The sequence below is a fragment of the Actinopolyspora biskrensis genome, assembly GCF_013408175.1.
Taxonomy (GTDB): Bacteria; Actinomycetota; Actinomycetes; order Mycobacteriales; family Pseudonocardiaceae; genus Actinopolyspora; species Actinopolyspora biskrensis.
Window position 1 is genome coordinate 1 of record NZ_JACBYW010000003.1, and the last position, 57671, is coordinate 57671.

Annotated in this window: 54 protein-coding genes, 1 tRNA gene and 2 pseudogenes (1 of these 57 running past the window's edge); 24 read left to right on the plus strand and 33 right to left on the minus strand. The window is 68.7% G+C overall.

Going from position 1 to position 57671, the window contains the following annotated elements:
- The 4 genes and pseudogenes from FHR84_RS08370 to FHR84_RS08385 form a co-directional block, all read left to right on the plus strand.
- Nucleotides 1-85, plus strand: a pseudogene (locus tag FHR84_RS08370) (IS5/IS1182 family transposase); the annotation flags it as partial.
- A gap of 22 nt (nt 86-107) precedes the next feature.
- Nucleotides 108-1103 carry a deoxyribose-phosphate aldolase gene (gene deoC / locus FHR84_RS08375; protein ID WP_179534938.1) on the plus strand — a complete coding sequence of 332 codons (996 nt, stop codon included), beginning with the start codon at nt 108-110 and terminating at the stop codon, nt 1101-1103.
- Complete coding sequence (locus tag FHR84_RS08380; RefSeq protein WP_179534939.1) at nt 1100-2548, plus strand: aldehyde dehydrogenase family protein; 1449 nt, start codon at nt 1100-1102, stop codon at nt 2546-2548. Before deoC ends, FHR84_RS08380 begins: the two co-directional genes overlap by 4 nt.
- A complete protein-coding gene (locus FHR84_RS08385) occupies nt 2541-3434 on the plus strand; it encodes an aldehyde dehydrogenase family protein (protein ID WP_179534940.1) in 894 nt (297 codons plus the stop codon). Before FHR84_RS08380 ends, FHR84_RS08385 begins: the two co-directional genes overlap by 8 nt.
- A gap of 143 nt (nt 3435-3577) precedes the next feature.
- Here the strand turns inward: FHR84_RS08385 and FHR84_RS08390 are convergent, their stop codons facing one another.
- A complete protein-coding gene (locus FHR84_RS08390) occupies nt 3578-4159 on the minus strand; it encodes an SMI1/KNR4 family protein (protein WP_179534941.1) in 582 nt (193 codons plus the stop codon).
- A gap of 302 nt (nt 4160-4461) precedes the next feature.
- On the opposite strand from FHR84_RS08390, the gene FHR84_RS08395 reads away from it, so the two are divergent.
- Both FHR84_RS08395 and FHR84_RS08400 read left to right on the plus strand, forming a co-directional pair.
- On the plus strand, nt 4462-5706 hold the full coding sequence (locus tag FHR84_RS08395) for a primosomal protein (RefSeq protein ID WP_179534942.1): 1245 nt from the start codon (nt 4462-4464) through the stop codon (nt 5704-5706).
- A gap of 813 nt (nt 5707-6519) precedes the next feature.
- Nucleotides 6520-7713: a coiled-coil domain-containing protein gene (locus FHR84_RS08400; protein ID WP_343075201.1), complete on the plus strand. Its 1194-nt coding sequence runs from the start codon at nt 6520-6522 to the stop codon at nt 7711-7713.
- 268 nt (nt 7714-7981) lie between these two features.
- On the opposite strand, the gene FHR84_RS08405 is transcribed toward FHR84_RS08400, so the two are convergent.
- Nucleotides 7982-9301 (minus strand): thymidine phosphorylase, encoded by a 1320-nt coding sequence (locus FHR84_RS08405; protein ID WP_179534943.1) that lies wholly within the window; start codon nt 9299-9301, stop codon nt 7982-7984.
- Between the two features lie 146 nt (nt 9302-9447).
- Nucleotides 9448-9840, minus strand: coding sequence for a cytidine deaminase (locus tag FHR84_RS08410; RefSeq protein ID WP_179534944.1), 393 nt, complete (start codon nt 9838-9840; stop codon nt 9448-9450).
- A gap of 627 nt (nt 9841-10467) precedes the next feature.
- Here FHR84_RS08410 and sdhC point away from each other — a divergent pair.
- The 4 genes from sdhC to FHR84_RS08430 are packed head-to-tail and all read left to right on the plus strand — an operon-like array spanning nt 10468 to nt 13950.
- Nucleotides 10468-10902 carry a succinate dehydrogenase, cytochrome b556 subunit gene (sdhC, locus tag FHR84_RS08415; protein ID WP_017976643.1) on the plus strand — a complete coding sequence of 145 codons (435 nt, stop codon included), beginning with the start codon at nt 10468-10470 and terminating at the stop codon, nt 10900-10902.
- A gap of 7 nt (nt 10903-10909) precedes the next feature.
- Nucleotides 10910-11329: a succinate dehydrogenase hydrophobic membrane anchor subunit gene (locus FHR84_RS08420; protein ID WP_017976644.1), complete on the plus strand. Its 420-nt coding sequence runs from the start codon at nt 10910-10912 to the stop codon at nt 11327-11329.
- A gap of 39 nt (nt 11330-11368) precedes the next feature.
- Entirely contained in the window at nt 11369-13159 is a 1791-nt protein-coding gene (gene sdhA, locus FHR84_RS08425) for a succinate dehydrogenase flavoprotein subunit (RefSeq protein ID WP_179534945.1), read from the plus strand.
- Nucleotides 13159-13950 (plus strand): succinate dehydrogenase iron-sulfur subunit, encoded by a 792-nt coding sequence (locus FHR84_RS08430; RefSeq protein ID WP_179534946.1) that lies wholly within the window; start codon nt 13159-13161, stop codon nt 13948-13950. The genes sdhA and FHR84_RS08430 overlap by 1 nt, the downstream gene beginning before the upstream one ends.
- Before the next feature lie 221 nt (nt 13951-14171).
- Here the strand turns inward: FHR84_RS08430 and FHR84_RS08435 are convergent, their stop codons facing one another.
- Nucleotides 14172-14402 carry an SCO4848 family membrane protein gene (locus FHR84_RS08435; protein ID WP_179534947.1) on the minus strand — a complete coding sequence of 77 codons (231 nt, stop codon included), beginning with the start codon at nt 14400-14402 and terminating at the stop codon, nt 14172-14174.
- A 91-nt stretch (nt 14403-14493) separates the two neighbouring features.
- Between FHR84_RS08435 and FHR84_RS08440 the strand changes: the two genes are divergently transcribed.
- On the plus strand, nt 14494-15729 hold the full coding sequence (locus FHR84_RS08440; RefSeq protein WP_343075202.1) for a D-alanyl-D-alanine carboxypeptidase family protein: 1236 nt from the start codon (nt 14494-14496) through the stop codon (nt 15727-15729).
- A 165-nt stretch (nt 15730-15894) separates the two neighbouring features.
- Here FHR84_RS08440 and FHR84_RS08445 read toward each other — a convergent pair whose 3' ends face one another.
- The 9 genes from FHR84_RS08445 to FHR84_RS08485 form a co-directional block, all read right to left on the minus strand.
- On the minus strand, nt 15895-16932 hold the full coding sequence (locus FHR84_RS08445; protein ID WP_179534948.1) for a YhjD/YihY/BrkB family envelope integrity protein: 1038 nt from the start codon (nt 16930-16932) through the stop codon (nt 15895-15897).
- A gap of 55 nt (nt 16933-16987) precedes the next feature.
- On the minus strand, nt 16988-18031 hold the full coding sequence (gene trpS / locus FHR84_RS08450) for a tryptophan--tRNA ligase (protein WP_179534949.1): 1044 nt from the start codon (nt 18029-18031) through the stop codon (nt 16988-16990).
- Nucleotides 18032-18137: 106 nt separating this feature from the next.
- Nucleotides 18138-18383, minus strand: a complete 246-nt coding sequence (locus tag FHR84_RS08455) for a hypothetical protein (protein ID WP_179534950.1) — start codon at nt 18381-18383, stop codon at nt 18138-18140.
- A 317-nt stretch (nt 18384-18700) separates the two neighbouring features.
- Nucleotides 18701-19213 (minus strand): hypothetical protein, encoded by a 513-nt coding sequence (locus FHR84_RS08460; protein ID WP_179534951.1) that lies wholly within the window; start codon nt 19211-19213, stop codon nt 18701-18703.
- Between the two features lie 54 nt (nt 19214-19267).
- On the minus strand, nt 19268-19408 hold the full coding sequence (locus FHR84_RS08465; RefSeq protein ID WP_179534952.1) for a hypothetical protein: 141 nt from the start codon (nt 19406-19408) through the stop codon (nt 19268-19270).
- 85 nt (nt 19409-19493) lie between these two features.
- Nucleotides 19494-20474: a putative T7SS-secreted protein gene (locus FHR84_RS08470; RefSeq protein WP_343075229.1), complete on the minus strand. Its 981-nt coding sequence runs from the start codon at nt 20472-20474 to the stop codon at nt 19494-19496.
- Nucleotides 20475-20531: 57 nt separating this feature from the next.
- Nucleotides 20532-20711 carry a hypothetical protein gene (locus FHR84_RS08475; protein WP_179534954.1) on the minus strand — a complete coding sequence of 60 codons (180 nt, stop codon included), beginning with the start codon at nt 20709-20711 and terminating at the stop codon, nt 20532-20534.
- Between the two features lie 220 nt (nt 20712-20931).
- Nucleotides 20932-21444, minus strand: a complete 513-nt coding sequence (locus tag FHR84_RS08480; RefSeq protein ID WP_179534955.1) for a hypothetical protein — start codon at nt 21442-21444, stop codon at nt 20932-20934.
- A 156-nt stretch (nt 21445-21600) separates the two neighbouring features.
- Nucleotides 21601-22227, minus strand: a complete 627-nt coding sequence (locus FHR84_RS08485; RefSeq protein WP_179534956.1) for a hypothetical protein — start codon at nt 22225-22227, stop codon at nt 21601-21603.
- Between the two features lie 243 nt (nt 22228-22470).
- On the opposite strand from FHR84_RS08485, the gene FHR84_RS08490 reads away from it, so the two are divergent.
- Nucleotides 22471-24435, plus strand: coding sequence for an ArnT family glycosyltransferase (locus FHR84_RS08490; RefSeq protein ID WP_246300399.1), 1965 nt, complete (start codon nt 22471-22473; stop codon nt 24433-24435).
- Between the two features lie 104 nt (nt 24436-24539).
- On the opposite strand, the gene FHR84_RS08495 is transcribed toward FHR84_RS08490, so the two are convergent.
- On the minus strand, nt 24540-27128 hold the full coding sequence (locus FHR84_RS08495; RefSeq protein WP_179534957.1) for a bifunctional FO biosynthesis protein CofGH: 2589 nt from the start codon (nt 27126-27128) through the stop codon (nt 24540-24542).
- A gap of 169 nt (nt 27129-27297) precedes the next feature.
- Here FHR84_RS08495 and FHR84_RS08500 point away from each other — a divergent pair, with 169 nt between their 5' ends.
- A complete protein-coding gene (locus FHR84_RS08500; RefSeq protein ID WP_343075203.1) occupies nt 27298-28788 on the plus strand; it encodes a S8 family peptidase in 1491 nt (496 codons plus the stop codon).
- A gap of 398 nt (nt 28789-29186) precedes the next feature.
- Here the strand turns inward: FHR84_RS08500 and FHR84_RS08505 are convergent, their stop codons facing one another.
- The 7 genes and pseudogenes from FHR84_RS08505 to FHR84_RS08535 form a co-directional block, all read right to left on the minus strand.
- On the minus strand, nt 29187-29594 hold the full coding sequence (locus FHR84_RS08505; protein ID WP_179534958.1) for an SgcJ/EcaC family oxidoreductase: 408 nt from the start codon (nt 29592-29594) through the stop codon (nt 29187-29189).
- Nucleotides 29595-29707: 113 nt separating this feature from the next.
- Nucleotides 29708-29827, minus strand: a pseudogene (locus tag FHR84_RS23205) (exodeoxyribonuclease III); the annotation flags it as partial.
- 863 nt (nt 29828-30690) lie between these two features.
- Complete coding sequence (locus FHR84_RS08515; protein WP_179534959.1) at nt 30691-31107, minus strand: hypothetical protein; 417 nt, start codon at nt 31105-31107, stop codon at nt 30691-30693.
- A 39-nt stretch (nt 31108-31146) separates the two neighbouring features.
- Nucleotides 31147-32004, minus strand: a complete 858-nt coding sequence (locus FHR84_RS08520) for a helix-turn-helix domain-containing protein (protein ID WP_179534960.1) — start codon at nt 32002-32004, stop codon at nt 31147-31149.
- Nucleotides 31991-32500, minus strand: coding sequence for a DUF6879 family protein (locus FHR84_RS08525; RefSeq protein WP_179534961.1), 510 nt, complete (start codon nt 32498-32500; stop codon nt 31991-31993). The genes FHR84_RS08520 and FHR84_RS08525 overlap by 14 nt, the downstream gene beginning before the upstream one ends.
- Nucleotides 32497-32700: a hypothetical protein gene (locus tag FHR84_RS08530; protein ID WP_218862586.1), complete on the minus strand. Its 204-nt coding sequence runs from the start codon at nt 32698-32700 to the stop codon at nt 32497-32499. The genes FHR84_RS08525 and FHR84_RS08530 overlap by 4 nt, the downstream gene beginning before the upstream one ends.
- A 721-nt stretch (nt 32701-33421) precedes the next feature.
- Entirely contained in the window at nt 33422-34228 is an 807-nt protein-coding gene (locus FHR84_RS08535) for an exodeoxyribonuclease III (RefSeq protein WP_179534963.1), read from the minus strand.
- Between the two features lie 181 nt (nt 34229-34409).
- Between FHR84_RS08535 and FHR84_RS08540 the strand changes: the two genes are divergently transcribed.
- On the plus strand, nt 34410-36032 hold the full coding sequence (locus tag FHR84_RS08540) for an adenosine deaminase family protein (protein WP_179534964.1): 1623 nt from the start codon (nt 34410-34412) through the stop codon (nt 36030-36032).
- Between the two features lie 69 nt (nt 36033-36101).
- Here the strand turns inward: FHR84_RS08540 and FHR84_RS08545 are convergent, their stop codons facing one another.
- Both FHR84_RS08545 and FHR84_RS08550 read right to left on the minus strand, forming a co-directional pair.
- The gene (locus FHR84_RS08545) at nt 36102-36635 is read right to left on the minus strand and encodes a DUF488 domain-containing protein (RefSeq protein ID WP_246300400.1); all 534 of its coding nucleotides are present in this window, start codon (nt 36633-36635) and stop codon (nt 36102-36104) included.
- 215 nt (nt 36636-36850) lie between these two features.
- The gene (locus FHR84_RS08550) at nt 36851-37768 is read right to left on the minus strand and encodes a 1,4-dihydroxy-2-naphthoyl-CoA synthase (RefSeq protein WP_179535381.1); all 918 of its coding nucleotides are present in this window, start codon (nt 37766-37768) and stop codon (nt 36851-36853) included.
- Between the two features lie 188 nt (nt 37769-37956).
- On the opposite strand from FHR84_RS08550, the gene FHR84_RS08555 reads away from it, so the two are divergent.
- Nucleotides 37957-38751, plus strand: a complete 795-nt coding sequence (locus FHR84_RS08555) for an alpha/beta fold hydrolase (protein WP_179534966.1) — start codon at nt 37957-37959, stop codon at nt 38749-38751.
- 7 nt (nt 38752-38758) lie between these two features.
- Here the strand turns inward: FHR84_RS08555 and FHR84_RS08560 are convergent, their stop codons facing one another.
- Complete coding sequence (locus tag FHR84_RS08560; protein WP_179534967.1) at nt 38759-39535, minus strand: MmyB family transcriptional regulator; 777 nt, start codon at nt 39533-39535, stop codon at nt 38759-38761.
- 536 nt (nt 39536-40071) lie between these two features.
- On the opposite strand from FHR84_RS08560, the gene FHR84_RS08565 reads away from it, so the two are divergent.
- Nucleotides 40072-40308 (plus strand): hypothetical protein, encoded by a 237-nt coding sequence (locus FHR84_RS08565; RefSeq protein ID WP_179534968.1) that lies wholly within the window; start codon nt 40072-40074, stop codon nt 40306-40308.
- Nucleotides 40305-40436 carry a DUF2000 domain-containing protein gene (locus FHR84_RS21980; protein ID WP_218862588.1) on the plus strand — a complete coding sequence of 44 codons (132 nt, stop codon included), beginning with the start codon at nt 40305-40307 and terminating at the stop codon, nt 40434-40436. The genes FHR84_RS08565 and FHR84_RS21980 overlap by 4 nt, the downstream gene beginning before the upstream one ends.
- 245 nt (nt 40437-40681) lie before the next feature.
- Here FHR84_RS21980 and FHR84_RS08570 read toward each other — a convergent pair.
- A tRNA-Val gene (locus tag FHR84_RS08570) sits at nt 40682-40753 on the minus strand.
- 95 nt (nt 40754-40848) lie between these two features.
- Here FHR84_RS08570 and FHR84_RS08575 point away from each other — a divergent pair.
- Nucleotides 40849-41283, plus strand: coding sequence for a thioesterase family protein (locus tag FHR84_RS08575; RefSeq protein ID WP_179534969.1), 435 nt, complete (start codon nt 40849-40851; stop codon nt 41281-41283).
- A gap of 141 nt (nt 41284-41424) precedes the next feature.
- On the opposite strand, the gene FHR84_RS08580 is transcribed toward FHR84_RS08575, so the two are convergent.
- The 4 genes from FHR84_RS08580 to FHR84_RS08595 form a co-directional block, all read right to left on the minus strand.
- Complete coding sequence (locus FHR84_RS08580; RefSeq protein WP_179534970.1) at nt 41425-42411, minus strand: hypothetical protein; 987 nt, start codon at nt 42409-42411, stop codon at nt 41425-41427.
- A 373-nt stretch (nt 42412-42784) separates the two neighbouring features.
- Nucleotides 42785-45013, minus strand: coding sequence for an MMPL family transporter (locus FHR84_RS08585; RefSeq protein ID WP_179534971.1), 2229 nt, complete (start codon nt 45011-45013; stop codon nt 42785-42787).
- A gap of 6 nt (nt 45014-45019) precedes the next feature.
- Entirely contained in the window at nt 45020-45613 is a 594-nt protein-coding gene (locus tag FHR84_RS08590; protein WP_343075204.1) for a TetR/AcrR family transcriptional regulator, read from the minus strand.
- A gap of 311 nt (nt 45614-45924) precedes the next feature.
- Nucleotides 45925-47145, minus strand: a complete 1221-nt coding sequence (locus tag FHR84_RS08595; protein ID WP_179534972.1) for an NADP-dependent isocitrate dehydrogenase — start codon at nt 47143-47145, stop codon at nt 45925-45927.
- Between the two features lie 288 nt (nt 47146-47433).
- On the opposite strand from FHR84_RS08595, the gene FHR84_RS08600 reads away from it, so the two are divergent.
- The 4 genes from FHR84_RS08600 to FHR84_RS08615 all read left to right on the plus strand — a co-directional run bounded on the left by FHR84_RS08600 (nt 47434) and on the right by FHR84_RS08615 (nt 50269).
- Nucleotides 47434-48264: a metal-dependent hydrolase gene (locus FHR84_RS08600; protein ID WP_179534973.1), complete on the plus strand. Its 831-nt coding sequence runs from the start codon at nt 47434-47436 to the stop codon at nt 48262-48264.
- Nucleotides 48265-48385: 121 nt separating this feature from the next.
- On the plus strand, nt 48386-48886 hold the full coding sequence (locus tag FHR84_RS08605) for a hypothetical protein (protein ID WP_179534974.1): 501 nt from the start codon (nt 48386-48388) through the stop codon (nt 48884-48886).
- Between the two features lie 122 nt (nt 48887-49008).
- A complete protein-coding gene (locus FHR84_RS08610) occupies nt 49009-49203 on the plus strand; it encodes a DUF1918 domain-containing protein (RefSeq protein WP_179534975.1) in 195 nt (64 codons plus the stop codon).
- Between the two features lie 220 nt (nt 49204-49423).
- Nucleotides 49424-50269, plus strand: coding sequence for a DUF4253 domain-containing protein (locus FHR84_RS08615; RefSeq protein WP_179534976.1), 846 nt, complete (start codon nt 49424-49426; stop codon nt 50267-50269).
- Between the two features lie 138 nt (nt 50270-50407).
- Here the strand turns inward: FHR84_RS08615 and FHR84_RS08620 are convergent, their stop codons facing one another.
- The 3 genes from FHR84_RS08620 to FHR84_RS08630 all read right to left on the minus strand — a co-directional run bounded on the left by FHR84_RS08620 (nt 50408) and on the right by FHR84_RS08630 (nt 52731).
- Nucleotides 50408-50701: a DUF3017 domain-containing protein gene (locus FHR84_RS08620; protein ID WP_179534977.1), complete on the minus strand. Its 294-nt coding sequence runs from the start codon at nt 50699-50701 to the stop codon at nt 50408-50410.
- Nucleotides 50702-50873: 172 nt separating this feature from the next.
- The gene (locus FHR84_RS08625; protein ID WP_179534978.1) at nt 50874-51725 is read right to left on the minus strand and encodes a bifunctional methylenetetrahydrofolate dehydrogenase/methenyltetrahydrofolate cyclohydrolase; all 852 of its coding nucleotides are present in this window, start codon (nt 51723-51725) and stop codon (nt 50874-50876) included.
- Complete coding sequence (locus FHR84_RS08630; protein ID WP_179534979.1) at nt 51706-52731, minus strand: DMT family transporter; 1026 nt, start codon at nt 52729-52731, stop codon at nt 51706-51708. The genes FHR84_RS08625 and FHR84_RS08630 overlap by 20 nt, the downstream gene beginning before the upstream one ends.
- 399 nt (nt 52732-53130) lie before the next feature.
- Here FHR84_RS08630 and FHR84_RS08635 point away from each other — a divergent pair, with 399 nt between their 5' ends.
- On the plus strand, nt 53131-55899 hold the full coding sequence (locus FHR84_RS08635; RefSeq protein WP_179534980.1) for a glycohydrolase toxin TNT-related protein: 2769 nt from the start codon (nt 53131-53133) through the stop codon (nt 55897-55899).
- Between the two features lie 397 nt (nt 55900-56296).
- Here the strand turns inward: FHR84_RS08635 and FHR84_RS08640 are convergent, their stop codons facing one another.
- Nucleotides 56297-56767 carry a universal stress protein gene (locus tag FHR84_RS08640; RefSeq protein WP_343075205.1) on the minus strand — a complete coding sequence of 157 codons (471 nt, stop codon included), beginning with the start codon at nt 56765-56767 and terminating at the stop codon, nt 56297-56299.
- Nucleotides 56768-57274: 507 nt separating this feature from the next.
- On the opposite strand from FHR84_RS08640, the gene FHR84_RS08645 reads away from it, so the two are divergent.
- Nucleotides 57275-57671, plus strand: partial view of an NmrA family NAD(P)-binding protein gene (locus tag FHR84_RS08645; protein WP_179534981.1) — the 5' portion only. Its footprint extends 518 nt past the window's final position; the window shows 397 of its 915 coding nt (coding positions 1-397); the start codon lies at nt 57275-57277; its stop codon lies off the right edge, out of view.

A 57671-nucleotide genomic window follows, 5' to 3' on the forward strand; every position in this document is an offset into this window, starting at 1 on the left:
GTGGGAAACCCGCGACGACATGCACCAAGCCCTCCTCCAACTCGCCCACTGCATGATCCTCGCCCGCAAACACCCCGCATTCTGAAAGCACCCCTTAGACTGCGGACATGGCCGATTCGCCGTCACCAAGCCGAGCCAGGACAACGCCCGGCCCGGCCCGATTGCCTCCCGACCTCGCCGACGCGGCACGCGGTGGGGCCACCCTGGAGCGCTTTCTGCACGGACTTCCCGGCGTGGACCGTGTCGGGCTGGAGCAGCGCGCGGCTTCGCTGGCCACGCGCAGCGTCAAGAAGGACGCCAAGCTGCGTGCCGTGGACACCGCCATCGGCATGGTCGACCTCACGACTCTCGAAGGGGCCGACACCGCGGGAAAGGTGCGCGCCCTCGCGGCCAAGGCACGCAACCCCGATCCACAGCACGTGGGGGCTCCCCCCGTGGCCGCGCTGTGCGTGTACCCGGATCTCGTGGCGGACGCGGTCGCGGGGCTGGGGGACTCCGGCATCGGGGTCGCCTCGGTGGCCACCGCCTTCCCCTCCGGCCGGTCCACCCTGCGCGCCAAGCTGGCCGAGGTCGAGCTCGCCGTGGACTCGGGGGCCGACGAGGTCGACATGGTGATCGACAGGGCGGCGTTCCTCTCCGGGCGGTACGCGCAGGTCTTCGACGAGATCAGGGAGGTCAGGGCGGCCTGCGGCGCGGCCCATCTCAAAGTGATCCTGGAAACCGGGGAGCTCGGCACCTACGACAACGTGCGCCGGGCGAGCTGGCTGGCCCTGCTCGCCGGTGCCGACTTCGTCAAGACCTCCACGGGTAAGGTCGCCCCGGCCGCGACGCTGCCGGTCACCCACGTGCTGCTGCAGGCGGTACGGGACTGGCGTGAGCGCACCGGACAGCTGCGCGGGGTCAAACCAGCCGGTGGCATCCGCACCACGAAGGACGCGATCCGTTATCTCGTCGCGGTGCACGAGGTGGCCGGGCCCGAGTGGTTGAGCCCCCTGCTTTTCCGGTTCGGCGCGTCCGGCCTGCTCAACGACCTGTTGATGCAGCGAAGAACGCAACTCGACGGCCACTACAGTGGCCCCGACTACGTGGCGGTGGATCTGTGACGGAGCCGAGTTCTGACCCCTGGGGCTACGTTCCCGCCCTCGAATCCGCGGAACTGGCCCGGCTGCGGGACGAGTACCTGCTGTTCGTCGGTGGCTCGTTCTCCGACGGCTCGGGCGAGAGGACCACCGGCGTGAATCCGGCCACCACCGAACGACTCGCCGGAGTGCCGACGACCACCGAATCCGATGTGGACCGGGCCGTCGCCGCCGCGGAGGAGGCCTTCCGCGACCGCTGGAGCCGTCTGGCGGGCACCGAACGGGCCAAGTACCTGTTCCGCCTGGGCCGGTTGCTCCAGGAACGCACCCGCGAACTCGCGGTACTGGAAACCCTCGACAGCGGAAAACCGGTGAAGCAGGCCGGTGATTTCGACCTCCCCAACGCGGCCGCGTACTTCCTGTACTACGCGGGCTGGGCCGACAAACTGGACTACGCGGGTTTCGGTCCCGCCCCGGAACCGCTCGGCGTTTCCGGGCAGGTGCTCGCGTGGAACTTCCCGCTGCTGACGTTGGCCTGCCAGGTCGCTCCCGCGCTGGCCTGCGGGAACACCGTGGTGATCAAACCTGCCGAAACCACCCCGCTCAGCGCTCTGGTCTTCGCCGAGCTATGCGAGCAGGCGGGGCTCCCCGCGGGAGTGGTCAACGTGATCACCGGCGGAGCCGAGATCGGCGACAGGCTGCTCACCCATCCCGACGTGGCCAAACCGGTCTTCACCGGGTCCACCGAGGTCGGCAAGCGGATCCAGCACCGGCTGGCCGGAACGGGCAAGCGCCCCACGCTGGCGCTGGGTGGCAACGGCACGAACATCGTCTTCTCCGACGCGGCCCAGGAGCAGGCCGTTCAGGGCGTGGTCGACGGTGCTTTCTTCAACCAGGGCAACGTCTGCGGAGCGGGGTCGAGGCTCCTGGTCGAGGAGTCGATCGCCGCGGAATTCGTGGAGCGGGTGCGGGACCGGGTGCGCACCCTCCGGGTGGGAGATCCACTGGACCGCAACACCGATGTGGGAGCCCTCAACTCCGCGGCCGAGCTGGACCGGATCACCAGACTCGTCGAAGCGGGCGAGGCCGAGGGGGCCGAGAAGTGGACCAGCCCCTGTGCGCTGCCCGGACGTGGCTACTTCGTCGCCCCCACCGTCTTCTCCGGAGTGCAGCAGTCGATGCGCCTCGCCGGGGAGGAGATCTTCGGACCGGTACTCTCCGTGCTGACGTTCCGCACGCCGCAGGAGGCCGTCGGCAAGGCCGACAACACACCGTACGGCCTGACGGCCGGGGTGTGGACCGAGAAGGGCTCCCGCGCGCTGTGGACTGCACGTCAGCTGCGCACGGGTGTGGTCTGGGCGAACGCGTTCAACGGGTTCGATCCCACGGCCCCGTTCGGCGGTAACCGCGAATCGGGCTCCGCCCGCACGGGCGGACAAGCGGGTCTGGAGGCTTACCTCGATGTCTGAAGGCGAACAACCGGTGAGCGGACGGGAGCGGGTGACGGTGCCCAAAACCTACAAGCTCCACATCGGAGGGTCCTTTCCCAGGTCCGAGTCGGGCCGTGTCCGCACCGTCGAGGACGCCGGTGGCCGCTTCCTCGCGAACGCCGCCGTGGCCTCGCGCAAGGATCTGCGCGACGCCGTGGCCGCCGCGCGGAAGGGGTTCGAGACCTGGTCCGGGGCGACCGCGCGGAATCGTGGCCAGGTGCTGTTCCGCGTCGCCGAGATGCTGGAGGACAGGCGCGAGCAGTTCACCTCCCTGGTCTCGGACGCCGAGGGCCTCTCCCGCGAACAGGCGGCAGCCACTGTGGACACCGCTGTCGACCGGATCTTCTGGTACGCGGGCTGGACCGACAAGATCGGAACCGTGCTCGGCGGCGCGAACCAGGTGTCCGGTCCCTACACGTCTCATTCCGCGCCGGAACCTCTCGGCGTGGTCGGCGTGCTGGCTCCCCGGCACTCCTCGCTGCTGGGGCTGGTCAGCGTGCTCGCCCCGGTGATCGCGGTCGGCAACGGCGCGGTGGTCCTCGTCGACCGCGAACGACCGTTGCCCGCGGTGACGCTGTGCGAGGTGCTGGCCACCTCCGACGTGCCGGGCGGAGTCGTCAACGTGCTCACCGGGGACGCCGGGGAGCTGGCTCCGTGGCTGGCCTCGCACGCCGACGTGAACGCCCTGGACCCGACCGGAGCGCCGGAGTCGCTCCGCGCCGAGCTGGAGCGCAACGCCTCGGGAACGGCGAAGCGAGTGTTCGACGCCCCTGCCGCGGAGCCGGACTGGAACCGAGATCCCGGACTGCGTCGTATGCGCGCGTTCACCGGGCTGAAAACGGTGTGGCACCCCCTCGGGGCCTGATCCACGGCCCGCCCCCTGCTGCGCAGCGGGAACCGGCCCCGGCGCGGGGCCCCGGGCCACGCGCCGGGGAAGTTTCCGGGAAACCCTTCGGGGCGGCACCGCCGAAGCACACCACTCCGCCGACCGAGCCGCCGACTCGAACATCAACGGATCTGCCAGTCGAGCCTCCCGTCCTCGGTGACCACGGCGCGGCTGTACCCGGCCGAGGCTCCCTCCGTGAGCGCTCGGTGGACATCGGCGAGCAGCGTGGCGAGGTCGGGCCACACCGGTGGGCCGACCCGGGCGACTTCCTGCTCCCATTCCAGCACGCACCCCCGCAGCGGCCCCGGGCGCAGGTCGATCACCAGCTCGTCGGCGAAGCCGTCCCCCGCGATCGGGAGCCAGGCCGGGTGGAAGCTGTTCCCCGCCGACCCCGCGTAGTAGTCGCAGGCGGGACGTTCCCACTTGCCCGTCCAGGTCCTCCTGAACCCGGACCAGACCCGCCAAGCCCCCGCGGCGCTGTACGGTGTGTAGAACGGAGGGAACACGTCGATCAACGCGTCCGCCTCCGTTCCGCCGCAGCAGGACCACCATTCACGCAACTGCTTGGGCAGACTCAGCGCGAACTCGTCCTCGTAAGCGTCCAGATCCGGCGCCGGGACAGCCTGCTTCAGTTCGGCCGCCGTCGCCGGGGCGTGCTCGGCGAGCCAAATCGTGATCTTACTCCACAGCAGGGTGACATCCATTCGATTCATGATCGTCCGAACCGCCCCCGCATGGGTACCGCCAACCGTGACCGGTTGCCGGTCCGTTCGTCCGCTCCTCGACCGCGGAGCCGCCCGGCTGCCGTCACCACCGGGCTCGCGGAGGCCGGGTCCGGCCTGCGCGAACCCGATGGCCGCCTTCCACGGGTGGCACCGTCGAAGCGGCGCGACGGGCGAAGGTAGCGTAGTGCGGACCGCTTCGACACGGTGCGACACCGTACCGATGATCAATTCCCATCCCGTAAGCTTCGGCAGCGTCTGCTTCGGCGACCGGAGGTAGCAAGATGGCGCAGGACATCGTCCCGATCGAGCTCGGGCTGCCGCAGGGCGATCTGGTCACCCTCTGGGCTCCCCGATGGCGCGAGGAAGGCGAGGAGTGGGAAGCCTTCCTCGGCCACGACGAGAATCTGTACGCGTTCCCCGACCCCGCTCATCTCGCCGCGTTCGTCAGGTCCGGCGCGGACAACGACCTGGACGACCACCCCGCGTGGCACGTGGTGCCCGCTCTGTCCGCCGTGGACCTCAGTCCGGACGAGGACCACCAGTACGACCTGGTCGGGGTTCCCGAGCTCGTGGCCGAGCCACCGGACACCTGGACCATCAACGAGCTCTCGGAGATCGTCGAGATGGCACGCTCGCTGGCCGAGGTGTGCGAACTCGAGACCGTCACCGAGATCCTCCAGGCCGCCGAAGGGTTCGATCTGCTCGACGAGGGCACTCTCCCGTTCAGCGGCAAGGAGGGGCAGCGCCGCTGGAAGCGGATCTGCCAGGTCGTGGCCGAGCGGTGGGACGAGCTGCTCGACGCCATCGACGCCGTGGTGACCGCTCCCGACGTGGACTCCACCGCCGTGGCGACCGCCGAGAGCGAACTCGCCGAGGCACTGGAAGGCGACGACGAGACGTCCTCGGCCGAGAGCTCCGCGGGGACCTCCGAGGTTGACGAGGTCGACGGCACCGCGGAGGAAGAGGAGGAGCCCGGTTTCTGGCGGGAGATCGGCATAGACCCGATCCGGATCATCACCGGTGGCTCGGACTACTACTCGCTGCGTTGCTACCTCGACGACGAGCCGGTCTTCCTGGGTTCGGACGGAAGTATCGACGTCTGCACCTCTCCGCGTGCGCTGGCGCGCTACCTGGCGGAGGACAAGGTCGACAACTCCGACCTCGCACGCGTGGCCACCTGGTCCCGGGTCAAGAGCAAGGCCACCGCGGGAGAGCTGCAGGTGGAGGTCGAACCGGACAACACCTATCTCCTGGACGGGCTGGACAACGATCTCGCCGAGGGGCCTTCCGAGGTGGATCCGACCCAGCTCGACCTGGCGGAGGAGCTGCTCTACGACGCCGCGAGCTGGGCCGGTGACGAGAGCGTGGACGCGGCGTTGCATCCCTCGGAACGTCTCGGCTGGATGGTCTCCTTCGTGCTGCGTCCGGACCCGAACCGGCTGCCTCCCACCCCGCCGTTCGACGACGAGGTCGCCAAGTGGCGTGAGCTCGTGGAGGGGTTCGAAGCCCGTTTGCGCGTCCACTGACTCGAGGGGTCGGCGGCTCGGTTTGCTCGGGTGGTCCTGTGGCGGAACCTCGGTCGGGGTCTCGCCGCGGGGTCCTCGACATCGAGCGGGCACCTGCGCCACGTCGGGGCTGTCCTCGCGAGCCCCTTGACCGAGACCCCGCGGCGGTGCCGACCCCGTGGGTGGGTGTTTCGGCGCTGCCGCGCCGAGGGCCCCGGCGGCGCCGACCGCGCAGGCGGTGTTTCGACCGTCTTCGGCACGAAGCGTTTCTCGATTTTTATTCACGCAGTGTTCTGTTCGAAAGCCCTTTTCCGGGGCTTCGAATCACCTCTTCCGACGAGTTCCCGGCGCACCGCGAAGCGCCCGAACAGGGAAAAAGCTCCTTCCTGCTCGCCCGCACCCACCACACCGGAACCGCGATATCGGTTTCGCACCGTCGCGATCTGGATCACGTACCGGCAAGAGCCCCTCCCCCGAGTGATCGAGAACTAGTACCGTGGGTGGTGTGTGGCTCGCATCCGAAGGCGTGCACGGGGACGGACGTCCGCCGGACACCGACGAAAGCCCCCCGTTCGGGTCAAGAACACGCTCGCCACGCACCCGGACCGTTCGCCGGGTCCCCTTGCCATCGAACGCGGCCGGTCCGGACACTTCGGGAAACTTTTCGGGAGCACCAGTGTTGATCAGCGAAAAGGCACAATCCGCTCCCCCGAAAAGCGGAACGACGACTACCGCATTCGTGAAAAATGCCGGGGGGTGTCTGCCGAAGAGGCGGCCCACTCGCTACGCTCCACTAGTCCTCTCCCGCCCCCTCGACGAAGGACGACCTTTGCCGTGAACGAGAACAACCAAGACACGGTGTCGTTCGACCGTATGCGGAACATGCTGACACGGGCCGCGGAGATCCGCGAAAGCGAACAGCAGCAGATCTTCGACGCTCTCGACGAGATCAACGCCCGGATGTCGCCGCTGGAGTCCCTCGGCTCCGTACGCAAACGGCTGTCCGAGCTGCCCGATCGCACCGAAGTCAGCGTGCTCGCCGAACGACTCGACGAGGCATTATCCAAACTGGAGTCCCAGGAAAACGCGATCGCCGGGCTCAACACCCAGGTCGAAGGACTCGCCGACAAATTATCCAAGCCGTTCGCACAGCTGGACGGCAGGCTCGACGGGATGGCGGGCCGTTTCGACGGTGTCACGGGCCGGATGGACGGCTTGGAGGACAAGCTCACGCACGTCCACCAGCGACTCGAGGAACTGGGCCAACATCTGGACAAACAGGACACTCGTCTGGACGAGGTCCCCGGTTCGGTCCAGGAACCGCTGCGGGAACGTCTCGAGCAGATGGAGACCAGCCTGCGCGGCCGGTTCGCCGAGATCGACGAGGGCGTGCACGAACATCTCGACGGCACCAGGGAATCGTTGCAGCGCTCGGTGACCGAGGCGGCCCAGGAGGTCCGCAACGGCATCGGGGAGAACCTCTCCGAGAGCTCCGAGAAGATCAACGGCAAGTTGGACTCGCTCGCCGAGCGTCCCGCGGTGGACCCCACCGAACGGTTGCAGCAGCTCGCCGACCGGCTCGAATCGCTGGCGGGCCGCCTGGACGAGGTCTCCGGCCGGATCGACTCGGTCGAGGAGAACGTCAACAACCGGATCGACTCGGTGGAGAGCGGAGTCACCGAACGGATCGGCGACGTCGGCAGCACGCTGGGCAACGACCTGTCGCAGCTGCAGGGCACCCTCGCCGAACGCCCCGACGCGGAATCGCTGGACTCGCTGGTCCGCAATGCCAACGAGGAGAGCGAGCGCAAGCACGCCGGGCAGCTCGACGAGGCCATGGCCACCTTCGCCGAACTGATCCTCGGTGGTGGAGCAGCTCCCACGAACAACAGCAACTCCGCGGTCTCCCCGCCGACCACGCTGCCACGCCAGCAGCGCCGTGGGCGCTCCAAGAGCGCCAAACGGGAAGCGGACAAGCAGAACGGCGCCGAGGACTCGGACGACGACTACACGGCCGACACGGCCTGACCGATGTTCTCAGTCCGGGTTGTCGTGGGTGACTTCTCGGCGGGGGAGCCTCTCGTCGGCTCGTGAGCGGGCCGGATCGGGCAGCGCCGCACCTTGTCGTCACGTGCGGGACGGAATCCCGCCGGAACGGGACCGGCGGGACCACTCCTCGTGGGGTGTTTTCCGCCCCGGTCGTCGTAGGTGCTCGCCGAGCGGCCCCTCCCGTCGTCTCGTGAGCGGGCGGCCCGGCATCGGTTGGCCGCCCACGCGTACCCGGTCGACTCCCGGCTCACGAGCCGTTCCGCGCATCGTCGTGCCGGGCGCCCGGGCGGCGCTCGAGCACCACCGGGTCGGGCTCCACCGGCCCATCGGTGATCTCGTGAGCGCCCTCCAGGGCGGCCAGCGCGTGCTCGAAGCTCTCCGGGGTGTCGGTGTGCAGCTCCAGCAGCGGCTGGCCGGACTCCACCCGTTCGCCGGGTTTGACCAGACAGCGCACCCCGGCCCCGTGCTGCACCTCGTCCTCCTTGCGGGTGCGCCCCGCCCCCAGGCGGGAAGCAGCCACCCCCACGGCATAGGCGTCCAGCACGGCCAGTCTCCCCGTGGCCGGAGCGGGAACCGTGCGCACGTGGGCGGCCTCCGGCAACTCCGCGTCCGGGTCCCCGCCCTGAGCCCGCACGATGTCCTTCCACCGGGAATGAGCCCGTCCGGAACTCAGCACCTCCTCCGGATCCACCCCGGTCAGTCCACAGTGGTCGATCATCTCGCGGGCCAGCGCGATCGTCAGCTCGGTGACGTCCGGTGGGCCCTGCCCGCGCAGCACCCGCACGGCCTCGGCTACTTCGAGGGCATTTCCCACGTTCTCCCCGAGCGGGGTCGACATGGAGGTCAGCAACGCGCTGGTCCGCAACCCGGTGGCCGTTCCGATCGAGATCAGGGTGTCGGCCAGCAGCGCGGCCTCCCCGCGTTCCTTCATGAAGGCGCCCGAACCGCACTTGACGTCGAGCACCAGTGAGCCGGTGCCCTCCGCCTTCTTCTTGCTCATTATCGAGCTCGCGATCAGCGGTATCGACTCCACGGTCCCGGTCACGTCCCGCAACGCGTACAGCTTGCGGTCGGCGGGCGCGATGCGCTCGCTGGCCGCGCAGACGACGGCCCCCACCTCGTCGAGATTGCGGCGCAGCTCCGCGGCCGACAGTCGAGCGCGCCAGCCCGGCAGGGACTCCAGCTTGTCGAGCGTCCCGCCGGTGTGGCCGAGCCCGCGCCCGGACAGCTGGGGCACGGCCGCTCCGCACGCGGCCACCAGCGGGGTCAACGCCAGAGTGATCTTGTCGCCGACCCCTCCCGTCGAGTGCTTGTCCACCGTCGGGCGTTCCAGACCGGTGAGGTCCACGACCTCACCCGAGTCGACCATCGCCCTCGTCCAGTCCGCCGTCTCCCGCTCGTCCAGCCCCCGGAGCAGAACGGCCATCGCCAGGGCCGACATCTGCTCCTCGGCCACCTCGCCCCGGGTGTAGCCCCCGAGAACCCAGGAGATCTGCTCTTCGGAAAGCCTGTGCCCGTCTCGTTTGGCGCGAATGACCTCGACGGCGGTGTGGGCGATGTGCTGCATCCGACTGCTCCGTTGGACTCCTCGGGGCTGTGCACCACCGGCTCGGTGAGCCGGGGCACCAACCACTACCCGATGTCGGCCCCCGGCGCGAGAGCCCGCGGGAGGTCTCGCTCCGGCTCCCCGGGCGACCGGGTCGGCGAACTCCCTCAGGAGGGCATGCCGAAAGCGTGCGGCAGCAGTTGCCCCATGGGGAGGACGTCCTCCGGGGTGTCCACCAGGCACTCCGGCCCGCCCAGCTCGTGGAGAAGCTGCCGGCACCTGCCGCAGGGCATCACCAGGTTCCCCCTCCCGTCCCGGCAGGAGACGGCGACCAGACTCCCGCCGCCTGTCATGCGGAGCTCTCCCACCAGAGTGCACTCGGCGCACAGCGTCAAACCGTAGGAAGCGTTCTCCACGTTGCACCCGACGATCACCCGGCCGTCCGTACAGCGCGCCGCTGCCCCCACCGCGAGACCGGAGTAGGGGCAGTACGCGTGTTCGGCCGCGAAAGTCGCCGCGGCGCGCAACGCGGGCCAATCGATCGAGCTCTCATCAGCCACGTGTTCCTCACCTCCGCGTTCGCTCGGAGAAGCCCTCGAGGTGGCCGCTCACCGGAGCGGTCGCCCCGCGCTCGGCCCGGTCCGCCGCAGCGGACGCCTGCCGGTCCGGCATCCCCGCCCCCGGGTTGCCCGCAGCGCCTTCGGCGCACACCGACGGCCCCGGAGCAGGGCGGGCACCGCACCGCGGAGCCGTTCGCTCCGCCCCTCGATCGGGTGTCATTCACCGCGCCCGGAATCGTTCCGCCCCCGCTCGCGCTCCGCATCTTCCACAGGAGTGAAATATGTCAACTTCCACCAACGACCGGGCTGCACACGGGCACGATCCCGTGCGCGGCTACGACAATGGTGATACGGATCTCGGAAGAACGGGATTGACGAGCGCGGAACGGAGCTCGCTCCCCCCGTTTTCGGGCATCTACATCGATCAACCCGCCCCGTGTGGTTGTCTGCTCGATCACAGCGGGCACATGCGAGTAGGACAGGCGAACAGCGCGGGTCTAGCATCCCATGGGTCAAGGGTCCGTTCGGGTAATCGGCACGGGCGTGGACGCTGCGACCACGGGCCGATCCGCGCACAGCCGCCGGGACGGATCCAGAGTCCACCAGCGACGTTGGAGGCCTTCCGTCATGGCCAGCACAACCGCCACCGCGGCGGAGGGGCAACCGCGCGAGAGCAGGCCTCGCGCGAAGGGCACCCTCTACCGCGGCGACCTGGGCATGTGGTCGTGGGTCGCCCACCGGATCACGGGCGTGCTCACCTTCTTCTTCCTGTTCGTACACGTACTGGACACCGCGCTGGTGCGGGTCTCGCCGAACGCGTACGACACCGTGATCAACACTTACAAACACCCGCTGATGATCGTGTTCGAGCTCGGCCTGCTCGCAGCGGTGCTCTTCCACGCCTTCAACGGGATCCGCGTCATGCTCGTCGACTTCTGGGCCGAGGGGCCGAGGTTTCAACGGCCGATGCTGTGGACCGTTCTGGTGCTCTGGCTGGTGCTGATCATCCCGGCCGCCATCAGCATGATCACTCGTGCCGTCACGGAAATGTTCGGGGGCTAGTACCACCATGACCACGACAGAAGCACCACTTTCCGTCGACAAGCCGCGTTCCTCGGCACGTCCGGCCGCCCGCCGCAGCAACTTCGAGCTCTACAGCTGGATCTTCATGCGGCTGTCCGGCGTCGTGCTGCTGTTCCTCGTCCTCGGGCACATGCTGATCATGCTGTTCCTGGAGGGCGGGGTGCACCGCATCGACTTCGCCTTCGTGGCAGGCCGCTGGGCCTCCCCGTTCTGGCAGGTCTGGGACCTGCTGATGCTGTGGCTGGCTGGTCTGCACGGCGGCAACGGACTGCGTACGGTCATCAACGACTACTCGCGTTCTGACCATACCCGCTTCTGGCTGAAGATGCTGCTGTACTGCTCGATCGTGCTGACCGTGGTGTTGGGGACGTACGTGCTGTTCACCTTCGACCCGAACATCAGCTGACGGCGCCCGGACAGCAGGCGACGAGCCAAGGAGACCACCATGCAATTCCACAAGTACGACGTGGTCGTCGTCGGTGCGGGTGGCGCAGGAATGCGCGCCGCGATCGAGTCCGGCCAACGTGCCCGTACCGCCGTGCTGACCAAGCTCTACCCGACCAGGTCGCACACCGGTGCCGCCCAGGGCGGGATGTGCGCCGCCCTGGCCAACGTCGAGGAAGACAACTGGGAGTGGCACACCTTCGACACCATCAAGGGTGGTGACTACCTGGTCGACCAGGACGCCGCCGAGGTCATGGCCAAGGAGGCCATCGACGCGGTGCTCGACCTGGAGAAGATGGGGCTGCCGTTCAACCGCACCCCCGAGGGGCGCATCGACCAGCGTCGTTTCGGCGGGCACACCAGGGACCACGGCAAGTCCCCCGTGCGCAGGTCCTGCTACGCGGCCGACCGCACCGGCCACATGATCCTGCAGACCCTCTACCAGAACTGCATCAAGCACGGCGTCGAGTTCTTCAACGAGTTCTACGTCCTCGACGTCAACATGACCACGGACGCCGACGGCAGCCAGCGGTGCACCGGCGCGGTCGCCTACGAGCTCGCCACCGGCGAGATCCACGTCTTCCAGGCCAAGTCCGTGATCTTCGCGACCGGCGGTTTCGGCAAGGTCTTCAAGACCACGTCGAACGCGCACACCCTGACCGGCGACGGTCTGGGCATCATCTACCGCAAGGGCCTGCCGCTGGAGGACATGGAGTTCTACCAGTTCCACCCGACGGGGCTCGCGGGACTGGGGATCCTGATCTCCGAGGCCGTGCGCGGCGAGGGCGGCATCCTCCGCAACGCGGACGGCGAACGTTTCATGGAGCGCTACGCCCCCACCATCAAGGACCTCGCCCCGCGGGACATCGTGGCCAGGTCCATGGCCTTGGAGGTGCTGGAAGGGCGCGGTGCCGGGCCGAACAAGGACCACGTACTGCTGGACGTCACCCACCTCGGTGAGGAGGTGCTGGAGAGCAAGCTCCCCGACATCACGGAGTTCTCCCGCACCTACCTCGGGGTGGAGCCCCTGAACGAACCGGTCCCGGTCTACCCGACGGCCCACTACGCGATGGGCGGCGTTCCCACCAACGTGGAAGCCGAGGTCCTCGCCGACAACGAGAACGTCGTTCCCGGGCTGTACGCCGCGGGCGAGGTCGCCTGCGTCTCGGTGCACGGCTCCAACCGGTTGGGGACCAATTCCCTGCTGGACATCAACGTGTTCGGGAGGCGCGCGGGAATCGCGGCCGCCGAGTACGCCAACCGCAACGAGTTCCTCGAGCTCCCCGAAGAGCCCGCCCAACTGGTCGAGGGAATGGTCAACCACCTGCGCACCGCGGAGGGCGGCGAGCGCGTCGCCACCATCCGCACGGCGCTGCAGGAGACGATGGACGCCAACGCCTCGGTGTACCGCACCGAGGAGACCCTCAAGCAGGCGCTGTCGGACGTGCAGCTGCTCAAGGAGCGGTACGGCCGGGTGGCGGTGCACGACAAGGGCAAGCGCTACAACCACGATCTTCTGGAAGCCGTCGAGCTGGGCTTCCTGCTCGATCTGGCCGAAGCTCTGGTCAACTCCGCGTTGGCCCGCAAGGAATCACGTGGTGGACACGCGCGCGAGGACTACACGACGCGCGACGACACCAACTTCATGCGGCACAGCATGCAGTACAAGCAGTTGCCCGACGAAGAGGACCCGAACGCACCGCTCGGGCTGACCGGCTTCCGCTCGGACATTCGCCTGGACTACAAGCCCGTCACCGTGACCCGGTACCAGCCGATGGAGCGTAAGTACTGATGACCGCCCCCACAACGAACGCGAACAGCGAGACCGCCGACCTCCCCTCGGACGCCCCCCCGATCCCGGAGGGCGCCACGATGGTCACGGTCAAGATCGAGCGGTACAACCCCGAGGTCGACGACGACCTGCACTGGGAGTCCTACCGGATTCCGGCGCTGCCGAGCGACCGCGTGCTCAACCTGCTGCACTACATCAAGTGGTACATCGACGGGACGCTGACCTTCCGGCGTTCCTGCGCCCACGGCGTATGCGGTTCGGACGCCATGCGGATCAACGGCGTCAACCGGCTGGCCTGCAAGGTCCTCATGAAGGACATGTTCGCCAAGAAGGGCGAGACCAGCATCACCGTGGAGCCGATCAAGGGGCTCCCGGTGGAGAAGGACCTGTTGGTCGACATGGAGCCGTTCTTCGAGGCCTACAAGGCGATCAAGCCCTACATGGTCACGACCGGCAACGATCCGACGCGCGAGCGGTTCCAGTCGGTCGCCGAGCGGGAACGCTTCGACGACACGACCAAGTGCATCCTGTGCGCGGCGTGCACCACCTCGTGCCCGGTGTACTGGTCCGAGGGCTCCTACTTCGGTCCCGCGGCGATCGTCAACGCCCACAGGTTCATCTTCGACAGCAGGGACGAGGCCGCCGAGGAGCGCCTGGACATCCTCAACGACATCGACGGGGTGTGGCGCTGCCGAACCACTTTCAACTGCACCGACGCCTGTCCGCGTGGCATCCAGGTGACCAAGGCGATCCAGGAGGTCAAACGGGCCCTGATGTTCCGCAGGCGCTGATCGGAACCTTTCCGCCCGGGGCGTCGCAGGCGGCCCCGCGCGGAATCCCCGCGAGGGGGGTTCCGCGCGGGGCCGCTCCTCCCGGGAACCGCTCCCGGGGTGCGGACTCGCTCGGAACCGGCTCCCCGCGTCACGCGTCCCCGGAGAGGATCACGCGGTCGGGCGCCGCCCGAGGTTCCGCCGAGTGAGCGCCTGCGCGGACCGAGCCGGCCAGAGTCCGGTCAATTGCGCGCCGCCGCTCGATAGCCGCGCCACCCGAGCACACCGATGATCGTGCCCAGTACGAGCGAGACGGTCGCGATCACCAGGTGCACCCACAGGAAAGGCGTCGGTGTCCCTCCCGACCAGGAGTCCTCGCTGGCGAGGATGTTCTTGAAGAAGGTCGGCCACAGCACCCACGACCAGACCCCGAAGGCGAGCAGGAAAAGCCCCATACCACGTGAGATACGCACTCCCCCAGTATCGTGCTGTGCCCTCGGCCACAGCACCGTGGGGCCCGCTCGGCGGATTCGCGTCCACGTGGTGTGACCTACGCTGACTCGCGTGCCCCCAGCATCCGGACGCGTCCCACCGGCTCTCACGTGCCTGCTCGCGACCATGACCGTGCTGTCCGTGCTGGCGCCGCCGTCCGTCGCGGCAGCGGTCTCCCAGGACCAGCGGCGCGAGCGTGCGGGCTGTTCGAACGCCACCTCGCCCCCGCCGCCCGTGGACAGCTCCGAGGTCCCTCCGCCGGGGATGCCCACCCCGGATCCGCTGCCGGTTCCGGACGAGCCGCTCGGCGGGGAGCGGATGGGCGAGTGCGGGCTCGTGGCACCACCGCAGGCACCGCCCCCTCCCCGGGAGGTCGGTGCGGCCGGCTGGATCGTCGCCGAGCTGGGCAGCGGCGACGTGCTGGCCGCGCGGAACCCGCACGGCAGGCACCGCCCCGCATCGGTGATCAAGATCCTCACCGCGCTCGTCGCGGTCCGCGAGCTCGAGATGTCCGACACGGTCACGGCCACCCGCGCCGACGCGGCGACCGAGGGCAGTTCGGTCGGGCTCGAACCGGGAGTCACCTACACGGTTCGTCAGGTGTTGACCGGGCTGATCCTGCAGTCGGGCAACGACGCCGCGCACGCTCTCGCGCGCGAGCTCGGCGGACGGCGGGAGGCGGTGCGCCGGATGAACGAGCTGGCCCGAGAGCTCGGCGCCACCGACACCCGGGCAGCCACCGTGTCCGGGCTGGACGGGCCCGGCATGAGCACCTCGGCCTACGATCTGGCGCTGATCCTGCGCGCCGCCCTGAACGACGCCGAGTTCGCGGAGATCGCGAGCACGCACCGGGCCGAGCTGCCTTCTCCCCCCGGGCAGCCGCCGCTGCGCATCGCCAGTGACAGCGATGTGGTCCTGAACTACCCGGGGGCCCTGTTCGGGAAGACCGGCTTCACCGACGACGCCAGGCACACCAGGGTGGTGGCGGCCGAACGCGGCGGGCACCGGTTGGTCGCCGTGCTGCTACGCGGGGAGCACCGCCCGGTCGACATGTCCGAACAGGCCGCGGCGCTGTTGGACCACGGGTTCCGGCTGACCGGGCAACGGCGGGTGGGCGAGCTGGTCACGCGCCGAACCACCACACCGACCGCGTCCGCCCCCGGGAGAACCGAGGAACACCCGCGGCAGGCCGCGGGCCCCGACGAACCCCGCGGGCTCCCACCGGTCGTCGGGTTCCTCGGCGCACTGCTGCTGGCCGCGCTGGCCGTGCTGACGGCCGTCGTGCTGCACCGGAGACGGACCCGTTGAACGGTTCCCGGTAAGCACGAAGGTCAGCGGGTCGGTTCGCGTGGCCGCTCGGTGGCGGAACCTCTCGCGGGCTCTCGTCCCGGGTGCCCGACGTCGAGCAGTCACCCACGCCACGTCGGGCCTTCCTCGCGAGAGAACCCGCGGCACCGCCAGCACTCCAAAACGTCAGCGGCGCCCTCGGGTCAACCACCCGAGCAGCACGCCGAGGCCGAACATCCCGAGCACGGCACGCGCGCCGCCCCGCTGCCGCGCCACGGGGGTGATCACGGCCGGAGGAGGCGGTTCCGGGGGGACCATTCGCAGGTTCTCCCCCGCCGAGGCCGTCCACGCGGTCACGAACAGCAGGAACCGGGAGGTCAGGTAGGCGAAGACCAGCAGCCCGAGTATCGGCCCGAAGGCCGCTGCCGCCGGGGAGCCGCTCAGGGTGTTCAGGTAGAGCACCCCGACCTGCTTGAGCACCTCGAACCCCACGGCCGCGAACAACGCGCCCCACACCGCCGTCCGGAGCACCACGGGTTTTCTGGGCAGTCTGGCCAGCACCCACAGGAACACCAGCCAGCTCGCGGCCAGCGACAGCAGCAGGGCCAGCACCCACAGCGCGAAGTTGGCCGCCGTCGTGTCCCCCACCCCGGCCATCCGGAACAGCATCCGCCCCACACCGCCGCCGAGGGCGCTGATGCCGAACGAAACGACCATGGCCAGCCCCAGCCCGAGCAGGGCGGCCAGGTCGGCGAGCATCCGGCGGGGCAGGGACAGCGCGGTGGGGCCCTGCCCCCACTGCGCGGTCAGCGCCTCACGCAGGTTGGTCATCCAGCCGAGACCGGAGTAGAGGGCGGCCAGCAACCCGATGAGCCCCACGGCCCCGGCCTGGGCGATCGCTTCCTCCACGATCCCGTTGACCAGCTCGCTCAACTGCGCGCTGGGCACGGACTCCGCGATCGCCGTCTGGAGGCGCTCCAGCAGGGCCGGATTGCTGGTGAGCACGAAACCGGCGATCGCGAAGGCGATCATCAGCAGCGGCACGAGCGCGAGCACGCTGAAGTAGGTGATCGCGGCGGCGTAGTAGTCACCGTAGTTCCGCTGGTAGCGCTGGGCCGCTCTGACGAGGCGGTCGAACCACGGGTACCTGCCGCGCAGCAGTTCGACCCTGCCGGGCGCGGGACTTCGGTGCGCGGCACGTCCGGGCTGGCTACGGTCGGCCACCTGCTCACCTCCGCACCGTCGAACTTCGGTGGAAGGCTACCCCAAAAGGATCAGTTCAGCCCACCGGAGGCAGGAACCCCACTCGGTCGTACGCCTCGCGGAGGGTCTCGGAGGCCACCGCACGGGCGCGCTCCGTCCCGCGGTGCAGGATCTTGTCCAGTTCGGCCGGATCGTCCAGGTACTCCCGGACGCGGGCCTGGAACGGCGTCAGGAAGTCGGCCAGCACCGCTCCCAGGTCCTTCTTGAGGTCCCCGTAACCGCTGCCCTCGTAGGCCGTCTCCAGCTCGGCCACGGACCTGCCGGTCATGCCGGAGTAGATGACCAGCAGATTGCTCACCCCCGGCTTGTTCTCCGGGTCGTAGCGGATGTCGCGCTCGTTGTCGGTGACCGCGGAACGGATCTTCTTCGCGGTGCGCTTGGGATCCTCCATGAACTCCACGACCCCGGAGGGGATCGACTTGCTCATCTTCGAGGTCGGATCCTGCAGGTCGAATATCCGGGCCGTGTCGGAGGGGATGTGCGCGTCGGGCACGACGAAGGTCCGCCCGAAGCGCGAGTTGAAGCGCTGGGCGAGCGTGCGGCTCAGCTCCAGGTGCTGGCGCTGGTCCTCGCCCACCGGAACCAGGTCGGTTCCGTAGAGCAGGATGTCCGCGGCCATCAGCGCGGGGTAGGTGAACAGCCCGACGCTGACGTGCTCGTCCTCCTGGCGCGCCGACTTGTCCTTGAACTGGGTCATCCGCGCGGCCTCGCCGTAGCCGGTCAGGCACTCCAGCACCCAGCTCAGCTGGGCGTGTTCGGCGACGTGGCTCTGCACGAACAGCGTGCTGCGCTCCGGGTCGATCCCCAGCGCCAGCAGCTGGGCGGCCGCGTTGCGGGTGTTCTCACGCAGCTCGGCGGGGTCCTTGGGCATGGTGACCGAGTGGAGGTCGACCACGCAGTAGAAGGCGTCGTGCGACTCCTGCAGCGCTATCCAGTTGCGCAGCGCTCCGAGGTAGTTCCCCAGTTGGAAAGAACCGGCAGTGGGCTGGATACCGGAGAAGACGCGCGGGCGCGCGGACGACGCGCCGGACTCCTCGGCAACTGAACTCTCGCTGTGCACGTCCACGATTCTGGCAGAGCGATTCCAGCTGTTTTCCTCCGAGGGGCCGCGCCACCCGCCGGGTTCTCCGCGGAGCGCGGCTCCGGGAGCTCGGGGCGAGCCGGGGTCACGTCCTGCGCTGGTTCTCCGGCTGAACGGGAACCTTCTTCCTCCGCAGCGCCCCGACGAGCATTCCCGTGACACCGAGCACGACGGTCACCAGGCCCACCGGGGTGCTCAGCGCGTCCAGCGGGGTCGCCTGGGCCTGTGAGTGGTGCTCCGGAACAGCGGCGTGCGCTGAGACGCCGCCCGTGAGCAACGTCAACACGAGCGCTGACAGCCACGCGCCCCCGCGAGCCGTGTGTTTACGCACGAGCTCTGCCTCCCTGGTCGGATCTCGCATCTAGAAGCAGCGCGGAGTCGCGAGCACGACCCGCACACGTCACCCAACCCGTGCGCCCCAGGAACGATCCACCGAACCGCCGGAACGGCAGTGCTCCACGATCGTGTGATGACCGCGCAGATCGTAATCGGTCGTACACACACGGGGCCGCACCGGGGGCGGGCACGTACGACCGCCCCGGAGAGCACCGGCCGCCACCCGTGGGACGCCCGGACGGGCGCGGGGGTTGCCCCGCCCCGGCGGAAAATCCAGCAAGAATTCGGCGCGGGGCGAGGACCGGTCCGCGCTCACTCACCGTGCTTCGCCTCGATCGACTCGTCGGGCGCGACCGAGGCGACGAACTGCTGAAAATCATCCATCAACTCGGTGTACTGCTGCTGGTTCGCGGTGAGAACCAGCCGCAGGATCGCCCGCCGCTCGGGACCGGAGACGTCGACCAGCGCCAGGTAGATCTGACACTGGAACAGCTCGCGCTCGACGCCGTTGATCTCGACCGACATGCGCAACACCTGCCCGAGCCCGGGCGAAGCAGGTGTGCCCAGCTCCGAACGATGCGTGACGGTCACCGTCCGAGCCAGCTGCTCGACGTTCTGCACGGACTCGTCGGCCGTCCCGGCGAGCGTCTCCGCTTCCGACTGGACGTGCCCGTCGATGGTTATGCTCGCCAGCGAGTGCGGCTGCTGTGATTCGGGGTGGACCGCGACGAAAGCCGCTTCGGGAGCACCGATCCGGTCGGGGTCCGCCGCCTGCCACCCGTTCGGGATTTCGAAGGTGATGGGGATGGGCAATTCCGTTGCCAACGTTGACTCCGTCCCTGTCGATCGGTTGCACGGGATCGCGTAGCACGCGAGTGATCATTCGAATGCCCCGGTGACGGTGTCCCAGGTCGAGCTGGCCGTCTCGCCGACGTTCTGAGCCGCGTCCTCGGCGAACTGGGCCGCGTCGGTGGCCGTAGCCGCTACGTCCTTCGGGTCCACGGTGAGCTCTACTCCCACCTTGCCTCCCAGTGCCGGGGAAATTCCGGCACTGGCCCCAACATGCCACTTTCCGTTCTGATCCGGCCCGAAGTCCACACCTGCTTCAGCACCGGCACCGGCCCAGCCTTCGGCGGTGGCGTTGAGACCGATTCCCCCGACATCCCCACCGACTTTGCCGGTGGCCTTGGCTCCGGCGAACGCACCGGCATTCGCGTGCAGCCCATCGGCCCCGACGGATCCGCTGGCGCTGGCCTTGGCGCCCACGAACCCTTCGACCTTGCCGTTGCACCCCGTGTACGGGGTTGTACCCCGTGTACGGGCCGAGTTCGGCCTTGCCCTGCGCGGTCGCCTTACCACCGGCCATGACCTCGGCCTTGGCCGCTATGCCCTCGTTGGTCACCGCACCGGACAGCGATGCCTCCGCGGCGACGGTCGCGGCCGCCTTGCCCGAGAGCTTGAACGGCCCGTTGCTGAGCGATCCCTCGGCACTGGCTTTGGCGAGTTGAGCGAAGGCTTTGAGCTCACCCATCTTCTCGCCCTTCGGCCAGGAGGCCGACCAGCCGGCATCCGGGCCGCTGGCAGAGGTTTTGCCCTTCGCTGACCAACCTTCGGTGATCGCCTCGACCATGCTGTCCAAGGCTCCCGGGGACTGCGCACCACCACGGATCTTCGCGACCGCACGAGTTCCGGCGGCATCCAGCTCGCGACGCGCGTGTGACAGCAGTTCACGAGCTTGTTCGCGATACTGGTCACCAGCCTGAGCGGCGGAGCTCGAAGCGTTCGCCGCGTGTGTCCGGGAGGGGGACCGCTGAGCTTCCGCCTCGCCCTTCTCCCACAGGGTGACGGCCTCTCCCGCTTTGTTCTGCGCCCAACGCAAGGTCTCCGCGTAGTCGAGCAATGCGCCGGAAGCGGAGTTCAGCGAATCCCGCACCGCCATCCACTTCGGAGGCTCCTTGGAGAAACTCGCCCGAAAGGAATCGGCGGCCCCTCCCTCCCAATCACCGACGTCCATCTTTCCGAGATCGTCGCGCACCGTCACATACTGCTCGCCCTTCTTGCGAAGGGCGGAAACTTTTTGATCCAGACCGTCCGGGTCCCGGGAACGAGCTCCTTGGGGCCTTGGACTCCCCCAGCTCCGCCGTCATTGCCCCCCGGGCACACGCGCCTGCAGGGCGTCCATTATCCCCGCCAGCTCGGAGGAAGCGGCCTCGTCGCTGTCCTCGTAGTTCTTCGCCGATTCGGCGAGCGCGGTGCCGATGTATTCCACGTTGCCCTTCAAGACCTCGGTTCCCGTGAGCACCGCGGAACAGAATTCGTCCACAGCTCCGAAAAGTTCGTCATGGCCGTACTCACCCGCACCGCCACAAACCGAACGAACCTCGCCCTCTCTTACATCACTTACGATTTCCCCGAGGCGTGATCCGAATTTCCTCAAAGATTCCGGGTCCACAAGGACAGTCACGTAAACCTCTCAGTGTTCTCGCAACGACCGGACAGCGACATCCCCGAAAAGAACGGATGTTTCTGCGCTGCCGCACCGGTCACAGTTTGCCGAAGGCGACGCCGCGCCAGGTCCAGCCGTGCGCGAGGACAGCCTTCCTGAGCGGGGCCTTCATGTCCTCGGAGGAGAAAGTGGTCTGCCGGTACGCGCGTAACTTGCCGTTCTCGTCCCGTTCTATCTTCCAGGAGGCTTGGGACTTCTTCTGCGGCCCGCGTTCGTACTCCAGCCCGTGGACGAGCTCGGGGTAGCCGCGCGTCCAGTCCACGGTCCACGTTCGGTCCGTGGAGCGGACCTCGCGCTTCTCGGGGTTCAGCCGCATCAGGATGCTGTAGAACTCACGCTGGCTGAACGTCCTGAAGTGCTCGTACCAGGCCGGGTTCATGACCCGCCACTCGGAAACCAGGTCGACCCCCTCGGGAGAGCCGTCCCGCACGACGAAAGAAGCATCCGGTCTGTTCACCCCCATCAGAGCCTGGTAGACCTCCTGCGGTGAACGCTGCGGCACGTTCTTGTCCGGCCGCTCGGTGCCGATTAGCCAGTCGAAAATTCCCATGTCCAGCTCCACGACGATCGGCGCGGTGCGAGCGTACTAGCGGTCACGCACCGGACCCCCGTGGGCTCGAGCACGGTCCGCACAGGACGAACCGTGCTCGTGGCGGACTCGCAGGCAACGGTCGAACGGCCGCGTGCGCATCACTCCGCTCCCGGCTCAGTCGTTGCCCGAACCGCCCGTACCCGCCCCGCCGCCCGGGGCGTCTCCACCCCGAGCCGGGCCACCGTCGGCCTCCTCGCGGACAACGGTGCTCGCGGTGGCGGACCCCCCGGACTGCGCTGCCACGACTGTCACGGTTTCCCCACTGCTCAGCGCGTCGATCGTGGAGTCACCGCCGTCGACGACCGTGGAGGAGTCCACCGCGTACTCGCGGCTGTAGCCGTCGTCGCTCTCCACGGTGAGGCTCTCCGCGCTCACCTCCGTCACGTCTCCGGTCTGCAGCTTCCTCGTGGCGTACTCGCCCTGCCCGGTCCGCACGGCGAACTCCCCGTGCAACGCGTCGGACAGCGCGGAAGCACCACCGGCGCCGCCGACGCCCCGGCCGTCGCCACGCGCCTGGAATCCTCCTCCCGGCCCACCCATCGCGCTGTCACCGCCGGACCCCCCGGAAGTGGCGGCGAACACGACCACGCCGCCCACCACCGCGATTCCGCAGGCGATCAGCACTGCCGCGACGGTGCGGTTCCTCCCCCCGGTTCTCCGCTCCCCGCCGGACTCGCTCGCGGGGCCGCTCGCGGCCTCCTCCCGGGGGATTTCCGTGGTGTTCTCGGGTTCTTCCTTCATGGCCGTACTCCGCACTCCTACGAGGCGTTCCTCTCCCACGGAACCCACGCTGGCAGGAGAAGCTGGACGTTCGCCGGGAACGAGGTAACGATTCGCCGGGAGAACGGCGGGGATGTCGGGGCCGCGGTGCGGCGACCGATCCCGGCTCCGGCGCTCGAGCCGGAGCAGTCCGGCGTGGACTCCCGGCCGGCAGTCAGCCGACGTCCAGGAAACACTCAGTTCCCGGTGGCACGCTCGCCGAACATGGACACCCTCACCCGACGGCGGGAGCCGAGCACACCCGAGGGGCGAGCACCGGCGAACCGGCTCGCGCGGATGCTGCGCGGCGGGCCGAACGACCCCGCCCGGGTACGCCCCGCGCTGCTGGTGCTGCTCGCGCTGACCGCCCTGCTGCACCTGTGGGCGTTGAACGCCTCCGGCTGGGCCAACGGTTTCTACTCGGCGGCCGTGCAGGCCGGGACACAGAGCTGGAAGGCGTGGCTGTTCGGCTCCAGCGACGCCTCCAACGCGATCACCGTGGACAAACCGCCCGCGGCGCTGTGGCTGATGGTGCTGTCGGCGCGGGTCCTCGGTTTCGGTTCCTGGAGCGTGCTCCTGCCACAGGCCCTCGCCGGCGTGGCCACCGTGGGACTGCTGTACGCGACGGTACGGCGCTGCTCGGGTCCGACCGCGGGCCTGATCGCCGGGACCGTGCAGGCCCTGACGCCGGTGGCGGTGTTGATGTTCCGGTTCAACAACCCGGACGCCCTGCTGGTGCTGCTGCTGGTCGCCGCGGCCTACTGCGCGGTGCGGGCCACCGAGCGGGCGAGCCCGTGGTGGCTGGCCCTGGCCGGAGTCGCGGTCGGGTTCGGTTTCCTGACCAAGATGTTCCAGGCGTTCGCGGTGCTGCCCGTTCTCGCTCTGGTGTACCTGCTGGCCGCACCCACCACACCGTGGCGACGGCTGTGGCACCTGCTGACGGCCGGAGCCGCCGTGACGCTGTCCGCTGGCTGGTACATCGCGCTGGTCGAACTGTGGCCGGCTCCGGCACGCCCCTACATCGGAGGATCCCAGCACAACAGTCTGCTGGAGCTCACCTTCGGCTACAACGGGTTCGGCAGGCTGACCGGGGAGGAGACCGGCGGGCTCGGCAACACCAACTCCGACGCCGGTTGGAACCGCCTGCTCGGCGGCGAGATGGGGGACCAGATCGGCTGGTTGCTCCCCGCGGCGCTGATCGCCCTGGCGGTCGGACTCCGGTCGGTCCGCAAGGCGCCGCGCACCGACCTCACCCGTGTGGGGCTGCTGCTGTGGGGCGGCTGGCTGCTGCTGACCGGAACGGTGTTCAGCTACGCGAACGGGATCATCCACTCCTACTACACCGTTGCCCTGGCACCGGCCGTCGCCGCGCTCTTCGGTTCGGGGGCGGTGCTGCTCTGGCAGCGCCGCGCCGACCCGCGAGCCCGAACCGCCCTGGCGGGGACGGTTGTGCTCACCGTCGTTCTGACGGCCCTGCTGCTGGCGCGGGCCCCGGACTGGAACCCGTGGCTGCGTTTCCTCACCGCCGGAGCGGGACTCGGCAGCGCGTTCCTGCTGCTGTTCGCCGACCGGCTGCCCCGTCCGGTGGCCAGGACCGGTGCCGTGCTGGCCCTGGTGGCCTGCCTCGCGGCTCCGGCCTCCTACTCACTGGCCACCGCCGCCACCCCGCACACCGGGGTGATGCCCACCGCGGGCCCGAGCGGGTCCGGCGGCCCCGGAGGAGCACCCGCGGGCACCGGTCGCGGTGGCCGCCCCACCGGCCCGACCACCGCGACCGGCGGGGGACCCGGTGGCCCCTCCGGGAACGGAGGACCGTTCTCCGTCGAGCTCCCGAGCGAACAGGTCGAGGAGCTGCTGCGCCGGGACGCGAGCTCCTACACCTGGGTGGCCGCCGTGACCGGTTCCAGCAACGCGGCGGGCTACCAGCTCGCCGCCCGCGAACCCGTCATGGCGATCGGCGGTTTCAACGGGACGGACCCGTTCCCGACACCGGAACGCTTCCGCGAGCTGGTCGCGAACGGACGGATCCACTACTACGTCGCGGGCTCCGTCACGGGCGGACGCACCGAGTCCACGACGGACACGACGGCCTCCCGGATCGAGAGCTGGGTGCAGCGCAACTACACCGCCACCGCCGTCGGCGATACCACGGTCTACGACCTGACCGACATTTCCGGAAAACCTCGGTGAACCGGCATCCGGAACGGAACCGGAACCAGCACGAAGTACGCGCGGACGTTTCCGGCCCTCCGCGGAGGGCCGGAAACGTCCGCGCACCGTTCGACTCACACCGTTCACACCGGCTGCTCGGAAATCCCGAGCTGCACCACCGGCGCCGGTCCGTAGGCGGTATCCCGCTGCCGGGCCCTCCTGCCCGCGCGCCGCGAAACCCCGTCGAGCTGCTCGATCGTGCGCTGCGACCCGTGCTCGGAGCCGGCCATCCTGCTGATGGTCTCCTCCATCAGCGTGCCGCCGAGGTCGTTGGCCCCGCCGCACAGCACTTCGGCCGTTTCCTCGTCACCCAGCTTGACCCAGGAGCACTGGATGTTGTCCACCCGACCGTGCAGGGCCAGCCGCGCCATCGCGTGCACCGCCCGGTTGTCCCTGCGGGTGGGACCGGGCCTGGCCAGCCCCGCGAGGTAGATCGGGGCGTTGCGGTGCACGAAGGGCAACGCGACGAACTCGGTGAATCCCGCGCTGCCGTTCTCGCGCGCGGTGTCCTGCACACCGGCCAAGGTGCGCAGGTGGCCGAGCCAGTGCTCCGGGGTGTCCACGTGCCCGTACATCATCGTGGAGGAGGAGCGGATCCCGAGCCGGTGGGCGGTGCTGACGACGTCGATCCACTCCGCGGCCGGGAGCTTGCCCTTGGTCAGCACCCAGCGCACGTCGTCGTCGAGGATCTCGGCCGCGGTCCCCGGGATCGTGTCCAGCCCCGCGTCCCGCAGCTCGGTCAACCACTCCTCGACGCTGCTCCCCGCCTTGGCGGCAGCGCTGACGATCTCCATCGGGCTGAAGGCGTGCACGTGCATGTCGGGCACCCGGTTCTTGACCGCGCGCACGAGCTCCGCATAGGCGCCGACGGGCAGCTTCGGGTCGATACCGCCCTGCATGCACACCTCGGTGGCACCCTCACGGCGTGCTTCCTCGGCCCGGTCGGCCACGTCCTCCGGGGAGAGCCGGAAGGCGTCCGCGTCCCGCTCGCGCTGAGCGAAGGCGCAGAACCGGCAGCCCACGTAGCACACATTGGAAAAGTTGATGTTGCGGTTGATCACGTAGGTGACGTCCGGACCCACCACATCGGCCCGCAGCTGGTCCGCCAACCGCGCCATCTCGTCCAGCGCGGTTCCCTCGCAGGTCAGCAGCGCCATGGCCGCGTCGTTGTTGGCCTCGTCCAACAGCGCCGCCGGGTTCCGCTCGGCCAGCCGGAGCCCCTCGGCCACCTCGGAGTCGAGCCTCTCCGGCTGCCGGGTCCCGGGAAGCTTGCCGCGCAGCTCCTCCCAGTCACCGTAGACGCTGTCGAAGTCCCCACGGCGTTCCGCGCTGCGCCCCTCGGTGTCGATGCTGCTGTTCAGATCGGTGCGTCCGACCGATTCGAGCCCGCCGTCCGGCTCCTGCCACGGCAGGCCCTCCGGCCGGGCGTCCGCCCGCGCCATGCCGTCCGGATCGGCCAGCTCGGCCACGTGGGTGGCCACCCTCGGGTCCAGCCAGGGAGTGCTGTCACCGGACAGTCCGGCGCGCACGTACTTCGGGTAGGCCGTCAACCGCTCGCGGAGCTCGAAACCGCCCGCCTCGGTCTGTTCGGCGAGTTCGTCGATGCGCGGCCAGGGACGTTCCGGGTTCACGTGGTCCGGGGTGACCGGTGAGACCCCGCCCCAGTCGTCGATGCCCGCACGCAGCATCAGGGTGTGCTCCTCGCCGACCAGGTTCGGCGGGGCCTGCACGCTCACGCCCGAGGGCATCAGCAGCCGCGCCACGGCGATGGTCGCGGCCAGGTCCTGCAGATCGGCGTCGGGCATCCCGCGCATGGCCGTGTCCGGCTTGGCGCGGAAGTTCTGCACGATGATCTCCTGGATGTGCCCGTACTGGCGGGCGCTGGCCCGCAGCTCCAGCAGGGAGTCGGCGCGCTCGGCCGTGGTTTCGCCGATTCCGATGAGGATCCCGCTGGTGAACGGCACGCCCACCCGCCCCGAGTCGGCCAGCACCCGCAGCCGAACCGAGGGCTCCTTGTCCGGGCTGGCGTAGTGCGGGTTCCCGGGCCGGCTCCACAGGCGTTCCGAAGTGGTCTCCAGCATCATCCCCATGCTCGGGGCGACGGGTTTGAGCCTGGTGAGCTCGGACCATCCGAGCACACCGGGGTTGAGGTGGGGCAGCAGCCCGGTCTCCTCGAGCACCGCGATGGCGCAGGACCGCACGTAGTCGATCGTCGAGGAGTAGCCGCGCTCGTGCAGCCACTCGGAGGCGACCGACCACCTGTCCTCCGGGCGATCCCCGAGGGTGAACAGCGCTTCCTTGCAGCCCGCCTCGGCGCCCTGCCTGGCGATCTCCAGGACTTCCTCCCGTTCCAGGAAGGGGGCCTCCACCTTGTGCGGAACGGTCGCGAACGTGCAGTAGTGGCAGCGGTCCCTGCACAGCCGGGTGAGCGGGACGAACACCTTGCGGCTGTAGCTGACGACCCCGAGCCGCCCCTCGGCACGCAGGTGGGCGTCCCGGACCTTTCCCGCTGCTTCGAGCAACGTGTCCAGATCGGCGCCACGCGCGTGCAGCAGCACGGATGCCTCGGTGGCGTCCAGGGTCACGCCCTCGGAGGCTCTGCGTAGCGCGCGGCGCATGGCCGAGGCGCTCGGTGTGGGTTCTGGCGGCGGTACTTCCGAATCGACCGACACGCCAAGACCCTAACGCCGAACCGGAGCCGGCAACACGGATCAACACGCGGCATGCATCACGCCACGCGATCAGTCCACGGCACGATTACTCCATTGTGACCTATCGAACGGCGCCATTCGGGCCCAAACTTCCACATTCAGTAATGTGTCGAGCCCTTTGGGAGATTCGGTGTCATCCAAACAACTGGGACTGAGACCACTCAGAATGGTCGGTTCAGCTCTCGCGCTGACCATGCTCGTGCCCGCGGCCGCTGCCGCGGCGCCCGAAACCGCCCCCGCTGACTCGACCCCGGCGCACTTCATCGTGGTGGGACCGTCCGAGGGCGGGTTGGAACGAACGGCCGAGTCGGTACGCGAGTCCGACGGGACGGTGATGCGGAGCTGGCCGGAGATAGGGGTGCTGCTGGCCGGCTCGGCCTCCCCCGAGTTCGCCGCGCGGGTGCGCGGGGAACCCGGCGTGCGCGCCGCGGGAGCCAGCCGCGACCTCGCCGAGAAGTTACCGGACGGGCGAAAGACCTCCCCCGCGGGCGTGGGCCGGGAGCAGACGGTCGAAATCGCCGACGCCCCGGACGACTCGACGGGACGGGACCCGCTCGCGGCCCAGCAGTGGGACATGCGCTTGATCGACGCTCCCGAGGCCCACGAGGTCGGACGAGGCTCCGGGGCCACGGTCGGCGTCCTGGATTCCGGGATCGACCCCGATCACCCCGACCTCGCCCCCAACGTCGACGCCGAGCGCTCGGTCGGCTGCACCGACGACGGGGCCCCCGACCGTTCCAGGGAGGCGTGGACGCCGAGCACGAGCTACCACGGGACGCACGTGGCGGGCAGCGTGGCGGCCGCGCGCAACGACGTCGGCATCGCCGGAGTGGCTCCCGAGGCGGACCTCGTCTCGATCAAGGTCGTCAACGACGACGGGTTCATCTACCCGTCGGCGGCCATCTGCGGTTTCATGTGGGCCGCCGAGCACGGCGTGGACGTGACCAACAGCTCCTACTTCGTCGACCCCTGGTACCTGTGGTGCGCGAACGACCCGGACCAGGCGGCGGTCTCCGAAGCCGTCCGCCGTGCGGTCGGCTACGCGAGCGGTCACGACGTGGTCAACACTGTGGCCGCGGGCAACAGCGGCTGGAACCTGTCCCAGCCGATCCACGACACCAACAGCCCCAACAACGGCGGCCCCACACAGGACCGGTGGGCCGGTCCCGGCTGCGACGTGCTCCCCGCCGAGCTTCCCGGGACCGTGTCCGTGTCGTCCGTGGGGCCAGAGCGGAGCAAGTCCTTCTACTCGAACCACGGGATCAACGCGATCGACGTGACCGCTCCCGGTGGGGACAGCAGGCAGGACGCGGACACCCCCTCCGGCAACGGCGCGGTGCTGTCCACGCTGCCCGACGGCGAGTGGGGCTACGCCCAGGGCACCTCGATGGCCTCCCCGCACGCCGCCGGGGTGGCCGCGTTGATCCGGGCCGAGCACCCGGGCTGGAGCTCCGCGCGCGTGGTCTCCGCACTGGGCGAGCAGGCCGACACGATCCCGTGCCCGAAGCACTACGACACCGACGGCGACGGGGTCAGGGACGCGAAGTGCCGGGGCGGCGCAACCGGGGCCGGCTTCTACGGCGCCGGTCTCGTCGATGCCCTGGAGGCCGTGCGCGGCTGACTCCGAAGGCGGGGCGGTCGAGCGGCGGGCCACACCGCTCGACCGCCCGCTCAGGAACGTGAGCCCGGCGGTCCGGCGGGTCTCGGAGCGGCCCCTGGGGTCGGCCGGGTGCTCTTGTCCGGACAGATGCAGAAGTGCAGCCCGCAGACCGGGCATTTCGGCGGGGTCTTGTGCGGCAGCATGCGAACGCCTCCAGAGGCAGCGACACGGTTTTGTGTATCGGACGACGCACCCCGTTCAATGGTGGGTTGCACTTCCGACAAAACCACCGGACAGGTGAGGCCGACCCCTCGATTATCACCCGTTCGGGCGGGTACGCACTCCACGATGTGGAGTCCGTGCCGTCGTGGTCCACAGCGCTCGCCGCTGCAGGCAAGGGGATTCGCCGGTGCGGGCTCTCACGTCACCGGCGTGTTCTGCCCGATCCTGATTCGCCACTCGCCGTCGACCAGCTCGGCGATGACCATGAACATCGCCTCCACGGGATCTCCGCTCCACTCGGCACCGCCCGCCTCGGAACGGGCTGTGCGCTGTCGAGCGTGGACCGCGGCGAGCCCTGGTGCGAGGTGCGTGACGCTCTCGACCGTGTAATCGACGCTGACGTCCTCGAGCGGCCCGCCGGGGCCGAACACGGCGGACTGGGACCGGTACAGCGATTCCTTGCCGCGCACCAGCTTGCCACCGAAGTTGACGAAGACCGGGTCGTTCGCGAACAGGTCGTTCATGGCCCCGGCCTCGTTCGCGTTGAACGCGTGCTCGTAGCTCTCGACGAGATCCGCCAGGGCGCGGTCGGTTTCGTTCCGCAAGGTCTCCTCCTGTCATCGTGGACAGGACCGAAACTGCTACTTCGAGTCAACTCGATGTCAAGGGCGCCTGGCCCTACCGCGACAGCGCGCGGAACGATCTTCCGCTCCGGCGCTCAGAAGTCGTAGCAGACGGTCACCGGAGCGTGGTCGCTCCACCGCTTGTCGTAGGACGGCGCGCGCTCCACCACCGCCTCGGCGGCGCGCCCGGCCAGCCCACCGGTGGCCACGTGGTAACGGTCTTGTGTCCCCGGATACTCCTCCGGTGACCGTGAAGACCCGGAAGTGGCATTTGTTGGTCAGGGCCGGGCGATAATGTCCGGCCCCTTCTTTCCGCAAAGCAAGGCGACCAAATGAGACGCTGCCGCGATCGCCAGGACGAGATTCGACCTGGCACCGGTTCACGGTGCCCCGAATGCAGAGCGAGACTTTCGAAGTGTGCGTTAACGGACACGATAATTTCCACGCGGAGAACCGACCCGATGGCGCACGGGTGTGCATGAAGTGCCGGAATATGTACCACGAGAGAGGCCGGATCAACGGTCGTAGTGCTAACTCCGCCCCACCGCCGCCATCAAGCGGCGCGACGACCGAAAGGCGAATAACCGTGACCGAGAACGACGCTAACAACGGGCGCGAAGTTCGAGCGCCCAAGACTCAGAACGAGCACCTTTGGTGCATCGTGAACATGAAGGAACTGATCCACGCTGAACGCTCTACGGCGTTCACGCTGCACGCGCTGTGCTACGTCAACGGTGGCGAACGAGAGGCAGCCAAGGAAATACCTCTCGCACAAGACCGGTGTCTCTCAAGGGAAGATTCCGGGTATCGCTACCAAGCTGGTCGGGCTTGGCTTGTTCGATCGAACGGACAACCGGAAGGGCGGCCGGAACAGCTTAGGACCCGCAACCCCCGGGACCCCCTCCGGATGAGGACCCAGACACCGGGGGGAGAGCGCCTGACTTTCTGTGCAAAACTCAAATCCCTCAGACACGAAACCCCTGGTCATGACTTCGATCAGTAAAGCCATGACCAGGGGTTCTATGTTCAGGGGCGCTGATTTGCGCTGTGAGAGCTTGAGAAGGCTTCCCCGGACCCATCACCCTAGCGGCCGGATGATGACCGGCTGTGGAAGGTCGTCCGGCAGGAAGCACGGAACGTCCGGAGCTTCGAGCGCCATCGGTGCGCCCGGCTCCCCTGGCTCGGGAAGTCCGAGGATCGCTCGCAGCGCCCACAGCGCGCTTGAGTGGTACTGGTACGAGACCCGTTCCGGGTTGAACACTCCGGTGTCGTCCATCGTCGGCACGCGGTAGCCGGTCGCCCGGTGCTCGTCCCGCAGGATGAGGACATCCGCGCACGACTGGCGTTTGAACATCGCTGCCATGAGCTGAGGCTGACGCTCCGGCCCCCAGCGGATGAGCGTCCACCGTCGCCGCCGTAGCTCCTTGAGCAAGTCCTCAAGTTCGAGCGAGAACCTCTCCGCGGGCTTGTCCAGCTTTCCCGTCACCGTCGGCATACACCGACACTAAGACGGCAGGTCATCCCGTTTCGAGTTTTAGTCACGTGCTGGCATAAATTCCTCGGCAACCGTGCCGAGAAGGGTCTTCGCGTTCTCTCCGGTAAGGGATCGTTCGCGGAAGTAGTCAAACACGTTCAGGTGATAGGTAATGTCCCGATAGTCGCGTAAAGCGACGGTCCCGGAAAACATTTCGACGGTCACGAGCCGTTCATCATAGACAATGAAGATGTTCAACGGTGGAGAGCTGACCTGAGCCGAGTTCGGCAGGATAGCTAGGTCAACGTTCGGCCGTTGGGCTACCTCGCTCATGTGCCGTAACTGATCAGCCATAACCGGCGCTGGTGCTTGCTTGAGCCTGATCGCTTGCTCTGTCAGCAGGAAGTGGAACGAGCGTGATTCATCGTTCAACACGTCCTGAGCGTCTAGCCGCGCGTTTACGGCCCGATCAATATCGCGGGCGGTATCACCTTCGATGACCGGCGTTAGGACGCTACGCGCGTATTCAGGGGTTTGAATCAGACCGGATGGTATGACCGGCAAGAAATGCCGGACCGTCGAAGACGACTCGCAAAGAGCTTTGATCTCGGCTTGCCGTCGCCAGATTCCCATACGGGCCGACGAACGGACGGACACGTATTCGACGTTCGCCGTACGAGCGAGCGCGAGAAGGTCGTTCGCGACGTCGGACGGTACCGATTCGAGCCCTTGAAGAATCCGCTCCACGTCGGCAACGGACGGCAAGACACGACCGGACTCAATACGGCTGATCTTGGACTGAGACATAGCAGTACGAGCGGCTAGCCTCTCCCCGGAGAGTCCAGCCGCTTTCCGTAGCTGCTTGAGCGTGTCCGCTAGGTTCTTACGGTCTCGCTTCTCGGTATCAGGTTCGAGCATTAAACTCACTGAACGGCACCGCGTAGGCAAGTGCCGTGTCTCGCCACTTCCGGTACATCAACAGATCCGGGTTTTCCCGCTGATCAAGGTTGATCAACGTCCCGTCCGGGTTGAAGTTGAGATCAACCACGGTTTCGTCATCGAACAACCAGAAGTCATGTGCCGGAAGGTCAAGCTCAAGTTCGGTCGCGTCAAGGATGCGGATATCCTCCCCGGCTTCGATGTTGCCGGGTATCGACCAATCGAACTGGTGACGCTGGTACTCGGTGAAGGGCCGACGCACGACCCGGACACGGCCGATGGTCTTACCGGCCGCGAGGTAGCCGCGTACGCGTTCGTGCCACGCGGAGTTGTACCCCTCGGGCATCGGTTCCCCAGCACGCCAGAGTTCTAGCTCTTCTTGCTCCCCCGGCATGGTGTACGTCGGCTGAGTCTCGAAACGCCAGGCGGACCGCTGACACTCCGCGAACCGTTCGCGCAGGTTCGACAGGATCACTGCTTGACCCCCTGAAGGGCTTCCACGGCGGCTAGGACAACTTCCGGGGGCAGCTCTACGGCTGTTTCCCCGTCACCAAGGGTGAGCCCTTCTGTACCGGTCTCAACCGGGACCCCCTGGACTACGGCCGTGCCACGGTCGGAGACGTAGACGGCCGGACAGTTGTCGTCTTTGCACTCGGTGACCTTGTGAAGTCTCATGGTCACAGCTTCGGCCACCTGATCAGCACGGACAAGGGCTACCCGCGTTCTCGCATAAGACGGCCGGTCACGGGGAGGCAACCCCCGGAGATACGAGAAGCCCCCCGGCCGAAACCGGGGGTCAACCGTGCTACTTTACTTCCGCCAAGGTTCAAATAGCAGGGACGAGTGTACTCCCGGAAGGCACTCCCGGCGCTACCACCCCAGGCAGGTAGCGGAGCAGACCGGTTGAGTCCTGGTGACGGTTCACGGCCGTTGAGTGCCCGGTTAGAGCGGGTGAACCTCGCGTGTCAGGCAGAGCGGGATCTAGGCGGACCCGGCCCCGTACTTGGTAAGCCCTGGCACTCATGCTCAGCGAGCATGCCCTTCATCGCAGTCTCGCTGCAACCCCCGGACCGGTGTAGGCGTAGCAACCTGCACGGGGTGACGTCCGAAGTCAACAACTCCCGACGGCAGATGTCACCTTCCCTTGATCTCGGGTGAACTGTGTCTGTTTCACGGCTCATGCGAGATCAGGAGGATCGAGCCTTACCGGGTCCCCCGCTCCGGCAGGCCGGGGGTTGGGACCGGGGTTACTTCGGACTCGGGACCACAAGCAGGCTTGGAGCAAGCAAGGCGACGGCAGGGCAGCCCGTAGGAACTGGCAAGCCGCCAGGGACGCCAGGGCAACCACAGCGCCGCGTGACTCACCCCAGCCGCGCGACGCGCTCCGGTAGCGTGATCACGACGCAGGCCAGTCGAACGACACGGTTACGGGCGCGTGGTCACTCCATCGCTTGTCGTAGGACGGCGCGCGCTCCACCACCGCCTCGGTGGCGCGCCCGGCCAGCCCACCGGTGGCCACGTGGTAGTCGATCCGCCAGCCGGAGTCGTTGTCGAAGGCCTTCCCCCGGTAGGACCACCAGGAGTACGGCCCCGGCCCCTCGGGGAACAGGCCCCGGACCACATCGGTGTAGCCCGCCTCGTCGAACACCCTGCTCAGCCAGGCGCGTTCCTCGGGAAGGAAACCGGCCGACTTGCGGTTGTTCTTCCAGTTCTTCAGGTCGATCTCCTGGTGCGCGATGTTCCAGTCACCGCAGACCAGCACCTCCTTGCCCGCCCTCTCGGCCCGGGCCCGGAGCTCGTGCAGGTACGGCAGGAACTCATCCATGAAGCGTTCCTTCTCGTCCTGCTTCGGAGTCCCGGCCTCCCCGCTGGGCAGGTAGAGACTGCCGATGACCAGGCCGTCCAGCTCGATCTCGGCGTACCGGCCGCTGGTGTCGAACTCCTCGGAACCGAAGCCGATCCTGCTGTTCACCGGGGTGACGCGGCTGTAAACGGCGACTCCGCTGCGTCCCTTGTCCGCACTCGGGGCGAGCAGGGTGTGCCACCCCTCGGGAGCGCGCACCGCGTCCGAGAGCTGGTCGTACTCGGCACGCGTCTCCTGCATGCACACCACGTCGGCTCCGGTGGCGGCGAGCCACTCGACGAAGCCCTTCTTGGCCGCGGCGCGCAGGCCGTTCACATTCACCGTCGAGACAGTCAGCACGCCCCGAGGATAACCATGCCCGTCGAGCGCACCGGCCGCACACCCGAACCTCCGGTCCGCGCGGGTTCCCCGAGTGGGTGAACATCGCCATACCTTCTGGCGCGGCGGATCATCTCGCGCGAAGGTGATCGACTCGGATGGTCGCGAAACACCGACCTTCGAGCACACCGGAGGAACACGCATGAACCCGACCGGCCGACTTCCACGGCCCCACCTCCCCCGCGGCAGGCACAAGTACGGCAAAGCGGCCGGAATCGCGGTGGCCGCGCTCGTCACCGCCACCTCGCTGCCCGCGATGTCGGCGCAGGCGCAGCCACAGCCGGGCTGTGCCCCGTGGGACCGCGAGTGCCGGGTGAACCAGCACCTGGACGAGATCCGCTCCCAGCCCGAACGGCTGGCCGGGTTCGCCCGTGACATGCCCAAGGGCGGGGATCTGCACAACCACCTGTCCGGGGCGGTCTCCACGGAGTCGCTGATCCGCTACGCGGCCGAGGACGGCCGCTGCATCGACACCGAAACGCTGGCCGCCTCGAACGCCCCCTGCACCACGGGACAGCGCCCGGCCTCCGACGCGGTGAACGATCGGGGGTTCCGCCGGGAGGTCATGGAGGCCTGGTCCATGGAGGGCTTCGAACCGGGCGGCGCCGAGTCCGGCCACGACCACTTCTTCGCCACCTTCGGCAAGTTCGGCGCGGCCACCGAAGGCCGGGACGGCGACATGCTCGCCGAGGTGGCCGGAGACCTCGCCGAGCAGAACCAGTTCTACCTCGAGACCCTGCTGTCCAAGCAGTCCGCGGAGCTCGGCGAGCTCGTGGACCGCGTCGGTTTCGCCCCGAAAACCACCGGGGACTTCCAACGGCTGCGGAAGACGCTGCTGAGCGAGGGGCTCGGCAACCTCGAACGGGCCGCGCGCACCGACACCGAGCGGGACTTCGCCCGCTACCGGGACCTGTTGAACTGCGGGACCCGCACCGCCCTGCCCGGCTGCGATGTGGAGGTGCGGCTGGACTACCAGGTCTCCCGGGCACGTCCCCCGGCCAACGTGTTCGCACAGCTGCTGCTCGGCTTCGAACTCGCCCAGAGCGATCCGCGCTTCGTCGGGCTCAACATGGTCCAGCCCGAGGACGCCGAGATCTCGCTGCGGGACTACACGCTGCACATGCGCATGATCGAATACCTGAGTGCGCACCACCCCGAGGTCTCGGTGACGCTGCACGCCGGCGAACTGGTCCCGGGGCTGGTCAAACCCGAGGACCTGAGCTTCCACATCAACCAGGCCGTCAACATCGCCGGGGCCGACCGGATCGGGCACGGTGTCGACCTGCGCCACGAGGACGACTGGCGCGCGCTGGCCGCGCGCATGGCCGAACGCGACATCGCGGTGGAAGCCCCGTTGACGAGCAACTGCCAGATACTCCGGGTGTGCGGGCCGAAGGAGCACCCGCTGCCGACGTATCTGAAACACGACGTTCCGGTGGCGCTGTCCACCGACGACCCCGGTGTGTCCCGCAGCGACATCACGGCCGAGTACCGGCGTGCGGCAGCCGACTTCGGGCTCAGCTACTCGCAGCTCAAGGACAGCGCGCGCACCTCGCTGGAGCACGGCTTCCTTCCCGGTGAGAGCCTGTGGGCCGATGCGGACTCCCACCGGATGAAACCCGGGTGCACCGTGGCCGCACCGGGCGGGGGCAACCTGACCGCCTCCTGCGCCGGGCTGCTGAAATCCAGCCCGAAGGCCGAGTTGCAGTGGCGCCAGGAGAAGGCGTTCCACGCTTTCGAGGCCCGCTACGCGGCACGCGCCTGAGCGTCCGCCCCGCGGGAGCCCCCGCGAACCGGTGCGGTGGACGCCTCCGAGCTCCGCCGCACCGGCCGCTCACGGCATCCGCCAGTCCCCGTCGTAAACCAGCAGGCCGTCCGTGCGCAGCCGCGCCGCCCCCATCGGGGAGTGCTCCTGCAGGCTGCCGTCGGGCATGAGGTGGGCGGCCTCGACACCGTGGACCAGCATCACGTGGTCGGCGATCAAGCGCCGGTGGCAGCGCCACCACACGCTCTCCGCGCACATGACCGCCGTGCTGGTCCGCGCGGCCTCCTCCAGCAGCTCATCGAGCGCGGCGAGGAACTGCTCGGTGCGCATGTGCGCCGCGTAGGCGCGGAACGAGCTGTTCTCCCAGACCACGTCCGGCGAGTTCTCCGGCAGCCTGCGGAACCCGCCGAGGCGCTTCTCCCAGCGGTAGTCGACGCCCGTTTCGGGCAGCCAGTTCCGGATTTCCGAGCGGTTGAAGTCGGGGACGCGCCTGCTGCCCGGCGCGCTGCGCACATCCACGACGGACGAGACACCGGCCTCGTCCAGCGACCGCGCGAACTCCTCGCGGGTGGCCGTGCCGTGCCCGACCGTGATCAGCCGCATCACCGCTCCCATCTCGCTCGGTGACGAGCACGAGACATCTCGGGGAGAGACTATCCGGTGGAGAGGTGTTCGGCCGGGCGCTGAGCACGATGTGGGGACCGTCCGCGCGAGAGCGCCACGAGACCCCCGCGGCGGCACGAGTCTCCCGGTGAGACTTTCGGCGCCGCCGGCGCCGAAGCACCGCGCCGGCCATCAACACGACGAGAAAGAGCCAGTCAGTAGTACCAGGGAAAATCCGACCAGTCCGGGTCTCGCTTCTCCAGGAACGAGTCGCGCCCCTCGGCCGCCTCGTCTGTCATGTACGCGAGACGAGTCGTCTCCCCCGCGAAGATCTGCTGGCCGACCATACCGTCGTCGATGGCGTTGAAGGCGTACTTGAGCATGCGCTGCGCGGTCGGGGACTTACCGTTGATCTCGCGGGACCACTGCAACGCCGTCTCCTCCAGCTCACCGTGGGGGACAACGGTGTTGACCATGCCCATCCGGTGCGCGTCCTCGGCGCCGTAGGGACGGCCGAGGAAGAAGATCTCGCGTGCGAACTTCTGTCCGACCTGCCTGGCCAGGTAGGCCGAACCGTACCCGGCGTCGAAGCTGCCGACATCGGCGTCGGTCTGCTTGAACCGGGCGTGCTCCGCGCTGGCGAGCGTGAGGTCGCACACCACGTGCAGGCTGTGTCCGCCACCGGCGGCCCAACCGGGGACCACCGCGACGACGACCTTGGGCATGAAGCGGATCAGGCGCTGCACTTCGAGGATGTGCAGCCGCCCCGCCCGGGCGGGGTCGACGGTCTCGGCGGTCTCGCCCTCGGCGTACCGGTAACCGGAACGGCCCCTGATTCGCTGGTCGCCACCGGAGCAGAAGGCCCAACCGCCGTCCTTGGGGGACGGGCCGTTTCCCGTGAGCAGCACACAGCCGACGTCGCTGGTCATGCGGGCGTGGTCGAGCGCGCGGTAGAGCTCGTCGACGGTGTGCGGGCGGAAGGCGTTCCGTGACTCGGGGCGGTCGAACGCGATGCGGACGGTGCCCTTGCCCGGGCCGTCCTCGACGCAGCGGTGGTACGTGATGTCGGTGAAATCGAAGCCCGCCACAGGCTGCCACACGACCGGGTCGAACAGTTCGGAGATAGGCTGCATGCGTGTCGTCACGACCACGACGATAAGCTACCGCGTCCGCCACGGGCCGCCCGGTCACTTGTTGATTGCGAGTGCTCACTCATGGGAACCGGGGCCTGCGGACACACCAACGAAACTCCGTAGTGTCGTAAAACCGGGTTGATCCGGGATACTGGTCGGAGCGGCCACATTTCGCGGAAGGAACACGGATGCCACTGTCCTACGTCAACGGACGCGACCTGTACTTCGCGGACACCGGGGGCGACGAACGCCCCGCTGTGCTGCTGGGACACGGCTTCTTCATGGACCACACCATGTTCACCGCACAGGCCGAGGCTCTCTCGGCCCGCGGATACCGGGTGGTGACCTGGGACGCACGCGGGCACGGCGACACCCCGGCCGGGGACGCGCCGTTTACCTATTGGGACACCGCGCACGACTTGATCGGCCTGATGGACCACCTGGGCATCCGGCATGCGGTCGTCGGCGGCCTGTCGCAGGGCGGGTTCACCGCGCTGCGCACGGCGCTGCTCGCACCGCACCGAGTCACCGGCCTCCTGCTCCTGGACACCGAGGCGCACCCACTGTCCGATGAGGACCGCCGCGACTACACCGCCCTGTTCGGCGGACTGGCCGAACACGGCCCCGTGGACGAGCTGCTCGTTCCGCTGTCACAGCAAATCATCGGGGACCACCCGCAAGCGGCCCACTGGCGGCAACGCTGGAAAACTCGCCCGCTCCCCCTCGGTTCTCCCGCGCGGTGCCTGCTCGAACGCGACGACATCACCGCGCGCGCCGGTGAGGTCGCGTGCCCCACACTGCTGATGCGCGGCTCGAAGGACGTTTCCATCCCCCGTGAACGCATGGAGTTCCTGAACACGGCCATCCCGCAGGCGAGCCCTCTGCACGAGGTGGACGGGGCAGCCCACGCCCCACCCGTGACGCACCCCGAGGAAAGCACCTCGCTGCTGGTGTCCTTCTTGGATGCCCTGGACCGCCGGTAACTCCCCATCACGCCGGAATCCCCAGGTAGAGCTGCATCTCCTGGTTCGGGTCCGGAATCGGGTAGACCTGTGCCAGCAGCTCGACTTCCCGACCACGATCGAGGTCGTGGACCAGGAAATGCGGCTTGTGGCGCCCCAGGATCACCTCCTGCAGCTCCCACATCCGCACGAACTCCGTCGACCGCGAGAGCATGTCCAGGATCTCGGTGAACATGGGATTACCGGGCCTGCGCGCCATGAGAGCACGCAACCAGGCCACCGTCAGCCGCGCCTCGTGCTCCCACTCGACCATGACGGCCTTGGACTCCGGCATGTAGAAGAACCAGGTCAACACGTTGCCGACCTCGGTGATGCGCCGGAACACCCGACGGTACTCGGCGTTGGAGTACAACACGTTCCAGGACTCGTCGACGTAGGCGGCCAAACTCGGATGCAGTCCGTCCGCCGCCTCGCGCTGCACCGGCGTCACCTCCTGTCGCCACGCCGGTTCCACTTGGTCACCGCGTTGGGCACTGGCCAGGTCGTGGAGGTGCTGCCGTTCCACCGAGATGCTCCCGAGAGCATCGGCCAGTCGATCCACCACTGCCGGGGAGGGGTTGTCCGCGTGGCCCTGCTCCAGCTTCTGGACGTACCCCACGCTGGCCCGTGCCGCCGTTGCCAGCTCCGCCCGGTTCATCGCCGGGCGCGGTGTCCGATAGCTCGGGTCGGGCGCGAACGCGGCCGGCGGGGCACCTGACCGCAGGTGGCGTAAATAACTACCGAAAGTCGGCGGTTCGAGGATCACATCACGATTCTATGTCGAGACGCCGACTCCCAACGTAGCAGGTTGAACACGAAAAGTGCTCCAAGCGACGAACGTGACCACGTGACGCCCCGCGACTGGAGCGCCCATCCCCACGGCAGCCGAACACGGACCCGCGTGACCACCCGAATACGCACCGTAATAGGTGTCCCTGACAGGGATATCCCCGCGGGGGATATCCCTGGCGGTCACAGTTGTCCGCCGACGCCGCCGACGCACAGAATCCGATGTGGTACGCGCTCACAACACCGAATGATCCCCGACCGCCACGACCTCGCCGCCCGAACCGGCCTCCCCGCGAGGCCCTCCGACCGGGTCCGCGACGGCTTTCCGAGAACCTGCCCCTGGGGGAAAGCCTCGACACCACATCGGCGTCGAGGCGGGGCCGGGGAGCTGAGGCTCCCCGGCCCGCAGGGGACGACGGAACCCAGCCGGGCGCGCCACCGGCACCCGTTGGAACCGGTGCCGACTGTCCGGTTCGGCGTCCCGGCCCTCCGGGCCACCACATGGACTCACCGATGTCCGGGGACGGCGCGGGGACCGGCGACGAACGCACGATCAGCGTATCCGGCGGCACCCCGAACGCCACTATGAACGCCGGCAGGGTCAGGAACGGGATCGGCAGCACGGCCGGTGCCGCGAGCACCACTCCGGCGGAGGTGCTCGGTGAGCCGCACCAGGACGCCGACGCGGACGAGCTCTGGCGCTGTCCCGGCAACCGGGGCTGGCCCTCGAGGGCAGCACGGAGATCTTGACCCGAGTGCGCTCCCGCGCCGCCGTCCGGGCAGTTCCGCGGGAGGAGCTCGATCCGGTGGGGCCGGCCGCGCACGGACCGCGCAACGCCGTGGACGAGGCGCTCGAGGTAGCCCGGATGCATCCGTGAGTCCGCTCGGAACGACGTGCGAAACGTTCCGGAGAGCCGGACAGGGCGCGTATGCCGTGCTGCTTCTTCCGGTTCAGCTACTGTCCGAAAAAGACACCGGGGACGAACCCCTCGCCAGGGTGATTCCGCATGGGGCCGAAGGCTCACCGAGACGGCGCACGCGGTGGACGGACCAGCTGGTGGTGGGTCGGCGGCGAATCACGCCCACAACGTGATCGGGCCGTGCTCCCCGAAAGAAGAACGAGTGCGCGATGCTGGGATCGAACCAGCGACCTCTACCGTGTCAAGGTAGCGCTCTCCCGCTGAGCTAATCGCGCCCGTCCGGCCTCCGCCGAACACGAAACATCTTACCGGCCGTGACGATCATCCTTGACACGGGGGTGGGCACTGCCGGGCACGTTAGGCTCCCCGCGTGTCCGACTTTGCCGATCCTCCTCCCAAGCGTAGCGATTTCGGTGTGCTGTGGCCGATAACCACCCGCTGGTCCGACAACGACGCCTACGGCCACGTCAACAACGTGACCCACTACTCGTGGTTCGACACGGCCGTGAACGGCTGGCTGATGCGGGCCACGGGAGCCGACATCCGCAGGCTCTCCGCGATCGGCGTGGTCGCCGAGACCGGCTGCCGCTACCTGTCCGAACTGAGCTTTCCCGACGAGGTCGAGGTCGGCATCGGACTGCGCAGGCTGGGCAACTCCAGCGTCACCTACGGGCTGGCCGTGTTCGGCAACGGCAGTGAACAGCCCGCCTCGCTGGGCAGGTTCGTGCACGTCTACGTGGACCGCGAAACGCGCATCACCGTTCCCGTGCCGGAGGAGATCCGCGCGGCGCTGCGGCAGCTGTAGCGGCCGGTTCCCCGGTGCTTCCCGGTTATAGGCGAAACCGGGCGGTCCGCCGCTCCCGGTTTCCCTCTCCCCGTGGAAGAATTCGGGGAGTGGGGACAACGCCCGGTTATAGGCGAAACTGCGGGGACCACGCGGGGGAGTTCAGCCGGCCAGGACTCCCGAGCGGAGCACCAGCGGGGGGAGCACCCCGCCGAGGATGACCACCGGCGCCACGGCCGCGAGCACTGCCAGCACCCCGGTCCGCCGTGCCAACCGCGCCGTCACGCCGAACCCCGCGGCGCCCAGCAGCGCGAACAGGACAACGTCGAACCCGTATCCGATGCGCAGCTCCTGCTGCTTCCACAGCGCCCACAGCGCCATGCCGACGAGGGTCCCCAGCGCGGCCGAGACACCGACCGCCAACAGCAGCATCGGCACGGGTCTGGTGATCCCGCTCAGCCGCATCATGCGGACCAGGAACCACGCCTGCACCACCAGGACGGCGGCGACGACGCAGTAGAGGGAAACCACGAGGGTCCAGGACTCCTGCTGGGGTGACATGGCCATGCCGAGCACGGCAAGCCCCCCGAACCTCAGCACCGCCCAAACCACCAGCACGAAATTGACCCCCAGCATCACGGCGCTCACGACCGCTCCCGTGGAAGCGCGCAGGGGTGCTCGTGGAGCCTCGGAAACGCGCGGCGCGAAGCGCGCGACCAGGGCGTGCCCCGCGGCGGCCGCCAGCGGGTACACCAGGACCTCCGCCAGCACGACCGGGTTCGGCCCCACCAGCGAACGCAGCAGCACGCCCGCGAGCGGAATCAGCACCGCGGACACACCGACACCCACCAGCAGTGTCGGCCCCGGCCTGCCGAGTCCGCACAACCTCATCGCGCGAGCCGTGAACCACAGGTGTCCCACCGCTACGGCGGCTGCGAAGCAGTAGAGCAGGATCCGGAAGAGCACCTCGCCCGCACCGGGCTGCGCCGACGCGGCCACCGTGCCGAAGACGTCCTGCTGCGTGATCCGGCGCAGTGCCCGGACGAGCAGTACGAGGTTGAACCCCAGCAGTGCCGCGGTGCCCACCGCCCCCGGTGCGACGGTTCCGGGTCTCTCCGGGTCGTCGTCGGCGACATCGTGATCGTTCATGCCCCCCACTTCACCAGTGGCCGGACCGAGCCGAGCAGAGCGAAACTACTCATCACCGCCCGATTCGTCCCCGGAAATCCTGATCAGCTCTTCCGCGGGGTGGTGGTGCCGGCTCCCGGTCATGGGCGGACCCGGGAAGCCCGGACCGCCCCGCGGTCCGCCCGGAGGACGCGTGACCTCCGGCCCGGGGCGATCCCGTTTCCGGGGACGAGTTCCGCGCGTTCGCCCCGGTTCCGGGGAGTGTCCGGGGTGCGCAGCTGGCCCCGGCCCCCGGAATCGGCCGCGCTCGCCCCTCGAACGCGAAGGTGGCCCGGCACCGAAGGAGTCTCCTCGGCGCCGGGCCACCGGTCCACTCACGGATCGGACTCGGCGGTCACGAGCCGATTTCCGCCCGCTTCCGCTCGTCGGAACCGGTCTCGCCGTGCGTCCCGTCCCCCTCGGTGATCGCGTTGCCCTCCACGTCGAGGGCGGGCAACCACCGCAGCCAGCTGGGCAACCACCACGCGGCCCTGCCGAGCAGCGCCAGCGCCGCGGGCATGAGGACCATGCGGACCACGAAGGCGTCCACCAGGATGCCGATCGCCAGCGCGAAGGCGATCGACTTGATGGTGGCGTTGCCCGCGGGAACGAATCCGGCGAACACCGAGAACATGATCAGCGCCGCCGCGACCACGACCGGGGCGGCCTGCCGGAAGCCGTTCACGATCGCGTCGCGGGGCGCGTGTCCCTTGTGGTACGCCTCGTGCATACGGGACACCAGGAAGATCTGGTAGTCCATCGCCAGTCCGAACAGGATGCCGATCATCAGGATCGGGGTGAGGCTGATCAGCGGTCCGGTGTCGTCGAGGTTGACCACGTTGCTCAACCAGCCCCACTGGAACACCGCCACGGTCGCGCCGAGCGCGGCCCCCAGGGTCAGCAGGAAGCCGAGCACGCCGACCAGCGGAACCAGGACGGAGCGGAACACCAGCACCAGCAGGATCAGCGCCAACCCCACGACCAGCACGAGGTAGACCGGCATGGCCTGGTCCAAGGACTTGGCGACGTCGACGCTGACGGCGGTGGTGCCGGTCACGTAGCTGTCGGCCCCGTTGATGCCGTCCAGCTGGTCCCGCATATCACCGACCAGCTGCTCGGTCTCCGCGCTGGCGGGCCCGGATTCGGGGATGACGGTGAGCATCGCGGCGTCACCGTCGGCGTTGGGCGTGGGTGGCGTGACGGTGGCGACGTCGTCGAGTCCCGCTATCGCACCGCCGGCCCGCTGCGCGGTCCGCGGCGCGTCGCTGCCCTCGAAGTAGGCCACGAGGGGACCGTTGACGCCCTCACCGAAGCCGTCCGCCAGCATCTGCTGCGCCCTGGCCTGCGTGGTGCCCTCCGACGGGGTTTGCACCAGGGTGGTCTGCATGGAGGCGGCGGGGATCGCCACGACTCCGAGCGCGACGAGTGAGAGCAGCAACGCGGGCACTCGAGCGCGGGTGATCGCGGTGATCCACCTCCGGTGGAAGCTCCGGTCGTTCGCGGAGCCCCTCTCGGCGCCGGTCCCGGAGTCGGCAGCGGAGCCGGTTCCGGCTGCCGGGGCGGTGCGCTGCTTGCGGGGCAGCACGCGGTGACCGAGGAAACCGAGCACGGCCGGCACCAGGGTGAGGGCCACGAGCACGGCCACGACGATGGTCGCCGCCGCCGCGAGCCCCATCTGGGTGAGGAAGGGGATCCCCACGACCGAGAGCCCGGCCAGGGCGATGAACACGGTGATTCCGGCCGTGAGCACCGCCGATCCCGCCGTGCCCACGGCGGTGGCGATGGAGGTCCTGATGTCGGTGCCCTGTCGCAGTTCCTGCCGGTGGCGATTGATGATGAACAGGGCGTAGTCGATCCCGACCGCCAGCCCCAGCATCGTCGCCAGGATCGAGGTGGTGGACTGCAACTCCATGAAGCCGGTGGCGATGCTGACGCCCAGCGCACCGATGCCCACACCGACACCAGCGGTGATCAGGTTCATCCCTGCGGTGACCAGCGAACCGTAGGTCAGCGCGAGGATCACCAGGGCGACGATGACACCGACCGCCTCCGCGGGACCCCCGACCGAGGGGGTGGCCATGACGGCCTGGCCGCTCACCTCGACGGTGAACCGACCGTCGTCGGCCTGCTCGACGACGTCCAGTATCGCGTTGCGTTGCTCCTCGGGGATCCCGCCGACGCTGCCGTCGTAGGTGACCGTGCTGTACGCCGTGGTCCGATCGGGGCTGACCGTCGGCGACCGCGGGTTCAGCGGGTCGCTGGCCGAGACCACTCCGGGCTGTTCGGCCAGTTCGCCGACGATGCCCTTGACCTCGGCGGCGTTGGCGGGGCTGGTCAGCTGCTGCCCGTCCGGGGCCCGCATCACCACCTTGGCGGTGGCACCACCTCCCGAGTCGAACTCCTCCTGGATCTTGTCCTGGGCGATCGTGGATTCCTGGCCGGGGATGGAGAAGCTGTCCGATGTGGGCCCGGACAGTGTCGCCGCACCCACGCCCGCACCGGCGAGGGCCACCAACCACACCAGGACGACGAGTAACCGGTGCCGCTGGGCACCGGCTCCCAGCCGGTATAACAGACGTGCCATGTGAAGTCAGTCCTCCAGCAGGTCGGAACCGTACGAAGAAGCGTCGGCGCCGGCGTGGCCGAGCGCGTCGAAGCAGGTGGCGATGATCCGGGGCCGCCACGTGGTCTTGTCGCCCTCGCGGTTGGCGGTCAACGTGAGCACGGCCAGCGCGCTCAGCGCACCGACGACCCGGATGAGTCGTTCCGTGCCCTGCTCCTCCGGGTCGAGGACGAAGATCTCGTGGATGAGCATGTCCTCCCCGTCGAGCATCACGGGGTGGTCACCCGGCGCCGTGATCGGCCGGAAGGCCAGGGAGACCAGCCCGGGTCTTTCCAGGGCCACGTCGGTCAGCAGTTCCAGCGCGCGCCGGTCCCGTCCAGGACCGGACGGCAGCCGGGCGACGTCGTCGAAGACCAGGCGGGCCTGCGCGCGTCCCATCTCCAGCGCGGCCTCGTGGATCGCTTCCTTGCTGGGATAGTGGTGCAGCAGGCCTGCCTTGGACAGGCCGACCGCCTCGGCCAGCGCCTTCAGCGATGTCTGGGCGAACCCGTGCTGGGAGAACAGCTCGGCCGCGCGGTCGAGGATCTGTTCGTCCACCTGCTCCCGGAACGGTCTTGTCACGTCTTCGACACTACAAGAGTTACCGACCGGTTCGGTCGGTAAAGCGACCGAATCGGTTTGTGATGCTCCTCCCAGTTGCAGGAAGAACCGGACGACCACGAGCCGGGGATCCCCTCCCGGTCCTCCGGTAACGGGCGAAAACGGGAGGCAGCGAGAAAAGCGCCGCCCCACCGTGCGGGGATCCGCACGACGGGACGGCGCGGCTGCGCTTCCGACGCACCCGCGTCGGAAACGACCACCCTGCCGAGCCGATCACCGGCGGGAGGTTCCGCCAGGAGAACGGCAGGGCCGGACGGCCCCGAGGACGGACCTCAGCGCTGGGCCATCTTCTTCTGCAGGTTCTCGTCCAGCGCGTTCAGGAAGTCCTGGGTGTTCAGGTGCCCCTGGTCACCGCCGACCAGCAGCGCGAGGTCCTTGGTCATCTTTCCGCTCTCGACGGTCTCGATGACGACCTGCTCCAGCGTCTTGGCGAACTCGACGACCTCGGGGGTCGAGTCCAGCTTGCCGCGCTGCTGCAGCCCGCGGGTCCAGGCGAAGATGGACGCGATCGGGTTGGTGGAGGTCTCCTGACCCTGCTGGTGCCTGCGGTAGTGCCTGGTGACCGTGCCGTGCGCGGCCTCGGCCTCGACGGTGCCGCTCTCGGTCATCAGCACCGAGGTCATCAGACCGAGGGACCCGAAGCCCTGGGCGACCGTGTCGGACTGGACGTCACCGTCGTAGTTCTTGCAGGCCCAGACGTAGCCACCCTCCCACTTCAGCGCGGTGGCGACCATGTCGTCGATCAGCCGGTGCTCGTACTCGAGCCCGTTGGCCTCGAAGTCCGCCTTGAACTCGTTCTCGTAGACCTCCTCGAACACGTCCTTGAACAGGCCGTCGTAGGACTTGAGGATCGTGTTCTTGGTGGACATGTAGACCGGGTAGCCCCGCTCGAGACCGTAGCGGAACGAGGCCCGCGCGAACTCCTCGATGGAGCGCCGGTAGTTGTACATGGCCATCGCCACACCACCCTCTTCGGGGAAGTTGGCGACCTCGAGCTCCATCGGCTCGGAACCGTCGGCCGGCGTGTAGGTGACGGTCACGGTGCCCGCGCCGGGGACCTTGAAGTCGGTGGCCTTGTACTGGTCGGCGTGCGCGTGCCTGCCGATGACGATCGGCTTGGTCCAGGTCGGCACGTACCGCGGGATGTTGGAGATGACGATCGGCTCGCGGAAGATCACGCCGCCGAGGATGTTGCGGATCGTGCCGTTCGGGCTGCGCCACATCTTCTTCAGCCCGAACTCGTCCACGCGGGCCTCGTCCGGGGTGATGGTGGCGCACTTGACGCCGACACCGTGCTTGGAGATCGCGTTGGCGGCGTCGACGGTCACCTGGTCATCGGTGGCGTCCCTGTTCTCGATGCCCAGGTCGTAGTAGTCGAGGTTGATGTCCAGGTAGGGGTGGATCAGCTTGTCCTTGATGAAGGACCAGATGATGCGGGTCATCTCGTCGCCGTCGAGTTCGGCGACGGTTCCCAGTACCTTGATCTTGCTCATGGTGGCGGGGTGCTCCTCTCACGCGAGAAACGCAAACGGTACAAGCGTACTGCTAAACCGGCCGCCTGTGAGCCCCACCCGCCACCGCACCCGCTTCCGGGGTGAAACCCTCCGCTCAGCGCGACCCAGCACAGCAGGCCGCGCACTTCCGCGGCACCGCGAAACGAGTGAGCAACGACACAACAACGTCGCCGGGCCCCCACCGCGATCGGTGTTCCGGCGCGGGTCCCCCGGTGGCGACCGCCGGGAAGCTACGCTCGACACAGCACGTGATCTTGGAGGGAACTCGTGGCGACCGGACCCACCCACGCGATGAGCGGACTCGCCGCCTGGGCCGCCGTGACGGCGGCGGCGGGTACGCACACCATCGGCCAGCTCACCCCCAAGACCTGGGTGGTGGGGGCGACCCTGGCGACCGGCGCCGCACTGCTGCCGGACATCGACCATCCGAAGTCGACCGTGGCCCGCACCTTCGGCGGAATGTCGCGCGGGGTCTCGGCCGCCCTGAGCGGATTCAGCGGCTTTCTGTACCGCCTGACCAGAACCCAGCACGACAGCGACCGCTCGGGGACTCACCGGGGCTTCACCCACACCATCGTGTTCGCGATACTGGCCGGCCTGATCACCACGGCCATAGTGCAGAGCAGCAACGGCACCGCGCTCGGCGTGCTGATGTTCGTCTTCGCCGGACTCACCGTCCGGGGGCTGATGAACAACTGGTCCCCGCAGAGCGACGCACTGCTGATCGCGGCCGTTTCGCTGACCCTGACCATCGTGTGCTGGGCCTGGACCGGCAACCAGCCGCACGACGCTGCCGCGTTCGGGGTCGCGGTCATGATCGGGTGCGTCGCCCACTTCATCGGCGACGCCATCACCGAACAGGGCTGTCCGATGCTCTGGCCCATCCCCCTCAGCAGCCGGACCTGGTACCCGGTGGCACCTCCCAAGGCGTTGCGGATGAAGACCGGGGGGAAGGTCGAGCTGGCGATCATCGGGCCGGGACTCACCATCGCCGCCACGATCCTGTCCGCCGTGGTGCTCTACCGGGTCGGCGCCGTCCCGTGGCTCGCCGAACTGGGGCTCCCGCCGAAGGTGATGGCCTGGATAACGCCGAGCTGACCACCTCCCCACCGTCCCCGCACCGGAGCCGGGACGCGCGAAAGCACCTCCCCGGGTTCGTGGAGTCGGTAGGCTGCACGGGGCGGGAGAACGGAGAACCCGCGCCGACGACGGAGGACCCATGCGTATCCGCAGCAAGCTCGTGATGCTCGTTCTGGCCCTTCCCATGCTGACGGCCACAGCGGCGTGTGGCGAGTTGCAGGAGGCCCAGCAGGGCGTGCAGAACGCCCAGGAGGGCATCGACAAGGCCCAGAAGAACCTGGACACCGCCCAGAGCTGCGCCAAGGCCACCGGAGCAGTGCAGTTCATGCCGAACTTCTCCGATCCGCAGCAGGCCCAGGAGAAGGCCCGGAACAAGGCGGCGGAGCTCGGCAACCTCGCGGACCAGACCAGCGACCGGGCACTGCAGGAGGCCCTGCGCGACATGCAGAGCTCCGCCGAGCGGGTGGCGTCCGGAGAAGTGACCATCGACAACAGCGCCGAGTGGACCCAGCAGAAGCTCGCGCACGCTCAGCGGGTGCTCGACATCTGCTCCGGCAACTCCGGCGGTTCGGGAGGCTCCGGCGAGTCCGGCGACTCCGGAGGCTCGGAAGGCGGCGAGGGAGCCGAGGAGGCCGGCTGAGCCGTTCCGCTGACCGCTCGAGGATCACCCGCCGGATATACGCGGCTCACCCGGCACACACCTGCGAAATGTGGCGCCGGTCACCTAACCTGGAGGCACGACTCACTAGGAGGTGACTACTCATGAAGGCCACCACAGGAGAACGGTTGTACGTGCACAGCCGCACGGTCGAACAACCGGATCGTGCCGGGGTGATCCTCGAAGTCCGCGGGGAGAACGGGGAACCTCCGTACCTGGTCCGTTTCGACGACGGGCACGAACGACTCGTCTATCCCGGGGGCGACTGCGAGGTGGAAGGACATCCGGCGGGAGCCTGAGCCGTGTCCTCCGAGCGGGTCCCCGGACCTCCCGGAAGCACCTCAGGCACCCCCGGACGAGTGACATTCATTCCTTCGGAGGAGGAAAGGGCGTATCCCACTCATCGAATCACCGTCCTGCGTTCGGAGTTCGACCCACCGGAATGGCACACTGATCGCCAAAGCGATGATCCCAACCCGCCGCTCGCGGCGTGTGGCCGCTTGGTGAGGAGGCGGTGCAGTGCCATGGGAACCCCCGAAGGGCGAAACCGCGGCGGATCCGTTCGCAACGCTGCGGATCGGCTTCGCCGGCCGAGTCGAACTGCCGACCGGTGAACTACTGGCCGAGCAGTCCACCAGGATCGACGGTAACCACGATCCCGGTCCGCTCTGCTGGATAAGTAAGGAGCCCCCCTCCGCACAGCTGTTGGCGACACTGCGCGCCGAAAGCGGCTCCAACGGGCTGTGGCCGCTGTTGCTGGTGGACGACACCGAGCTGTACGGCGACCGCTGCACCGTCGGTGTGGTCACACCGGAACCGCGGGCCCACATCGACAAATGGCAACCGGGACAGGTGATGAGCAGGATCTGGGACGGCCTGTGCCAGATCGACTCCGAGCTCGGCCCGGCCTACGACGAGGACAGCCTCGCCCCGTTCGGGCACTCCTGTCCCGGACTCGCCCCGACCGGTGACCTGCTGGCCGACTCGACCGTGCTCGCCAATCAGCTGACCCAGCGGCTGCTGGACGAGCAGACCCGACTCGGCCTGGTGCCGGTCCCCCGCGGAGCCGACGCGCTCACCGTGCTCGGGTGGTCGGGAGCCACGAACCACGTCTCCCGCTCAGCCGGTCTGTCCGCGATGCTGCGCAGCTGGGAGGAACGCTTCGGGGCCCGCGTGCTGCGTCTCGGACCCGACCGGCTGGACCTCAGCGTGGCGGCCCCGCCCATCCGCGCGGAGCACGCCGCGGCCGTGGCGGCGGAGCACTGGACGTTCGCACCCGACCGGATCATGCAGGACACGGGCAGCATATCCGCGTACGCCGAGGAGATACGGGGCCGCAGGCAGTGGACCTTCTGGTGGGACTGACCGGAAGTTCGCCAGCCCGACAGGCGCAGGTGGTTCCGTGGCGGACCCCCGGGCGGCGCCCCGAGAACCCGCGACGGCGCCGGCTGCATAGCGGGACGTTTCGGCGCTGGGAGCGCCGAAAGGCCAAGCCCGCTCTCATCAGCCTGCCAGGGGGCCGCCCTTGATCGTGATGGCCACGAACACGATGACCGCTCCGAGCGCCCCGTAGAGCACCACGTCCACCGGGCGGCTCCGGATGGCCAGCAGACCGACCCGTTCCGTGGACAGCCCCGCCCGGAACACCGCGGCGAGCAGGAAAGCACCGCCGAGCAGGGTCGCGCCGTCCCGCCAGTGCGACATCGCCACGCGCAGAATCCCGAGCAGCGCGACCAGCACCACGAGCGCGAACCACAGGTGCACCGAGCCGCGTCCACCAACGAAGCGGTCGAACATCGCCCCTCTCAGAAACTGTTCGCAGAACTTGATCAGTGGCTCGGGGAACCGACGGCTCGCTCGAGCCGAGCGCTCGACCCCGGAGCACGGGTTCCGGAACAAGCGCTCAGAACCCGTGGAACGCGGGACTCGACTGCGGAAACCCCCGCGTCCCACGAACGGGCCCGGTCGTTCACTCCGCCGCGCGCTCCGCGGCCTCGACCACGTTGTTCAACAGCATCGCGCGGGTCATCGGACCGATACCGCCCGGGTTCGGCGAGAGGAAGCCGGCCACCTCGGCCACGTCCGGGTGAACGTCACCCATCGGGCCGGACTCGCCGCGGGTCACTCCCACATCGAGAACGGCGGCCCCGGGCTTGATCATGTCCGGCGTGACCAGATTCGGCTTGCCCGCCGCGGCCACCACGACATCGGCCCTGGACAGCTCGGCGGCGACGTCCTTGGTCCCCGTGTGGCACAACGTGACGGTCGCGTTCTCGCTGCGCCGGGTCAGCAGCAGCCCCAAGGGCCTGCCGACGGTGATCCCGCGACCGAGGACCGCGACGTGGGCTCCGTTGAGTTCGACCCCGTAACGCCGCAGCAGCTCGACGATCCCGCGCGGAGTGCACGGCAGCGGGGCGGGCTCGCCCAGGACCAGCCTTCCGAGGCTGACCGGGTTGAGCCCGTCGGCGTCCTTGCGCACATCGACCCGCTGCAGCAGAGCCCCGGTGTCGAGGTGGTCGGGAACCGGCAGCTGGACGATGTAGCCCGTGCACGCCGGGTCGGCGTTGAGCTCGTCGATCACGCCCTCGAGCTCGGCCTGGCCGACGTCGGCGGGGAGCTCCCTGCGGATCGACTCGATCCCGACCTGCGCACAGTCGTTGTGCTTGCCGCGCACGTAGGAGTGCGAGGCGGGGTCGTCACCCACCAGCACCGTGGCCAGCCCCGGCGTGCGGCCCTGTTCCGCGAGCGCGGCCACCCTGGGCCGCAGCTCGTCGTAGATGGCGTTCTTGGTGGCCTTACCGTCAAGAATCGTGGCGCTCACGGTTGGCTATCCTCGCAGATCTCGCGCGGGAGGACACTCCACCCCTTTCCACGGAGGCCACGGCGACCGCGAACAGCGCCAGACAGATCCCCACCACGGTGCCCACGTCCACGTGCGAACCGCTCACGGGCAGCAGGAGGTCCAGCGCCAGCGCGCCGATCAACTGCCCGGAGACGATGCCCATGCTCAACAGCAGCACCCCGGTGTAGTGCACCAGGACCGCCGAGCCCGACACGACGAATATTCCGAGCAGCCCGCCGATGTACAACCAGGGTGTGGCGGGCCAGTCGGCGGGGAAACCGTGCAGCACGACCTCCGCTCCGAAGGCCACCAGCAGCGCGACCGTCCCCGTCCCGAAGTTCAGCGTGGCAGCCGACACGGCGGAGTCCGCCGTCTGCTTGACGAGGCCGTTCATGGCCTGCTGCCAGGCCACCCCCGTCCCGGCGAGCACGGGAAGCAGCACCAACCAGCTCACATGGGCCGCGCCCAGCCGGGCCGAGACGGCGACGACCACGGCCACCAGGGCCAGCACCGCACCGAGCACCCGGGGAACGGTCAGGTGACGGGCGACTCCCGAACCGAGTCCCAGGCGGTCCACCACGAGTCCGCTGGCCACCTGCCCGCCGACCGCACCGACGGTGAACAGCGCGACGCCGAGCAGGCTGGCAGCCACGCTCTGACTGAACACGAGGAAGGCGCCGCAGACGCCGCCGACGCACTGCCAGGGTCTGATCCCCGTGCCGGCGCGGACGGTGCGTGCGAGCCTGCCGAAGCCGCGGCGCGCGCTCGGGGTCACGGCCACCACGACGAGCAGCACCGTCAACCCGCCCCCGAAGGAGACCACCGAAGCGGCCAACGGGTCCCGCAGCTGGGTCCCCAGAGCACCGTTCACACGGGACTGCAGAGCCAGCAGGAACCCCACGGCGGCTGCCCCCAGCACACCGAAACCGCGAGCGAGCAGTTCGGAACCGTGACTGTGGGAGCGAAGAACGGTCTCGGCACTCACGCGACGACCGTAACGGCTCACGCCCCCTCCGACCGCGCTGTTGTGACGGATCTGCCAACCGTTCCGCGCAGCGGTTCCCCGCTCGACTCGTGCGACTCCCCGATCGAGCGATAACGACCGCGGAGGGGTGTCCCGCCGAGCCGGCACTGGGCAGAGTGTGCGCACGAAACCTCGTCCGGCCCGCGCGAGATCCCGCGGCGGCGCGAGTCGCTCGGATGGAAGCTTCGGCGCTGCCTGCGCCGGAGCGCCGCACCAGTCGTCGACGCGACAGGAAAACACCAGCGGTTCGTTTCGACCAGCGGAAACCCGAAAGCCGGGCGACGTCTCCGGGCGTCGATCGAGTAACGTCAATGTGGGGTGGAGTCGGAGGGCCCGGTTGAGAGGGGGAGGATGACACCCATGTCGCGCCCGACAGCGATCAGCCCGGAAGAGCAGGAACAGATAGCACGCAGGATCGGGGTCCTGCTGCTGCAGGAGGCCCCCGAGGACTGGCAACAGGTTACCGTGGAGTACCGCGCCACGGGTGAGTATCACGACCTGCTCGCGGAAGTGACCCTGCAGGACGGCGATAGCCGAGCATGGGAGCCGCCGGAGGAGCTGAACGGAATCTTCGAGCACCTCCGTGAGGGCATGTACAGGCCCGACGTCGGCACATGGCTCAGCGCGCTGTACACAGTGGAGCGCCCGTCGAGCTACCGAATCGACATCAACTTCGACGAGGAGCCGCAGTGGCAGCAGCCGCTGCCTCCCGAGGCCTACGCCGAGGAGTTGCGCCGCTACCCGCGTTCCGAGGACAACGTCCCGGACTGGATGAGCGCGCGGTTGACGAGCACGCAGTCGTCGGACGCCCTGCCGGTTCGGGAACCCCGCCGTCCGGACGCCGAGCTGCCGGGACGGCCCGAACCGCACGAGGACGTCCCCGCCGGCGAGGAAGCCGCTGTTCCCCGGCTGACCACGGCGCGCGTGTTCGACGACGCGGACGAGCGGGGACGCCCGCTCGTCCAGAGCCGTCCTCCGCTCTCCCCGCAGGAGAGCGAACCGCTGCTGCGCTACCTCGAAAGCGCCCCCGTGGTGCTTCCCGCGGAGAGTTACGGGCCGGATCGACTGGATCCGAATCGGCCCGAGGCCGTCCCGGACAGCTGGCACAGTGACGGAACCTGGCTTTGGCCGGGCGCCGTGCCCTACTACCTGGCGCAGTACGGCATGCCGCCGCAGCCCGAGCTGGTCCAGCACGTCCGCTCCGCGAGTTTCACGGTCGTCGAACTCGACCCCGCCGTGCACGAGGCCGCCGAAAGAGCCGCTCGTGCCGCGGAGACCGCGGCCGAGGCCGAGGCCGAACACTCCGCGGACATCCCGGACACCCCCGAGGGGCTTCCCCTCGGGGACGCCGCCCTCGGCGAGACCGAAGCCGTCACGACGACCATGGCGACCACTTCGGAGGAAGCCGTTCCACATTTCGCCGAGCGACCGGACGAGGACGTTCCGGAGCACTCGGAGGAAGGCTTCCGGCAGGACTCGCCTTCCGAAGCACCGGCGCGTTCGTACGACGCTCCCGCGGACGCCCCGGAGGGCCCCCGGTTCACCGCGGAGGAGCCCCTCGCGCCGGAACCGTCCGCTCCGGGCACCGAGGACTCGGCCACGGCCCAGGAGGAACCGCGCTCCTTCGACGAAGTCGTCGCGGCGTCCCGCCACGGCCGCTCCGACGAGCAGGAGGAGGACGCGGAAACGATCTTCGCGCAGCTGCGTGAGCGGTTCGACGAGCTCGGGGTTCATCCTTCCGAGTACAGTCTCGGCCTCCGTTCGGAAGCGGTCAGGTCGCTGTTCGAGGAGGGGATCGACTGGGTCGTCACGACCCCGGACGACGACGAGGTGATGCGCTTCGTCCGCCCCGACCAGGCCTGCGCCTATCTGCTCGGCAGCCTGCTGCTCGACGGCTCCGAGGACTCCGGAAACGTTCCTCCCCCGTCCGATTCGGACATCGTCGAAGAACCCCTCGTCCAGGACGAGGACCGTCCCCTTCCTCCGGAGGAACCGCTCGAAACTCCCGGGATCGCCACCGAGGCGCGGGAGGCGGATCCCATCGAGGGCAGCGGACGAGAAGCGGAGGCTCCCCCCACCGAGTCCCCCCTGGGAGAGCTGCCCAAGCGGCGCGGTGCCACCGGCGCGGACCCCGCCAACGACTCCGGGGGGAACTTCCTGTTCGCGGCCACCGAGAGCCGTGACGACGCACCGGAGGACTCCGGCGGGCCGGAACCGTCCCCCGCCGCTGCCGGAAACGATCCCGGAGTTCCCGCGAGCCCTTCCGCCGAGGAGGTCTCGCCCGAGGAGCAGCAGTCCCCCGCGTCCGAGCCGGACCCGCTGTCGGAGCTGACTCCCGAGCAGGACCCCGAGCAGGAGATCGATTCGGCGGGCACTCCCCCGCCCGGACAGATGCCCCCTCCGTTGCCGAAGCGGCCTCCTCGTTCCGAGCAGCCGGGGGATTCCGAGCAGCCCGCTCCCGGTCAGGCCGCTCAGCAGCCCCCGGCTGCCCCGCCGCACGCCGCTCCCGGTTCGGACGGTCAGCAGCACCCGGGTGTTCCCCCGGCCGCACGGCCGGGAGGGGCCGCTCCACCGCCGCCTCCGCGGCCGCCGCACCCGAACGCGCCAGGAGCTCCCGGACAGCCACAGCCGGGTCCGGGCATGCAGGGACCCGCTCCGGGACCGGTCCAACCACCGCAGAACGGGCAGCAGCCCCCGATGGGTGGTCAACAACCCCCGCAGCAGGGGGCTCCCTCCGCACCACAGCCGCCTCGTCCCGGCGGGGAGCAACCCATTCAGCCGCTCCGGGGCGAACCACCGCTGACGTTGTACCGCAGCAGGCAGAACATGATGTTGCAGCCGGGCGCCGAGGTGGACCGCTTCGGCGATCCGGACGGCAACGTCATGTACGCCCTCCGCACTCCGTACAACCAGCGCTCGCTGCCACCGCAGTGGGCGAGCCGGAACTACTTCGCCTACCGCGTGCAGCGTCCCGTCCAAGTGCTGTGCGGCACGGCGGTTCCGTGGTTCGAACAGCCCGGGGGCGGCACCGCCTACGTGCTGCCCGCATCGGTCAACGAACTGCTCGCCGACGGCACTCTGGTGGCGTTGAACGGCAACGAGGCGATGCGGCCTCCGATGGAGGGCTGACCAAGCGACCGGTGGCGCGCGGTCGCGGGACGGGCTTCCGCCCCGCGACCGCGCGCAGCGGGTTCTCGGACCGCGCACCGGGCGTTTCGCGCGGAACCTCCGAAGCGCTCCGCCCCGGAGCGGGCGCTCTGAGCCCGAGCAGTCGGCACCGCCGCGGGGTTCCGCTCATCAGAACCCACCGAGCAAACCGAGTCCCCGAAAAATCCGTCACTCCAAAGCGAGCGCTTACGAGCCTGAGCAGCCCGACCGACCGCGGGTTCTCAGTCCCGGGTCTCGCGAGGACGGCCTCGACGTTGTGCAGGCCGCTACCCGATGTCGAGGATCCCGCAGCGAGACCCCGACCGAGGTTCCGCCACGGAACCCACCAAGCAAAAGGCACCGCCGACTCTCTTCCCCTTCAGGGGACGACAACCACCGGTCGCACCGCCTCGACCACCAGCGTCGCGGGGACGGTTCCGAGCAGCCCGCCGCGTCTGCGGGAACGGCCGACGACGATGAGATCGGAACGGTACTCCTCGGCCACCTGTTCCAGTCCCACGGCCGGATCGCCCCGGTGGTGGACGAAGTCCCAGTCGATGTCGACCCATTTCAGGTGGGTGACCAGTTCCTGTTTCAGATCGGCCACGAGGCTTTCGGCGGCCTCACTGGCCACCGCCACCCCCATCGGTGACCAGTAGGCCACTCCCCCGACGGCTTCGACGTAGACGAGCACCAGACGAGACCGCTCGCGCCGAGCGAGGCCCGCCGCCCATGCCGCGGCATGAAAACTGGCCGGGCTACCGTCCATCCCTACGACGATACCGCCCAGCCCGTCTTTGCCGATCTCGAAACTCGGCTCCGTGTGATCCATGGAGTCGTTTTCGGCCACGCCCGGATGGTAATCCTCGCCCACAGCCGAATCGTGCCGGTACGACATATTCGACATTCGCCACGTCGGCGACATCGACAGCCCGACGTGAACGCCCTGAGCGCTGGGAACGGGGCGGCCACGCACACCCCGTGAAGCCGTGGCCGCCCCGTGCGGTGTTCGAAGACGACACCACCGACGTGCCTCCGTGTTCCCCGGACGGGTGCCGGAACCCCGAACTTCCGGCACCCGCCACCACGGAGACGACCGTCGTCCACGCGCCGCACCCGGCACGGCGCGCTCCCCGCGAGGGTGGCCGACCCCCGACGTCGGCCACCGACTCGTTCGAACTCCTGTTCGAACGACTCCAGTAAACCGCACCCGAATTCCCGGGTCAAGGCGATCACTCGAACTGGTGATCGAATACCGCGAGCTCCGCTCCGAACATCACGAAACGACAACGAACCCTTCGGTCCGCTGTCCACATCTGACTGAATCGTGGAGGCCGCACCGACAGGAGGACATCGAGTGCCCGAAAAGGACGAACACCTGGTGATCGGCTCGAACGGCTTCCAGGGGGCCGCGGTGGCCCGCGCCCTGAAAGCGGGCGGCCACGAGGTCAGGGGGTTCACCCGGGGAAACGGCGCGACGAACCGGAAAACCCGCGACCTCGCGACGAGACACGGCGACCTGGCCGACCCGGACGCGGTACGCGAGGCGTTCGACGGGGTCACCCACGCTTCGGTCGTACTTCCGCTGGTGTTCGACGCGGAAACGATCGAGGCCTACGCGAACAACATCGTCACCGCGGCCCGCGCGGCGGGAGTGAAACGACTCGTCTACAACACGAACACACCGGTCCCCGAGCCGACCACCCGCCACGCCGCCTACGAGACCAGACGAGTCGCGGAACGGGTGTTCCTCG

Bases quoted from the DNA above. Each gene is read 5' to 3' on its own strand.
- FHR84_RS08565 (WP_179534968.1), top strand. From the start codon at position 40,072: ATGTCCGGGGACGGCGCGGGGACCGGCGACGAACGCACGATCAGCGTA.
- sdhC (WP_017976643.1), top strand. From the start codon at position 10,468: ATGGCCAGCACAACCGCCACCGCGGCGGAGGGGCAACCGCGCGAGAGC.
- FHR84_RS08430 (WP_179534946.1), top strand. From the start codon at position 13,159: ATGACCGCCCCCACAACGAACGCGAACAGCGAGACCGCCGACCTCCCC.
- FHR84_RS08550 (WP_179535381.1), bottom strand. From the start codon at position 37,768: ATGCAGCCTATCTCCGAACTGTTCGACCCGGTCGTGTGGCAGCCTGTG.
- FHR84_RS08515 (WP_179534959.1), bottom strand. From the start codon at position 31,107: ATGCCGACGGTGACGGGAAAGCTGGACAAGCCCGCGGAGAGGTTCTCG.
- FHR84_RS08580 (WP_179534970.1), bottom strand. From the start codon at position 42,411: ATGAACGATCACGATGTCGCCGACGACGACCCGGAGAGACCCGGAACC.
- FHR84_RS08610 (WP_179534975.1), top strand. From the start codon at position 49,009: ATGAAGGCCACCACAGGAGAACGGTTGTACGTGCACAGCCGCACGGTC.
- FHR84_RS08520 (WP_179534960.1), bottom strand. From the start codon at position 32,004: ATGCTCGAACCTGATACCGAGAAGCGAGACCGTAAGAACCTAGCGGAC.
- FHR84_RS08480 (WP_179534955.1), bottom strand. From the start codon at position 21,444: ATGGGAATTTTCGACTGGCTAATCGGCACCGAGCGGCCGGACAAGAAC.
- FHR84_RS08540 (WP_179534964.1), top strand. From the start codon at position 34,410: ATGAACCCGACCGGCCGACTTCCACGGCCCCACCTCCCCCGCGGCAGG.
- FHR84_RS08635 (WP_179534980.1), top strand. From the start codon at position 53,131: ATGTCGCGCCCGACAGCGATCAGCCCGGAAGAGCAGGAACAGATAGCA.
- FHR84_RS08485 (WP_179534956.1), bottom strand. From the start codon at position 22,227: ATGAAGGAAGAACCCGAGAACACCACGGAAATCCCCCGGGAGGAGGCC.
- FHR84_RS08405 (WP_179534943.1), bottom strand. From the start codon at position 9,301: ATGCAGCACATCGCCCACACCGCCGTCGAGGTCATTCGCGCCAAACGA.
- FHR84_RS08585 (WP_179534971.1), bottom strand. From the start codon at position 45,013: ATGGCACGTCTGTTATACCGGCTGGGAGCCGGTGCCCAGCGGCACCGG.
- sdhA (WP_179534945.1), top strand. From the start codon at position 11,369: ATGCAATTCCACAAGTACGACGTGGTCGTCGTCGGTGCGGGTGGCGCA.
- FHR84_RS08620 (WP_179534977.1), bottom strand. From the start codon at position 50,701: ATGTTCGACCGCTTCGTTGGTGGACGCGGCTCGGTGCACCTGTGGTTC.
- FHR84_RS08555 (WP_179534966.1), top strand. From the start codon at position 37,957: ATGCCACTGTCCTACGTCAACGGACGCGACCTGTACTTCGCGGACACC.
- deoC (WP_179534938.1), top strand. From the start codon at position 108: ATGGCCGATTCGCCGTCACCAAGCCGAGCCAGGACAACGCCCGGCCCG.
- FHR84_RS08385 (WP_179534940.1), top strand. From the start codon at position 2,541: ATGTCTGAAGGCGAACAACCGGTGAGCGGACGGGAGCGGGTGACGGTG.
- FHR84_RS08490 (WP_246300399.1), top strand. From the start codon at position 22,471: ATGGACACCCTCACCCGACGGCGGGAGCCGAGCACACCCGAGGGGCGA.
- FHR84_RS08605 (WP_179534974.1), top strand. From the start codon at position 48,386: ATGCGTATCCGCAGCAAGCTCGTGATGCTCGTTCTGGCCCTTCCCATG.
- FHR84_RS08545 (WP_246300400.1), bottom strand. From the start codon at position 36,635: ATGCGGCTGATCACGGTCGGGCACGGCACGGCCACCCGCGAGGAGTTC.
- FHR84_RS08530 (WP_218862586.1), bottom strand. From the start codon at position 32,700: ATGAGACTTCACAAGGTCACCGAGTGCAAAGACGACAACTGTCCGGCC.
- FHR84_RS08395 (WP_179534942.1), top strand. From the start codon at position 4,462: ATGGCGCAGGACATCGTCCCGATCGAGCTCGGGCTGCCGCAGGGCGAT.
- FHR84_RS08390 (WP_179534941.1), bottom strand. From the start codon at position 4,159: ATGGATGTCACCCTGCTGTGGAGTAAGATCACGATTTGGCTCGCCGAG.
- FHR84_RS08595 (WP_179534972.1), bottom strand. From the start codon at position 47,145: ATGAGCAAGATCAAGGTACTGGGAACCGTCGCCGAACTCGACGGCGAC.
- FHR84_RS08420 (WP_017976644.1), top strand. From the start codon at position 10,910: ATGACCACGACAGAAGCACCACTTTCCGTCGACAAGCCGCGTTCCTCG.